At 65.7% G+C, this 53,672-nt stretch carries 61 protein-coding genes and 1 tRNA gene (1 of these 62 running past the window's edge); 36 read left to right on the top strand and 26 right to left on the bottom strand.

Annotated elements, in window-relative coordinates; all coding sequences use genetic code 11:
* On the top strand, positions 1-84 hold the end of the coding sequence (gene ubiA, locus BLV60_RS31710) for a 4-hydroxybenzoate octaprenyltransferase (RefSeq protein ID WP_093059404.1). Its footprint begins 816 nt before the window's first position; 84 of the gene's 900 nt are visible here — the last part of the coding sequence; the start codon falls outside the window, past its left edge; the stop codon is at positions 82-84.
* An 8-nt stretch (positions 85-92) separates the two neighbouring features.
* Positions 93-563 carry a MaoC/PaaZ C-terminal domain-containing protein gene (locus BLV60_RS31705; protein ID WP_093059402.1) on the top strand — a complete coding sequence of 157 codons (471 nt, stop codon included), beginning with the start codon at positions 93-95 and terminating at the stop codon, positions 561-563.
* A gap of 2 nt (positions 564-565) precedes the next feature.
* Here the strand turns inward: BLV60_RS31705 and proC are convergent, their stop codons facing one another.
* Together proC and BLV60_RS31695 are read right to left on the bottom strand one after the other, a co-directional pair.
* Positions 566-1,423 (bottom strand): pyrroline-5-carboxylate reductase, encoded by an 858-nt coding sequence (gene proC, locus BLV60_RS31700; RefSeq protein ID WP_093059399.1) that lies wholly within the window; start codon positions 1,421-1,423, stop codon positions 566-568.
* Positions 1,420-2,556 (bottom strand): esterase-like activity of phytase family protein, encoded by a 1,137-nt coding sequence (locus BLV60_RS31695; protein WP_256329662.1) that lies wholly within the window; start codon positions 2,554-2,556, stop codon positions 1,420-1,422. Before BLV60_RS31695 ends, proC begins: the two co-directional genes overlap by 4 nt.
* Positions 2,557-2,807: 251 nt before the next feature.
* Between BLV60_RS31695 and rplN the strand changes: the two genes are divergently transcribed.
* From rplN to BLV60_RS31605, 18 genes are all read left to right on the top strand, one after another.
* Positions 2,808-3,176: a 50S ribosomal protein L14 gene (rplN, locus tag BLV60_RS31690; RefSeq protein ID WP_009124801.1), complete on the top strand. Its 369-nt coding sequence runs from the start codon at positions 2,808-2,810 to the stop codon at positions 3,174-3,176.
* 13 nt (positions 3,177-3,189) lie between these two features.
* Positions 3,190-3,522 carry a 50S ribosomal protein L24 gene (gene rplX / locus BLV60_RS31685; RefSeq protein ID WP_093059397.1) on the top strand — a complete coding sequence of 111 codons (333 nt, stop codon included), beginning with the start codon at positions 3,190-3,192 and terminating at the stop codon, positions 3,520-3,522.
* 11 nt (positions 3,523-3,533) lie between these two features.
* Positions 3,534-4,073: a 50S ribosomal protein L5 gene (gene rplE, locus BLV60_RS31680; protein ID WP_013544114.1), complete on the top strand. Its 540-nt coding sequence runs from the start codon at positions 3,534-3,536 to the stop codon at positions 4,071-4,073.
* Between the two features lie 8 nt (positions 4,074-4,081).
* Positions 4,082-4,387, top strand: a complete 306-nt coding sequence (rpsN, locus tag BLV60_RS31675) for a 30S ribosomal protein S14 (RefSeq protein ID WP_042577476.1) — start codon at positions 4,082-4,084, stop codon at positions 4,385-4,387.
* Positions 4,388-4,407: 20 nt separating this feature from the next.
* Positions 4,408-4,803: a 30S ribosomal protein S8 gene (gene rpsH / locus BLV60_RS31670; protein WP_093059395.1), complete on the top strand. Its 396-nt coding sequence runs from the start codon at positions 4,408-4,410 to the stop codon at positions 4,801-4,803.
* A 24-nt stretch (positions 4,804-4,827) separates the two neighbouring features.
* Complete coding sequence (gene rplF, locus BLV60_RS31665) at positions 4,828-5,361, top strand: 50S ribosomal protein L6 (protein ID WP_093059393.1); 534 nt, start codon at positions 4,828-4,830, stop codon at positions 5,359-5,361.
* A gap of 14 nt (positions 5,362-5,375) precedes the next feature.
* The gene (gene rplR, locus BLV60_RS31660) at positions 5,376-5,741 is read left to right on the top strand and encodes a 50S ribosomal protein L18 (RefSeq protein WP_042672913.1); all 366 of its coding nucleotides are present in this window, start codon (positions 5,376-5,378) and stop codon (positions 5,739-5,741) included.
* Positions 5,742-5,759: 18 nt separating this feature from the next.
* On the top strand, positions 5,760-6,278 hold the full coding sequence (gene rpsE, locus BLV60_RS31655) for a 30S ribosomal protein S5 (RefSeq protein WP_093059391.1): 519 nt from the start codon (positions 5,760-5,762) through the stop codon (positions 6,276-6,278).
* A 24-nt stretch (positions 6,279-6,302) separates the two neighbouring features.
* Entirely contained in the window at positions 6,303-6,488 is a 186-nt protein-coding gene (gene rpmD / locus BLV60_RS31650) for a 50S ribosomal protein L30 (protein WP_009124818.1), read from the top strand.
* Between the two features lie 11 nt (positions 6,489-6,499).
* Entirely contained in the window at positions 6,500-6,931 is a 432-nt protein-coding gene (gene rplO, locus BLV60_RS31645; RefSeq protein ID WP_093059389.1) for a 50S ribosomal protein L15, read from the top strand.
* A gap of 27 nt (positions 6,932-6,958) precedes the next feature.
* Positions 6,959-8,272, top strand: a complete 1,314-nt coding sequence (gene secY / locus BLV60_RS31640) for a preprotein translocase subunit SecY (protein ID WP_093059387.1) — start codon at positions 6,959-6,961, stop codon at positions 8,270-8,272.
* Between the two features lie 64 nt (positions 8,273-8,336).
* Complete coding sequence (rpmJ, locus tag BLV60_RS31635) at positions 8,337-8,450, top strand: 50S ribosomal protein L36 (RefSeq protein ID WP_013544106.1); 114 nt, start codon at positions 8,337-8,339, stop codon at positions 8,448-8,450.
* Positions 8,451-8,473: 23 nt separating this feature from the next.
* Positions 8,474-8,839 (top strand): 30S ribosomal protein S13, encoded by a 366-nt coding sequence (gene rpsM / locus BLV60_RS31630; protein WP_013544105.1) that lies wholly within the window; start codon positions 8,474-8,476, stop codon positions 8,837-8,839.
* A gap of 12 nt (positions 8,840-8,851) precedes the next feature.
* Positions 8,852-9,256 carry a 30S ribosomal protein S11 gene (rpsK, locus tag BLV60_RS31625; protein WP_009124825.1) on the top strand — a complete coding sequence of 135 codons (405 nt, stop codon included), beginning with the start codon at positions 8,852-8,854 and terminating at the stop codon, positions 9,254-9,256.
* Between the two features lie 131 nt (positions 9,257-9,387).
* On the top strand, positions 9,388-10,011 hold the full coding sequence (gene rpsD, locus BLV60_RS31620; protein ID WP_009124826.1) for a 30S ribosomal protein S4: 624 nt from the start codon (positions 9,388-9,390) through the stop codon (positions 10,009-10,011).
* A 142-nt stretch (positions 10,012-10,153) separates the two neighbouring features.
* Positions 10,154-11,143 carry a DNA-directed RNA polymerase subunit alpha gene (gene rpoA, locus BLV60_RS31615; protein ID WP_093059385.1) on the top strand — a complete coding sequence of 330 codons (990 nt, stop codon included), beginning with the start codon at positions 10,154-10,156 and terminating at the stop codon, positions 11,141-11,143.
* A 93-nt stretch (positions 11,144-11,236) separates the two neighbouring features.
* Entirely contained in the window at positions 11,237-11,635 is a 399-nt protein-coding gene (gene rplQ, locus BLV60_RS31610) for a 50S ribosomal protein L17 (RefSeq protein ID WP_093059382.1), read from the top strand.
* Between the two features lie 18 nt (positions 11,636-11,653).
* Positions 11,654-11,730, top strand: a tRNA-Met gene (locus BLV60_RS31605).
* Between the two features lie 114 nt (positions 11,731-11,844).
* Here the strand turns inward: BLV60_RS31605 and BLV60_RS31600 are convergent.
* Positions 11,845-12,495 carry an HD domain-containing protein gene (locus BLV60_RS31600; RefSeq protein WP_093059380.1) on the bottom strand — a complete coding sequence of 217 codons (651 nt, stop codon included), beginning with the start codon at positions 12,493-12,495 and terminating at the stop codon, positions 11,845-11,847.
* 110 nt (positions 12,496-12,605) lie between these two features.
* Between BLV60_RS31600 and BLV60_RS31595 the strand changes: the two genes are divergently transcribed.
* Positions 12,606-13,589 (top strand): GlxA family transcriptional regulator, encoded by a 984-nt coding sequence (locus tag BLV60_RS31595; RefSeq protein ID WP_093059378.1) that lies wholly within the window; start codon positions 12,606-12,608, stop codon positions 13,587-13,589.
* On the opposite strand, the gene BLV60_RS31590 is transcribed toward BLV60_RS31595, so the two are convergent.
* From BLV60_RS31590 to BLV60_RS31565, 6 genes are read right to left on the bottom strand one after another with little or no spacing between them, the layout of a single operon-like run.
* Positions 13,576-13,974, bottom strand: coding sequence for a RidA family protein (locus BLV60_RS31590; protein WP_093059376.1), 399 nt, complete (start codon positions 13,972-13,974; stop codon positions 13,576-13,578). The genes BLV60_RS31595 and BLV60_RS31590 overlap by 14 nt on opposite strands.
* Positions 13,971-15,593: an AMP-binding protein gene (locus BLV60_RS31585; RefSeq protein ID WP_093059374.1), complete on the bottom strand. Its 1,623-nt coding sequence runs from the start codon at positions 15,591-15,593 to the stop codon at positions 13,971-13,973. The genes BLV60_RS31590 and BLV60_RS31585 overlap by 4 nt, the downstream gene beginning before the upstream one ends.
* Positions 15,594-15,598: 5 nt before the next feature.
* The gene (locus BLV60_RS31580) at positions 15,599-16,792 is read right to left on the bottom strand and encodes an acyl-CoA dehydrogenase family protein (protein WP_093059372.1); all 1,194 of its coding nucleotides are present in this window, start codon (positions 16,790-16,792) and stop codon (positions 15,599-15,601) included.
* Between the two features lie 4 nt (positions 16,793-16,796).
* The gene (locus tag BLV60_RS31575) at positions 16,797-17,651 is read right to left on the bottom strand and encodes an enoyl-CoA hydratase family protein (RefSeq protein ID WP_093059370.1); all 855 of its coding nucleotides are present in this window, start codon (positions 17,649-17,651) and stop codon (positions 16,797-16,799) included.
* Entirely contained in the window at positions 17,648-18,127 is a 480-nt protein-coding gene (locus BLV60_RS31570) for a MarR family winged helix-turn-helix transcriptional regulator (protein ID WP_093059368.1), read from the bottom strand. The genes BLV60_RS31575 and BLV60_RS31570 overlap by 4 nt, the downstream gene beginning before the upstream one ends.
* Before the next feature lies 1 nt (position 18,128).
* Positions 18,129-20,513, bottom strand: a complete 2,385-nt coding sequence (locus tag BLV60_RS31565; RefSeq protein ID WP_093059366.1) for a bifunctional salicylyl-CoA 5-hydroxylase/oxidoreductase — start codon at positions 20,511-20,513, stop codon at positions 18,129-18,131.
* A gap of 131 nt (positions 20,514-20,644) precedes the next feature.
* Here BLV60_RS31565 and BLV60_RS31560 point away from each other — a divergent pair, with 131 nt between their 5' ends.
* Positions 20,645-21,913, top strand: a complete 1,269-nt coding sequence (locus tag BLV60_RS31560; protein WP_093059430.1) for an SAM-dependent methyltransferase — start codon at positions 20,645-20,647, stop codon at positions 21,911-21,913.
* 11 nt (positions 21,914-21,924) lie between these two features.
* On the top strand, positions 21,925-22,248 hold the full coding sequence (locus BLV60_RS31555) for a DUF1840 domain-containing protein (protein ID WP_093059364.1): 324 nt from the start codon (positions 21,925-21,927) through the stop codon (positions 22,246-22,248).
* A 6-nt stretch (positions 22,249-22,254) separates the two neighbouring features.
* Here the strand turns inward: BLV60_RS31555 and BLV60_RS31550 are convergent, their stop codons facing one another.
* Both BLV60_RS31550 and BLV60_RS31545 read right to left on the bottom strand, forming a co-directional pair.
* On the bottom strand, positions 22,255-23,280 hold the full coding sequence (locus BLV60_RS31550; protein WP_093059362.1) for a Bug family tripartite tricarboxylate transporter substrate binding protein: 1,026 nt from the start codon (positions 23,278-23,280) through the stop codon (positions 22,255-22,257).
* A gap of 78 nt (positions 23,281-23,358) precedes the next feature.
* On the bottom strand, positions 23,359-24,285 hold the full coding sequence (locus BLV60_RS31545) for a LysR family transcriptional regulator (RefSeq protein WP_093059360.1): 927 nt from the start codon (positions 24,283-24,285) through the stop codon (positions 23,359-23,361).
* Between the two features lie 134 nt (positions 24,286-24,419).
* On the opposite strand from BLV60_RS31545, the gene BLV60_RS31540 reads away from it, so the two are divergent.
* On the top strand, positions 24,420-25,184 hold the full coding sequence (locus BLV60_RS31540) for an SDR family oxidoreductase (protein WP_093059358.1): 765 nt from the start codon (positions 24,420-24,422) through the stop codon (positions 25,182-25,184).
* Positions 25,185-25,644: 460 nt separating this feature from the next.
* The gene (locus BLV60_RS31535) at positions 25,645-26,145 is read left to right on the top strand and encodes a ferritin-like domain-containing protein (RefSeq protein WP_093059428.1); all 501 of its coding nucleotides are present in this window, start codon (positions 25,645-25,647) and stop codon (positions 26,143-26,145) included.
* A 37-nt stretch (positions 26,146-26,182) separates the two neighbouring features.
* Here the strand turns inward: BLV60_RS31535 and BLV60_RS31530 are convergent, their stop codons facing one another.
* A complete protein-coding gene (locus BLV60_RS31530; protein WP_093059356.1) occupies positions 26,183-26,458 on the bottom strand; it encodes a hypothetical protein in 276 nt (91 codons plus the stop codon).
* Positions 26,459-26,722: 264 nt separating this feature from the next.
* Here BLV60_RS31530 and xylF point away from each other — a divergent pair, with 264 nt between their 5' ends.
* From xylF to BLV60_RS31510, 4 genes are all read left to right on the top strand, one after another.
* On the top strand, positions 26,723-27,745 hold the full coding sequence (xylF, locus tag BLV60_RS31525) for a D-xylose ABC transporter substrate-binding protein (RefSeq protein ID WP_093059354.1): 1,023 nt from the start codon (positions 26,723-26,725) through the stop codon (positions 27,743-27,745).
* Positions 27,746-27,864: 119 nt separating this feature from the next.
* Positions 27,865-29,055 (top strand): sugar ABC transporter permease, encoded by a 1,191-nt coding sequence (locus BLV60_RS31520; protein WP_093059352.1) that lies wholly within the window; start codon positions 27,865-27,867, stop codon positions 29,053-29,055.
* Position 29,056: 1 nt separating this feature from the next.
* Complete coding sequence (locus BLV60_RS31515; RefSeq protein WP_093059350.1) at positions 29,057-29,854, top strand: ATP-binding cassette domain-containing protein; 798 nt, start codon at positions 29,057-29,059, stop codon at positions 29,852-29,854.
* 7 nt (positions 29,855-29,861) lie between these two features.
* Entirely contained in the window at positions 29,862-31,016 is a 1,155-nt protein-coding gene (locus tag BLV60_RS31510; RefSeq protein WP_093059348.1) for an ROK family transcriptional regulator, read from the top strand.
* On the opposite strand, the gene BLV60_RS31505 is transcribed toward BLV60_RS31510, so the two are convergent.
* The gene (locus tag BLV60_RS31505) at positions 31,017-32,249 is read right to left on the bottom strand and encodes a helix-turn-helix domain-containing protein (protein WP_093059426.1); all 1,233 of its coding nucleotides are present in this window, start codon (positions 32,247-32,249) and stop codon (positions 31,017-31,019) included.
* A 143-nt stretch (positions 32,250-32,392) separates the two neighbouring features.
* Between BLV60_RS31505 and BLV60_RS31500 the strand changes: the two genes are divergently transcribed.
* Complete coding sequence (locus tag BLV60_RS31500) at positions 32,393-34,507, top strand: PQQ-dependent dehydrogenase, methanol/ethanol family (RefSeq protein ID WP_093059346.1); 2,115 nt, start codon at positions 32,393-32,395, stop codon at positions 34,505-34,507.
* Positions 34,508-34,528: 21 nt separating this feature from the next.
* Here BLV60_RS31500 and BLV60_RS31495 read toward each other — a convergent pair whose 3' ends face one another.
* The 3 genes from BLV60_RS31495 to BLV60_RS31485 form a co-directional block, all read right to left on the bottom strand.
* Positions 34,529-36,955, bottom strand: coding sequence for a hypothetical protein (locus tag BLV60_RS31495; RefSeq protein WP_143042661.1), 2,427 nt, complete (start codon positions 36,953-36,955; stop codon positions 34,529-34,531).
* Complete coding sequence (locus BLV60_RS31490; protein ID WP_093059343.1) at positions 36,952-37,689, bottom strand: hypothetical protein; 738 nt, start codon at positions 37,687-37,689, stop codon at positions 36,952-36,954. The genes BLV60_RS31495 and BLV60_RS31490 overlap by 4 nt, the downstream gene beginning before the upstream one ends.
* Positions 37,690-37,808: 119 nt before the next feature.
* Positions 37,809-38,783: a tripartite tricarboxylate transporter substrate-binding protein gene (locus BLV60_RS31485; RefSeq protein ID WP_093059341.1), complete on the bottom strand. Its 975-nt coding sequence runs from the start codon at positions 38,781-38,783 to the stop codon at positions 37,809-37,811.
* A 161-nt stretch (positions 38,784-38,944) separates the two neighbouring features.
* On the opposite strand from BLV60_RS31485, the gene BLV60_RS31480 reads away from it, so the two are divergent.
* A complete protein-coding gene (locus BLV60_RS31480) occupies positions 38,945-39,958 on the top strand; it encodes a hypothetical protein (protein ID WP_093059339.1) in 1,014 nt (337 codons plus the stop codon).
* A gap of 4 nt (positions 39,959-39,962) precedes the next feature.
* On the opposite strand, the gene BLV60_RS31475 is transcribed toward BLV60_RS31480, so the two are convergent.
* From BLV60_RS31475 to BLV60_RS31445, 7 genes are all read right to left on the bottom strand, one after another.
* Positions 39,963-41,213 carry a phenylacetate--CoA ligase family protein gene (locus BLV60_RS31475; RefSeq protein ID WP_093059337.1) on the bottom strand — a complete coding sequence of 417 codons (1,251 nt, stop codon included), beginning with the start codon at positions 41,211-41,213 and terminating at the stop codon, positions 39,963-39,965.
* 140 nt (positions 41,214-41,353) lie between these two features.
* A complete protein-coding gene (locus BLV60_RS31470) occupies positions 41,354-42,166 on the bottom strand; it encodes an ABC transporter ATP-binding protein (protein ID WP_093059335.1) in 813 nt (270 codons plus the stop codon).
* Between the two features lie 96 nt (positions 42,167-42,262).
* Positions 42,263-43,594 carry an ABC transporter substrate-binding protein gene (locus tag BLV60_RS31465; protein ID WP_093059333.1) on the bottom strand — a complete coding sequence of 444 codons (1,332 nt, stop codon included), beginning with the start codon at positions 43,592-43,594 and terminating at the stop codon, positions 42,263-42,265.
* A 58-nt stretch (positions 43,595-43,652) separates the two neighbouring features.
* Entirely contained in the window at positions 43,653-44,717 is a 1,065-nt protein-coding gene (locus tag BLV60_RS31460) for a branched-chain amino acid ABC transporter permease (RefSeq protein WP_093059331.1), read from the bottom strand.
* A gap of 3 nt (positions 44,718-44,720) precedes the next feature.
* A complete protein-coding gene (locus tag BLV60_RS31455) occupies positions 44,721-45,650 on the bottom strand; it encodes a branched-chain amino acid ABC transporter permease (RefSeq protein WP_093059329.1) in 930 nt (309 codons plus the stop codon).
* A gap of 15 nt (positions 45,651-45,665) precedes the next feature.
* Positions 45,666-46,451 (bottom strand): ABC transporter ATP-binding protein, encoded by a 786-nt coding sequence (locus BLV60_RS31450; RefSeq protein ID WP_093059327.1) that lies wholly within the window; start codon positions 46,449-46,451, stop codon positions 45,666-45,668.
* Entirely contained in the window at positions 46,448-48,403 is a 1,956-nt protein-coding gene (locus BLV60_RS31445; protein WP_093059325.1) for an AMP-binding protein, read from the bottom strand. The genes BLV60_RS31450 and BLV60_RS31445 overlap by 4 nt, the downstream gene beginning before the upstream one ends.
* An 84-nt stretch (positions 48,404-48,487) precedes the next feature.
* Here BLV60_RS31445 and BLV60_RS31440 point away from each other — a divergent pair, with 84 nt between their 5' ends.
* Genes BLV60_RS31440 through BLV60_RS31425 form a run of 4 tightly spaced genes read left to right on the top strand, consistent with a single transcriptional unit; the run spans position 48,488 to position 50,831 of the window.
* On the top strand, positions 48,488-49,258 hold the full coding sequence (locus tag BLV60_RS31440; protein WP_093059323.1) for a Crp/Fnr family transcriptional regulator: 771 nt from the start codon (positions 48,488-48,490) through the stop codon (positions 49,256-49,258).
* Positions 49,255-49,725, top strand: coding sequence for a hypothetical protein (locus BLV60_RS31435; protein ID WP_093059321.1), 471 nt, complete (start codon positions 49,255-49,257; stop codon positions 49,723-49,725). Before BLV60_RS31440 ends, BLV60_RS31435 begins: the two co-directional genes overlap by 4 nt.
* 60 nt (positions 49,726-49,785) lie before the next feature.
* Positions 49,786-50,550, top strand: a complete 765-nt coding sequence (locus tag BLV60_RS31430; protein WP_093059319.1) for an SDR family NAD(P)-dependent oxidoreductase — start codon at positions 49,786-49,788, stop codon at positions 50,548-50,550.
* Between the two features lie 23 nt (positions 50,551-50,573).
* Positions 50,574-50,831: a hypothetical protein gene (locus tag BLV60_RS31425; RefSeq protein WP_093059317.1), complete on the top strand. Its 258-nt coding sequence runs from the start codon at positions 50,574-50,576 to the stop codon at positions 50,829-50,831.
* Positions 50,832-50,838: 7 nt separating this feature from the next.
* Here the strand turns inward: BLV60_RS31425 and BLV60_RS31420 are convergent, their stop codons facing one another.
* Together BLV60_RS31420 and BLV60_RS31415 are read right to left on the bottom strand one after the other, a co-directional pair.
* Positions 50,839-51,855, bottom strand: coding sequence for an MBL fold metallo-hydrolase (locus tag BLV60_RS31420; protein WP_093059424.1), 1,017 nt, complete (start codon positions 51,853-51,855; stop codon positions 50,839-50,841).
* Positions 51,856-51,915: 60 nt separating this feature from the next.
* A complete protein-coding gene (locus BLV60_RS31415; RefSeq protein WP_093059315.1) occupies positions 51,916-52,899 on the bottom strand; it encodes a Bug family tripartite tricarboxylate transporter substrate binding protein in 984 nt (327 codons plus the stop codon).
* A gap of 264 nt (positions 52,900-53,163) precedes the next feature.
* On the opposite strand from BLV60_RS31415, the gene BLV60_RS31410 reads away from it, so the two are divergent.
* Positions 53,164-53,541 carry a VOC family protein gene (locus tag BLV60_RS31410; RefSeq protein ID WP_093059422.1) on the top strand — a complete coding sequence of 126 codons (378 nt, stop codon included), beginning with the start codon at positions 53,164-53,166 and terminating at the stop codon, positions 53,539-53,541.
* Positions 53,542-53,557: 16 nt separating this feature from the next.
* On the opposite strand, the gene BLV60_RS31405 is transcribed toward BLV60_RS31410, so the two are convergent.
* Positions 53,558-53,672: Fe-Mn family superoxide dismutase (locus BLV60_RS31405; RefSeq protein WP_218132259.1), on the bottom strand; the 115-nt coding region annotated here is incomplete at its 5' end.

Here is a 53,672-nt window from a genome sequence, read left to right as displayed (position 1 = left end):
GGCTGCTTCAAGGCCTTTCGCCTGAACCACTGGCTGGGCTTCACGGTGTTTGCCGGCGTCGTGGCCGGCTACGCCGTTCGCTGAGAGCGCGCATGCTGGAGCGACTGAAGCAGAAGATCGGCCAGGAGGGCTTCTCTGAATGGCACCGCATCACGCAGGAAATGGTCGATCGCTATTCGGAGCTGTCGGGCGACGGCGAAGGCGAGTGGATTCACCTCGACCCCGAGCGTGCGGCGCGTGAGGCGGACTACGGCGGCACCATCGTGCAGGGCTTCTTCCAGGTCTCGCACCTCATCCGGCTGACCGGCGAAGCCATGCGCACGCTGCTGCCCTTCGATTCGAACCATGCGCTCAACTACGGCTTCGACCGCCTGCGCTTCGTGCGGCCGATGCCGGTGGGCGCGCGCTTCAGGGCACGGGTGCGCATCGCGGAAGTGACGCCCAAGCCCGGCGACGGCTTTCTGCTGAAGGAAGAAGTCTGGCTCGAGCTGGAGGACGGCACCGTCACGCTGGCCGCCGAATGGCTGTTCTTCCTCGGGCCGCGCGCGCTGCCCGAGGCCTGAAATCAGTCGCGGCCGAATTCCTCGCCCAGTTCGGCGGCGCGCTTCTGTGCCGCGCGGATCGCGGTCTTGAACTGTGCCTTCACGTCGGCCTGCTGAAGCGAGGTGATGGCCGCGTAGGTCGTGCCGCCCTTGGAGGTCACACGCTCGCGCAGCACCGAGGGAGGCTCGGTCGCGCTGTGCGCCAGCGCCGAGGCGCCGGTAAAGGTGCCGATGGCCAGCCGCTGGGCTTGGTCGGGCGTGAGGCCCATCTCGACGCCGGCCTCGGTCATCGCCTCGATGAAATAGAACACGTACGCCGGGCCCGAGCCGGACATGGCGGTCACGGCGTCGAGCGCCGGTTCGGCGTCGACCCAGATCAGCTCGCCGGTGGGCGCCAGCAACTTCGCGACCGTCGAGCGGTCGGTGCTCTCGACGCCTGGCCGGGCGAACAGGCCTGTCATGCCCTTGCCCACCAGCGCGGGCGTGTTGGGCATGGCGCGCACCACGCGCTCCGTGCCCAGCCAGCGGGCGATGCTGCCGGACGGAATGCCCGCGGCCACGCTCAGGTGCAGGGCGTCTTGGGCAAAGTCGCGCACCGCGCGGGCGGCTTCGGCAAACGTCTGGGGTTTGACCGCCCACACCACCACGCCGCAGCGCGACAGGGCCTCGCCCGCCTCGGCCTTCGCGACGATGCCGAAGGACTGGGCCAGCTTCGTGCGGGCCTCCTCGAAGGGCTCGACCACCTCGAACGCATCCGCCGGGGTGCCTTGCTGGATCAGCCCGCCAATGATGGCGCTGGCCATGTTGCCGCCTCCGATGAAGGCGACGGGGGGCAGCGGCGCGGGGCCGGTGCGGGGCAGGAAGGTCACGGCGATGGTCATGGTCGGTCGGCGTATTCGAAGGCTGCGAACTGGGTGATTTGAAGCGGATTGAAATTGTCGTCGCTCACGACCACCAGCATGCGCTTGCCGTTGGGCAGCGGTGGCCCCCAGCACATGCCTTCGGTGTTGTCGAGGCGGGACAGGCCGAGCGCGGCGAAGTCGGCCACCAGCGTTTTGGCCGCCGGCCGGTGGTTGCCCGGTGCCAGCGTGTCGACCGCGAGCACGTCGCTGGCAGCGCGGGTGTCGATTTCGTAGAGGCGCAGCGAATTGCCGGCGCCGGTGGCGTAGGCGCGCTCCAGCACCAGCATGCGGTCGGCGTCGAGCATCAGGATCTCGCTCACGCCGTTGTCGGCGTAGCTGCCGGGAATCAGCGGGCGCAGCGGGATGGCGTCGGGAATGTAGGCGATCTGGCGGTCGGCCTGGCCGGTTTCCAGGTCGATCCGGGTCAAGCGGCAGGGGCCGCCGGGCGCGCTGGTGGTGGGCTTGGGGCCGTCCTGGATCAGGGCGTTTTCCATTGCCAGCCAAGCGAAGCGGCTGTCGGGCGTGAGGGCGACGCCTTCGAAGGTCAGGTTGTCGCGCGGGCCGCGGCGCAGGGCCGGGTCGGGCCGGAACATCGCCGGCATCGGGAATTCGCGCAGGAAGCGGCCGTCCCGGGCCGATTCGTACAGCGCGGGGCCGAAACCACGGGCGATATCGCCCTCGCTGGTCCAGAGCAGGGTGTTGGTCGCCGGGCGCAGCCGCAGGGCTTCGGGGTCGGGCACGGGAAGCCCGTCGACCGCGTGGCGACGATCCGGCCAGGGTCCGCCGCCGGGGCGTTGCAGCTGCACAACGCCCGTCGGTTCGGGCTGTTGCGCGGCCTGTGGGTGGGGCCAGCGGGCGATGTAGTAGCGCACGGGTGCATGGTCTGACCGGTCATCGCTGATGAGCAGGTACTCACCTCGGATCGGGTCATAGTCGATGCCGGAGAGGCCGCCGGCCACGGTGCCTTCTATATGAAGGCGGTGCGGCCAGCGCGCCTCGCCAATGCGGCGCAGCCGGCCAGGGTCCGGATTCGGAGTCGCGCTCTTGCAGCCAGCCAGGCCCAGCGCCACCAGGCTGGCCCCGCCCGCCAGCAGGTGACGACGCTGGAGCAATGGGGGCGAAAGGGAGGATTTCAGGGGCTGGTGCACGCCCCGGAGTCTAGTGGCAGCGCGAGATGGTGTAATGGGGTTGTTGACATCGGCGTTAGTGCGTGCAACAATCGCGGGCTTCGCTTCTAAAAGGCGAAGCTTTCAGCCCAAAGCGGAAGTGTCTCGAGTGGTTCGAGGCATGGACGACGGGCCCAAGACTGACCGCGGTGCCTCCCTCCTGGATGCACATCGGTACAAGTTGGGAATATCAAGAAATGATCCAAACTGAATCCCGGCTCGAAGTGGCCGACAACACAGGCGCGAAATCCGTCCTGTGTATCAAGGTGCTCGGTGGCTCCAAGCGGCGTTATGCCAGCGTGGGCGACGTCATCAAGGTCAGCATCAAGGAAGCCGCTCCGCGTGGTCGCGTCAAGAAGGGCGAGATCTACAGCGCAGTGGTGGTCCGCACCGCCAAGGGCATCCGTCGCGCTGACGGCTCGCTCGTCAAGTTCGACGGCAACGCAGCAGTGTTGCTCAACGCCAAGCTGGAGCCTATCGGCACCCGCATCTTCGGACCGGTCACGCGCGAACTGCGCACCGAGAAGTTCATGAAGATCGTGTCGCTGGCACCTGAAGTTCTGTAAGGACAACAACGCCATGAACAAGATTCGCAAAGGCGACCAGGTCATCGTGTTGGCCGGTCGTGACAAGGGCAAGCGCGGCACCGTGTCGCTCCGCAAGGACGATTCGCACGTGCTCGTCGAAGGCATCAACGTCGTCAAGAAGCACACCAAGCCGAACCCGCTCAAGGGTACGACCGGTGGCATCGTCGAAAAGTCCATGCCCATTCACCAATCCAACGTGGCGATCTTCAATGCCGCGACCGGCAAGGCCGATCGCGTGGGCATCAAGATCACCCAGGGTGCTGACGGCAAGCGCGTGGCTGTTCGCGTCTTCAAGTCCAGCGGCGACGAAATCAAGATCGCCTAAGAGGTACTCACATGGCACGTCTCCAACAACACTATCGCGAAAAGATCGCGAAAGACCTGACGGAAAAGTTCGGCTACAAGTCGCCGATGCAGGTTCCGCGCCTCACCAAGATCACCCTGAACATGGGCGTGGGTGAAGCAGTCGCCGACAAGAAGGTTCTCGACAACGCTGTCGCCGACCTGACCAAGATCGCTGGCCAGAAGCCCGTGGTTACCAAGTCGAAGAAGGCTATCGCCGGTTTCAAGATCCGCGAAAACCAGCCGATCGGCTGCATGGTCACGCTGCGTGGCGTGCAGATGTATGAGTTCCTGGACCGTTTCGTGACCATCGCGCTGCCGCGTGTTCGCGACTTCCGCGGCATCTCCGGCCGTGCGTTCGACGGCCGTGGCAACTACAACATCGGCGTCAAGGAACAGATCATTTTCCCCGAGATCGAGTACGACAAGGTCGATGCCCTGCGCGGTCTCAATATCAGCATCACGACGACGGCCAAGACCGACGAAGAAGCCAAGGCGCTTCTCGCTGGTTTCCGTTTCCCGTTCAAGAACTGAGGTGATCTGTGGCTAAAGCATCTTTGATCCAGCGCGAACTCAAGCGCGACAAGCTGGTTGCCAAGTTCGCTGCGAAGCACGCGGAACTGAAGGCAATCTCCAACGACGTGAAGAAGAGCGACGAAGAGCGCGCTGCAGCCCGCCTGGGCCTGCAAAAGCTCCCGCGCAACGCGAACCCCACGCGTCAGCGCAACCGTTGCGAAATCACCGGTCGCCCGCGTGGCACCTTCCGTCAATTCGGTCTGGCCCGCGCCAAGATCCGCGAACTGGCTTTCAATGGCGACATCCCCGGTGTCACCAAGGCCAGCTGGTAAGCCAGGCAGGAGCAAACAACATGAGCATGAGTGATCCCATTGCCGACCTGCTGACGCGTATCCGTAACGCGCAGATGGTGGCGAAGCCCACCGTGTCGGTCCCGTCTTCCAAGGTGAAGATCGCGATCGCACAAGTCCTGAAGGACGAGGGCTACATCGACGGCTTCCAGGTCAAGACCGAAGCCGGCAAGAGCGAGCTTGAAATTTCGCTGAAGTACTACGCTGGCCGTCCGGTCATCGAGCGCATCGAGCGCGTGAGCCGCCCTGGCCTGCGCGTCTACAAGGCCAGTGCTTCCATTCCGCAGGTTCAGAACGGTCTCGGCGTTGCGATCGTCACGACCCCCAAGGGCGTGATGACCGACCGCAAGGCTCGCGCCACCGGTGTCGGCGGCGAAGTTCTGTGCTACGTCGCCTAACCGAGACATCGAGGAGTTACTGAAATGTCCCGAGTAGGAAAAATGCCGATCACCATCCCCGCAGGCGTGGATGTGTCGATCAAGGAAGACCAGATCAGCGTCAAGGGCACGGGCGGCACGCTCAGCCTGTCGCGCAATGCACTGGTGAAAATCGTCAGCAATGACGGCAAGCTGAGCTTCGAGCCTGCAAACGAGTCGCGTGAAGCGAACGCGATGAGCGGCACGATTCGCCAGCTGGTGAACAACATGGTCGTCGGCGTCACGAAGGGCTTCGAGAAGAAGCTCAGCCTGATCGGCGTCGGCTACAAGGCTGCAGCGTCCAACAACAAGCTGAACCTGCAAGTCGGTTACTCGCACCCGGTCAACATCGACATGCCGCAAGGCATCACGGTGGCCACCGCGACCCCGACCGAAATCGTGATCAAGGGTGCTGACCGTCAGCGCGTTGGTCAAATCGCCGCTGAGATCCGCGCTGTTCGTCCGCCAGAGCCCTACAAGGGCAAGGGCATCCGCTATGCGGACGAGAAGATCGTGATCAAAGAGACCAAGAAGAAGTAAGGGGCAGCAAAATGATGTTGACCAAAAAAGCACAGCGTCTTCGCCGCTCGCGCCAGACCCGCATTCGCATCGCGACGCAGGGCGTGGCCCGTCTGACGGTGAACCGCACCAACCTGCACATCTACGCGACCGTCATCTCCGACGACGGCACCAAGGTGATTGCAACCGCATCGACGGCAGAAGCCGAAGTGCGTACCTCGCTCGGCGGTTCGGGCAAGGGCGGCAACGCCGCTGCAGCCACCGCCGTCGGCAAGCGCATCGCTGAAAAGGCGAAGGCTGCCGGCGTCGAGAAGGTCGCCTTCGATCGCGCAGGTTTCGCATACCACGGCCGCGTCAAGGCGCTGGCCGAGGCCGCCCGCGAAGCCGGCCTGCAGTTCTAACCGGACACGAGATTCAAAATGGCAAAGATTCAGGCAAGAACGCAGAACGAAGGCCCCGAGGACGGTTTGCGCGAGAAGATGATCGCGATCAACCGTGTCACCAAGGTGGTGAAGGGTGGTCGTATCCTCGGTTTCGCAGCACTCACCGTGGTCGGTGATGGCGATGGTCGCGTCGGCATGGGCAAGGGCAAGTCGAAGGAAGTGCCCGCTGCAGTGCAGAAGGCCATGGAAGAAGCGCGTCGCAACCTGCTGAAGGTTTCGATCAAGAACGGCACGCTGCACCACCAGGTGCAAGGCCACCATGGCGCTGCGACGGTCGTGATGTATCCGGCTCCCAAGGGTACCGGCATCATCGCCGGCGGCCCGATGCGCGCCGTGTTCGAAGTGATGGGCATCACCGACATCGTGGCCAAGAGCCATGGTTCGTCGAACCCCTACAACATGGTTCGCGCCACGCTCGACGGGTTGAAGAACTCGACGACGGCGGGCCAGGTGGCTGCCAAGCGCGGCCTCACCGTCGAAGAAATCTTCGCTTAAGCGCAAGCCGAAAGAAGCATTCAAATGACGACGCAACAACAAACCCTCAAGGTCCAATTGGTCAAGAGCCCGATCGGTACCAAGGAATCGCATCGCGCGACCGTGCGTGGCCTCGGCCTGCGCAAGCTCAACAGCGTGAGCGAGCTGCAAGACACCCCTGCGGTGCGCGGCATGATCAACAAGATCAGTTATCTGGTCAAAGTTCTGTAAGAGAGACTGATATGGAACTCAATGGCATCAAGCCGGCGGATGGCGCCAAGCACGCCAAGCGCCGCGTCGGCCGCGGTATCGGCTCCGGCATCGGCAAGACCGCAGGTCGCGGTCACAAGGGCCAGAAGTCGCGCGCAGGCGGTTTCCACAAGGTCGGCTTCGAAGGCGGTCAAATGCCGCTGCAGCGTCGCCTGCCGAAGCGTGGCTTCAAGTCGCATCTGCTGAAGTTCAACGCCGAAGTCACGCTGACTGCCCTCGAGCAGCTCGGCCTGGCCGAAGTGGACGTCCTGGCGCTGAAGCAAGCCGGCCTCGTTGGCCAGCTCGCCAAGGTCGTCAAGATCGTCAAGACCGGTGAGCTCACCAAGGCCGTCAAGCTGACGGGCGTGGGCGCAACGGCTGGCGCCAAGGCTGCGATCGAAGCGGCCGGCGGCAGCATCGCCTGATCACCATCGGACTGAAAGAAGTTCTTCGTGGCAACTAACGCGGCAACGATCGCAAAAACAGGCAAGTTCGGCGACCTCCGCCGTCGGCTCGTCTTTTTGCTGCTCGCGCTCGTGGTCTACCGGATTGGCGCGCACATTCCTGTGCCGGGTATCAACCCGGACCAGCTGGCGGCGCTGTTCCAGGGCCAGCAGGGCGGCATTCTGAGCCTGTTCAACATGTTCTCGGGCGGGGCGCTGTCGCGCTTCACCGTGTTCGCGTTGGGGATCATGCCGTACATCTCGGCGTCGATCATCATGCAGCTGATGACCTACGTGCTTCCGACCTTCGAGCAATTGAAGAAGGAAGGCGAGGCCGGCCGCCGCAAGATCACGCAGTACACGCGCTACGGTGCGCTTGGCCTGGCTCTGTTCCAGTCGTTCAGCATCGCGGTGGCTCTCGAGTCGTCGGCCGGTCTGGTCATCTCGCCTGGTTTCGGCTTCCGCCTGACCGCCATGGTGAGCCTGACGGCAGGTTCGATGTTCCTGATGTGGCTCGGTGAGCAGATCACCGAACGCGGCCTGGGCAACGGCATCTCGATCCTGATCTTTGCAGGTATCGCGGCCGGTCTGCCCAACGCCATCGGCGGCCTGCTGGAGCTGGTGCGTACCGGTGCCATGAATGTCATCGTCGCGCTCTTCATCGTCGCGGTGGTGGTGCTGGTCACCTACTTCGTGGTGTTCGTCGAACGCGGTCAGCGCAAGATCCTCGTGAACTATGCGCGGCGCCAGGTCGGTAACAAGGTCTATGGCGGCCAGTCGTCGCACCTGCCCTTGAAGCTGAACATGGCCGGTGTGATCCCGCCGATCTTCGCTTCGTCGATCATCCTGCTGCCCGCAACGGTGGTTGGCTGGTTCAGCACCGGTGAAGGCGGCTTCCGCTGGATCAAGGATGTTGCCGGCGCTCTGCGTCCGGGCGAGCCGATCTACGTGCTGCTGTACGCTGCCGCGATCGTTTTCTTCTGCTTCTTCTACACGGCACTCGTGTTCAACAGCAAGGAAACGGCCGACAACCTGAAGAAGAGTGGTGCATTCATTCCTGGCATTCGCCCGGGTGACCAGACCGCTCGCTACATCGACAAGATTCTGGTTCGCCTGACGTTGGCTGGCGCGGTGTACATCACCTTCGTCTGCCTGCTGCCCGAGTTCCTGATCCTGAAGTACAACGTGCCGTTCTACTTCGGTGGTACCTCCCTGCTGATCATCGTGGTCGTCACGATGGACTTCATGGCCCAGGTGCAAAACTACATGATGTCCCAGCAGTACGAATCGCTGCTGAAGAAGGCGAACTTCAAGACATCGTAGGGCTGTGTTTCAGTATTGAGTCCGGGCGGTAGACCGCCACGTTAAACAGTTTTAGGAGAATGAAATGAGAGTTTCGGCTTCGGTCAAAACCATCTGCCGTAATTGCAAGGTCATCCGCCGTAAAGGTGTGGTGCGTGTGATTTGCACCGACCCGCGCCACAAGCAGCGCCAGGGTTGATTGAAGAGTATTAGAGGACGCACATGGCACGTATTGCTGGCATCAACATTCCGCCGCACAAGCACGCTGAAATCGGCCTGACCGCCATCTTCGGCATCGGTCGCACTCGCGCCCGTCAGATCTGCGAAGCGAGCGGCATCGAATATTCGAAGAAGATCAAGGATCTGACCGACGCCGATCTCGAAAAGATCCGCGACCAGATCGCTCTGTTCACCATCGAAGGCGATCTGCGTCGCGAGACGACGATGAACATCAAGCGTTTGATGGACATCGGCTGCTATCGCGGCTTCCGTCACCGTCGCGGCCTGCCGATGCGCGGCCAGCGCACGCGCACCAACGCCCGCACCCGCAAGGGTCCGCGCAAGGCTGCGCAGTCCCTGAAGAAATAAGGATAGAACAGCATGGCTAAAGCACCTGCAAACAACGCCGCACAGCGCGTTCGCAAGAAGGTTCGCAAGAACGTCGCGGACGGTATCGCTCACGTGCACGCTTCGTTCAACAACACCATCATCACGATCACCGATCGCCAGGGCAACGCCCTGTCGTGGGCTTCGTCGGGTGGCCAGGGCTTCAAGGGCTCGCGCAAGTCGACGCCGTTCGCTGCGCAGGTGGCTTCCGAAGTGGCCGGCCGTGCTGCTGTCGAACAAGGTATCAAGAACCTCGACGTCGAGATCAAGGGCCCGGGCCCCGGTCGCGAATCGTCGGTGCGCGCACTGGCTGCGCTCGGCATCCGGATCAATTCCATTGCCGACGTGACGCCCGTTCCGCACAACGGCTGCCGTCCCCAGAAGCGTCGCCGCATCTGATCGGCAGTCCGCAAGGCGCAGCCAGCTTTGAATAGCGGCTGCGCATTTGTTTTTTAACTAAGCCCACCGCCATCCGCGTTTCGCCGATGGCTCCCGCAGGCAACTGCGGCAGATGACACAAAGGAAAAATCGTGGCACGTTACCTCGGCCCCAAGGCCAAACTTTCCCGCCGTGAAGGCACCGACCTGTTCCTGAAGAGCGCCCGCCGTTCGATCCAGGACAAGGCCAAGTTCGACTCCAAGCCCGGCCAGCACGGTCGCACCTCGGGTCAGCGCACTTCCGACTACGGCCTGCAACTGCGTGAAAAGCAGAAGGTCAAGCGCATGTACGGCGTGCTGGAAAAGCAATTCCGCCGCTACTTCGAAGAAGCTGATCGTCGCCGTGGCAACACCGGCGCCAACCTGCTGTTCATCCTCGAATCGCGCCTGGACAACGTCGTCTACCGCATGGGCTTCGGCTCGACCCGCGCCGAAGCGCGCCAGCTCGTGTCGCACAAGGCGATCACGGTGAATGGTCAGTCGGTCAACATCCCGTCGTACCTGGTCAAGACCGGTGACGTGATCGCCGTGCGCGACAAGTCGAAGAAGCAGAACCGCATTGTCGAAGCGCTGCAACTCGCCCAGCAAGTCGGTATCCCGGCTTGGGTCGACGTGAATGCCGACAAGGCCGAAGGCACGTTCAAGAAGGTGCCCGATCGCGACGAATTCGCCGCCGACATCAACGAATCGCTGATCGTCGAACTGTATTCGCGTTGATTTTTTCTACCCGCTTGCGCGTCTTTGCGCTGGCGGGAGATTGATATTGTTGTTCACGTTCCTGCTCCGCGCTTCGTCGCGGATCAGGTGCTTCACCAGCCTTACCGGTGTAACGAGCCGGGGGTATTGAGAGGAAGTCTGCATGCAAACCACCCTGCTGAAACCCAAGACCATCCAGGTCGAGCAACTTGCCCCCAACAAGGCCAAGGTCACGCTCGAACCTTTCGAGCGCGGCTACGGCCACACGCTCGGCAACGCGCTGCGTCGCGTTCTGCTGTCGTCCATGGTCGGCTACTCGGCCACCGAAGTCACGATCGCTGGCGTTCTGCATGAGTACTCGTCGATCGACGGCGTGCAGGAAGATGTCGTCAACATCCTGCTGAATCTCAAGGGCGTGGTGTTCAAGCTCCACAACCGCGACGAAGTCACGCTGAGCCTGCGCAAGGACGGCGAAGGCCCGGTCCTGGCGTCGGACATCCAGACCCCGCACGACGTCGAAATCATCAACCCTGACCACGTGATCGCGCACCTGTCGCAAGGCGGCAAGCTCGACATGCAGATCAAGGTCGAAAAGGGTCGTGGCTACGTGCCCGGCACGATGCGCCGCTACGCCGACGAGCCGACCAAGTCGATTGGCCGCATCGTTCTCGACGCGTCGTTCTCGCCCGTCAAGCGCGTGAGCTACACGGTCGAAAGCGCCCGTGTCGAACAGCGTACCGATCTCGACAAGCTGCTGGTTGAAATCGAAACCAACGGTGCGATCACCGCCGAGGACGCCGTACGCGCATCGGCTAAAATCCTGGTCGAACAGCTCGCCGTGTTTGCGCAGCTCGAAGGCGGCGAACTCGCTGCATTCGATGCACCCGCACCGCGCAGCGCGCAGCAATTCGATCCGATCCTGCTGCGCCCTGTCGACGAGCTCGAGCTCACCGTGCGTTCGGCCAACTGCCTGAAGGCCGAAAACATCTACTACATCGGTGACCTGATTCAGCGCACCGAAAACGAGTTGCTCAAGACCCCGAATCTGGGTCGCAAGTCGCTCAACGAAATCAAGGAAGTCCTCGCTTCGCGCGGCCTGACCTTGGGTATGAAGCTCGAAAGCTGGCCGCCGGCCGGTCTCGACAAGCGTTGATTTGAATTTTTGAAATAGGCCTCCTGAAAAAGGCCAGTGCACCGGGCAGTACCTGATACGGCTGCCTGTTTTTATAAAGTAAAGGAAAGCACCATGCGTCACGGACACGGACTCCGCAAACTCAACCGCACCAGCTCGCACCGCCTTGCGATGCTGCAGAACATGATGAATTCGCTCATCGAGCACGAAGTCATCAAGACCACGGTCCCCAAGGCCAAGGAACTGCGCCGCGTCATCGAACCGATGATCACGCTCGCCAAGAAGCCCACGCTGGCCAACAAGCGCCTGGCTTTCGATCGCCTGCGCAGCCGCGACAGCGTCGTCAAGCTCTTCGGCGAACTCGGCCCGCGTTTCGCCGCGCGTCCGGGCGGCTACACCCGTATCCTGAAGATGGGTTTCCGCGTGGGCGACAACGCTCCGATGGCACTCGTCGAACTGGTCGACCGTCCTGAAATTAAAGAAGAAGCAGCCGAGCAAAACGCTGCTGAATAAGCTATAATTCCATCTTGCCGCGCGATGGAGCAGCCTGGTAGCTCGTTGGGCTCATAACCCAAAGGTCGCAAGTTCAAATCTTGCTCGCGCAACCAATTTAAAAGGCCCTTTGAATTTCAAAGGGCCTTTTTTCTTGGCCGGTAAATGAATTGAAAAAGCCCTCGCAAAGAGGGCTTTTTTGTTTCCGGAATTTGCGCGCTCGCCTAGTCTTAACCGTGCCAGGCCGAGCAGCGGATTACGCTGCAGAAGTTGCCCCGGTGGAAGTGCGGCTCTTTGTCCGCGATCACGTCCGCCTTGACGTTCCCGAACGTCGTCTCCGGCTTGTGCCGGATGCCATCGTAGAAGGCCTGGATGATGTCTTCTTTGAAGTGTTCGGTGCGCGGATGCGCATGCACGACCTTCGTGCGCTCGGCCTCGCTGTACTCCTTGTAGGTCAGGCCCAGCACGTCCATCTCGACGCCGGCCGTGACCAGCGCCACCACCGGATGCATGTGCTGCGGGATGCCCGGCGTCGTGTGCAGCGCGATCGAGGTCCACACCAGGTCGATGTCCTGCTTCGAGATTCCATGCCCGCACAGGAAGTCGCGCGCCACGTTCGCGCCGTCGACTTCGAAGCGCTCGTGCGCGCTACTGTGTTTCTTCACGAGTCCCATGTCGTGGAACATCGCGCCGGCGTACAGCAGCTCCGGGTCGAAGGTCAGCCCGCGGCGCTTGCCGGCGAGCGCTCCGAAGTAGTAGACCCGGCTCGAATGGTGAAAGAGCAGCGGCGGGGCCGTGTCTCGAACCAGTTCCGTGATCTCGTGTGCGAGCTTGCTGTCGGGGATGCGCACCCCTTCGATATCAGTCGTCGTCAAAGTCATTTGGATTTCTCCTTGTGAAGTTGAGACAACTTTAGGAGTAGGCTGTGATGGCTTCAATCGACGTAGAGCGGCGAATCCAGACATTGTCCGTCCGAAAGCGCCGCAGATCCATGAAAGCTCCGAAGACCGTCGCCATCCTCGCCATGCCCGGCGTCCAGTTGTTGGATGTGTCCGGCCCGCTCGACGTGTTCGCGGAGGCCAACCTGCAAGCCCGTTCGCAGGCCTACAGGCTGCAGGTGATCGCAACCCGGCGAGGGCCCGTGCGCAGCTCCTCGGGTGTGCGGCTCATGCCCGATGCAGTCATCGACGATGCAATGGACGAGCCCATTCACACACTGCTCGTCGCGGGCTCACCGCACGCGGCCGACGCGGTGTCCGATGCCAACGTGACCACGTGGCTGAGGAAACTCACACCCAAGATGCGGCGTTTCGGCTCGGTCTGCAGTGGCGCCTTCGTGCTGGCCCAGGCCGGGCTCCTGAACGGCCGGCGCGTCACCACGCACTGGGCCGTTGCCGACCAGCTCGCGCAGGAGTTCCCTTCGGTCACCGTCGACGCCGATGCCATCCACGTGCGCGACGGCCGCCTGCGCACCGCCGCAGGTGTCACGGCGGGCCTGGACCTGTCGCTCGCACTGGTGGAAGAAGACCTCGGCCGCGACATCGCCATGAAGGTTGCCGCGCAGCTCGTGATGTTCTTCAAGCGCCCTGGCGGCCAGATGCAGTTCAGCCGCAAGGGCGAGGCCGCGCCCACCGGCCGTTCGGCCCTTCAGGAGGTCCAGCGCTGGATCTCGGCCAACCCTGCCGAGGATCACGGCGTTGCGAATCTCGCGGCGCGCATGGGCCTCAGCGAACGCCACTTTGCGCGGCTCTTCAGGCAGGAGGTCGGGGTTACACCTGCAGCGTGGGTGGAAGGCGTTCGCGTGGCCGCCGCGCGCCGCCTGCTGGAGGCTGGAGACGCGGCACCCAAGCAGGTGGCATACGAATGCGGATTCGCCGATGCCGACACGCTGCGCCGCGCGTTCCAGCGGCAGGTCGGCATCACGCCCGCGGAGTACCGCAAGCGTTTCGGAGCGGCGTCAGTCAGTCTGGAATGACCGCCGTCACCTCGATCTCGACCTTCGCGCGGTGCTCGACCAGTGCCGCCACCTGCACGCAGGTCATGGCCGGGAAGTTGCGGCCCATCGCATCGCGGTAGACGGGGCCGAGCTCGGCGAGCCGGCTGCTGTATTCGTCGCGGTCGGTCACGTACCAGGTCATGCGCACCATGTGCTCAGGGCCCGCACCGCCTGCGCGCAGCACCTCGGCGATATTGCGCAGCGCCAGGCCGCATTGGTCGATGAAGTCGTCTGACTCGAACTGCTGCTGCGCATTCCAGCCGATCTGTCCGCCGACGAACAGCGTCGTGCCGCGCGCGGCAACGCCGTTCGCATAGCCTTTGGGAGGCAGCCAGCCTTCGGGCTGCAGGAGTTTGTGGATCATGATGTTGTGTTGAGTTGTCTCAGTTTGAATCGCTGGAGCTTGCCGGTTTCGGTGCGCGGCAGCACCGGCACGAACTCGATTTCCCGCGGGTATTTGAAAGGCGCAATCGTCGCCTTCACGTGGTCCTGCAGCGCTTTCACGAGGGCTGCGTTGCCCTCGTTGCCGGGCTTCAGGACGCAGAACGCCTTCACGATCATGCCGCGGTCGGCATCGGGCTTGCCGATCACGCCGCACTCGGCCACGGCGGGGTGCTTGAGCAGCGCGTCTTCGACCTCCGGACCGCCGACGTTGTAGCCGGCCGTGATGATCATGTCGTCGGCGCGTGCCTGGTAGAAGAAGTAGCCGTCGTCGTCCTGCACGAACGAATCGCCCGGATAGTTCCAGCCGTTCTTCACGTAGTCGGCCTGGCGCGGATCGTCGAGATAGCGGCAGCCCACTGGGCCCTGCAGCGCGAGTTTGCCGACCGTGCCGCGTGGCACTTCGTTGCCTTCGTTGTCCACCACCTTCGCGGTGAAGCCCGGCACTGCCTTGCCGACCGCGCCGCGGCGCACGTCGCCGCCCGCAGCCGAAATGTAGATGTGGAACACCTCGGTGCCGCCGATGCCGTCGAGCATCTCGATGCCGGTGGCGTCCTTCCACAGTTGGCGCGTGGCGTCGGGCAGGGCCTCGCCGGCACTCACGCTGATGCGCAGGCTGGGCATGCCGTGCTGCTTCACGAACGGCGCCATCTGGCGATAGAACGTCGGTGCCGTGTAGCAGATGGTCGCGCCGACTTCGTTGATGAGCTTCACCAGCCCCTCGGGCGTGAACGGCGCATCGGGAAAGTAGACCGAAGCCCCCGCCCACATCGGGAACACCAGCAGCCCACCGAGGCCGAAGGTGAAGGCCAGCGGCGGAGAGCCCACCACGATGTCGTCGCTGCGTGCGCGCAGCACATGGCGCGGCCAGGTCTCGCACATCGCGAGCACGTCGCGGTGTGTGGTGACGGGCGCCTTCGGCTTGCCCGTGGTGCCTGAAGTGAAGGCCAGCAGCGCGATGTCGTCCGATGCCGTGGGGCAGGCCTTGAACACACCGCTCTTCTTCGCCGCGCGTGCAGAGAGCGAGTCATCCGCTTCAGGCTTGTTGAATGCAATCACCTTGGCGAGCACCGGATGTGCCTGCTGAGCGATCACGAGTTCGTCGAGCAGGCGCCCATCGCACAACGCGGCTACGGGCTGCGCCTTCTCGATGATCTCGCCCAGCTCCTTCGCGCGCAGCAGCGGCATCGTTGCTACTGCGATCAGCCCGGCCTTCACCACCGCGAGCCACGACAGCGCCATGGCCACCGAGTTGCCGCCACGCAGCAGCACGCGATTGCCCGGCACGAGCCCGAGGTCTTCCGTCAGCACCTGCGCGATGCGATTGACCTCGACGGCCGCTTGCGCGTACGTCAGCGTGCCCTGCGGCGAACGCAGCATCGGCTTGTCGCCGAGGCCCTTGGCCACCGCCTTGTCGAGCAGCTCCTCGACCAGGTTCAGCTGGTCGGGCAACTGCAGCTCGGGCAGTTCGTAGCGAAAGACGGGCAGCTGCGCGGCAGGCGGCAGGCGGTCGTGAACGAAGCGGTCGACTTGGGCAGACACGGTGTTTATCCCCGCAGAACAGATTTACCGATGATCAGTTGTTGGACTTCCGTCGCGCCCTCATAGATGCGCAGCGAGCGGATGTCGCGGTAGAGGCTTTCAATCTTCGTGCCAACCTTCACGCCGAGGCCGCCGTGCATCTGCAGCGACATGTCGATCACGCGGCTTGCGTTTTCGGTGGCGCACATCTTGGCCATTGCGGCTGCGGCAGAGACGTCGCCCACTGCCGGTGCACCGCGTTGCTCTGCGTCGTCGCGCATCCACGCAGCGCGGTACGTGAGCAGCGCGGCGCTGTCGATCAGCGCTGCCATCTCGCCGAGCTTGGCCTGCGTGAGCTGGAAGTCGGCCAGCGCCTGGCCGAACATGCGGCGGCTCTTCGAATGCGCAATGGCTTCAGCCAACGCGCGACGACCCATGCCGAGCGCAGCAGCCGCTACCGAAGCGCGGAAGATGTCGAGCGTACGCATCGCGAGCTTGAAGCCGCCGTTGAGCTCGCCGAGCTGCGCCGCGTGCGGCACGATGCAGTTTTCGAAACGCAGCGTGGCCAGCGGATGCGGCGCCATCACGTCGATGTGCGCGGAGGTATCGAGGCCGGGCGTCGTTGCATCGACGATGAAGGCCGTGATGCCGCGCGTGCCACCGGTGGGGTCGGTCTTCGCGAAGACGCAGTAGAAGTCGGCGATGCCGCCGTTGCTGATCCAGGTCTTCTCGCCGTTGAGCTTCCAGCCGTCGGCGGTTGCTTCGGCGCGCATGGCCATCGCGCCCACGTCGGAACCCGCTTCGGGCTCGCTGAGCGCGAAGGCCGCGATCTTGCTGCCCTTGGCAACCGCCGTCAGGTAGTTGGCGTGCTGCTCCGGCGTGCCTGCAAGTGTGATCGCCCCGCTTCCGAGGCCCTGCATCGCGAACGCGAAGTCGGCGAGCGGTGAGTGAAAAGCAAGCGTTTCGCGCAGCAGCACGAGGGCACGCGAGTCGAGCCGTTCGAGCGCGCCGCCGGACGTGCCCGGCACGCAGTAGCGCAGCCAGCCGCCGGCGCCGAGCTGCTGAACCCAGTCGCGGCAGGCGGCACGGTCATCGCGCTCGTCGACTTCTTGCGCAGCGGCCCAGGGCAGCAGGCCGTCGGCGAGCGCGCGATGCGCATCGTCGAAGAACGGCAGCGCAAGGTGCGCAGTCGATGGCGGGGCGGGTGCTTTGGTCATCATCGCGTCAGTCTCCGCCGAACACCGGCTTGCGCTTGGCCGCGAAGGCTTCGTACGCGCGCTTGAAGTCTTCCGTCTGCATGCAGATGGCTTGTGCCTGCGCTTCGGCCTCGATGGCCTGGTCGATGGTCATCGACCATTCCTGCGACAGCATGGTCTTCGTCATGCCGTGCGCGAAGCTCGGGCCTTCGGCCAGCTCGCGCGCAACCTTCGTGGCGGCTTCGAGCAGCGCATCGCTTTCGTGCAGCGCGTTGAAGAAGCCCCAGGCGTGGCCTTCCTGCGCCGTCATCGCGCGGCCGGTGAACAACAGCTCCGATGCGCGGCCCTGGCCGATCACGCGCGGCAGCAGTGCGCAGGCGCCCATGTCCGCACCGGCAAGACCCACCCGCGTGAAGAGGAATGCAGTGCGCGTGGCGGGCGATCCGTAGCGCAGATCGCAGGCCAGAGCGATCATCGCGCCGGCGCCGGCACACACGCCGTCGATGGCTCCGACGATGGGCTGCGGGCACGCACGGATCGCCTTCACCAGGTCACCCGTCATGCGCGTGAACTCCAGCAGCTCGGGCATGCGCATGCCGGTCAGCGGGCCGATGATCTCGTGCACGTCGCCGCCAGAGCAGAAGTTGCCGCCCGCGCCGGTCACGACGATCGCCTTCACGTCGGTCGCGTAGTTCAGCGCGCGGAACAGGTCGCGCAACTCGGCATACGAGTCGAACGTGAGCGGGTTCTTGCGCTCCGGCCGGTTCAGCGTGACGGTGCCGACGCCGGCCTCGTAGCTCCATGCGAAGTGCTCGGCCTTGTAGCCTGCCTTCGCTTCGAATTGCGCGCGCATGGGGTTGCCTGCGCCGATGTAGTGCTTCATTCGGTCTCCACTATCAATTGGTTGTGTGAGTGTTCCTTGACCTTGCCGAGCAGCTTGTGGAGCTGCGAGATCTCCTTGCCGCTGAGGCCCGCGAAGGCCTCGACGATCCAGTCTTCGTGCTGCTGCGCCATTTCGTTGAAGAGCTTGCGCCCGCGCGGCGTGAGGCGCACGCGCCAGGCGCGGCGGTCGCCCTCGACGTTGATGCGCTCGACCAGCCCTTCGGTCACGAGCTGGTCGGTGATGCCGGTCACGTTGCCGCCCGTCACCATCATGCGGCGCGAGAGCTCGTTCATCTTGAGACCGTCGGGCGAGCGTTCGAGCTGCGACATCAGGTCGAAGCGCGGCAGCGTGGTGGCGAACTGCGAGCGCAGTTCGTTGCGCACCTGCTTCTCGATCAGCTGGGTGCAGGTGAGCAGCCGCAGCCAGAGCCGCAGTGCTTCGGGGTGTTCGCTGTGCGCGCGCGCTTCGAGGTCCATGTCAGTGCGTCTCCTCGCCGCTCTGGGCGGCCATCGCGGCATTCGCTGCCGCTGCGAGCTGTTGCTGCTTGGCGATCTCGCGGTACATCTGGTCGCGTCCGCTCAGGTATTGCTTGGGCCAGTCGACGTCGCGGCTCTGCAGCTTGGCGGCTTCGTGCAGCGTCCACGCCGGGTCGGCCAGGTGCGGACGCGCGACGGCGCACAGGTCGGCGCGGCCGGCGGCGATGATGCTGTTGGCCTGGTCGGCGTCGGTGATGGCGCCGACCGCGATGGTCGAGATGCCGACCTCGTTGCGGATGCGGTCCGAGAACGGCGTCTGGTACATGCGGCCGTACACCGGCTTCGCGTCGCGCGTGGTCTGGCCGGAAGACACGTCGATGAAGTCGGCGCCGGCTTTCTTGAAGAGGCGCGCGATCACGATTGCATCGGCATCGGTGTTGCCGCCGGGCGCCCAGTCGTGCGCGGAGATGCGCACGCTCATGGGCTTGTCTGCTGGCCACACGGCGCGCATGGCGCGGAACACTTCGAGCGGATAGCGGCAGCGCGCTTCGATGTCGCCACCGTATTCATCGGTGCGCAGATTGGTGAGCGGGCTGATGAAGGCCGACAACAGGTAGCCGTGCGCGCAGTGCAGTTCGAGCCAGTCGAAGCCGCATTCGACGGCGCGACGGGTGGAGGCGACGAACTGGTCGCGCAGCGTGTTCATTTCGGCGCGCGTGATGGCGGCGGGCAGCTGGTTCTGTTCGCCGTAGGGCAGCGCGCTCGCAGCCAGCAGCGGCCAGTTGCCGCTTTCGAGCGGTTCGTCGGTGCCTTCCCAGCCCACGCGGGTGGAGCCCTTGGGGCCGCTGTGGCCGAGCTGCATGGCGATCTTTGCGCTCGACTGCGTGTGCACGAAATCGACGATGCGCTTGAACGCGGCCTGCTGCGTGTCGTTGTACAGGCCCGTGCAGGCCGGCGTGATGCGGCCTTCGGGCGTCGGGCTGGTCATTTCGACGAACACCATGGCGGCGCCGCCGAGAGCGCGCGCGCCCAGGTGCACGAGCAGAAAGTCTTGAGGCACGCCGTCGACCGCGCTGTAGGTGGCCATCGGCGACACCAGGATGCGATTCTTCAGCGTAAGCCCGCGCACCTTGTAGGGCATGAGCATCGGCGCCATCGCCTTGCCGCCCGCAAGCCATTGCTCGTAGCCGCCGAGCCATTGCGTGTCGCGCACGCGCAGGTTCTCGTGGCTGATGCGCTGCGAGCGCGTGAGCAGCGAATAGGCGAACTGCTCGATCTCCATGCCGGTGTAGCGCGGCACGTTCTCGAACCACTCGGTGGAGTTGCGCGCGGCGTTCTGGATCTTCAGTACCTCGACGCTGCGGCGCGCTTCGTAGCCTTCGAGCACATGGTCGACCGTGCCGCCCTGCGCGAATTCGTTGGCCAGGTCGATCGCGTCTTCCAGCGCGAGCTTGGTGCCCGAGCCGATGGAGAAGTGCGCCGTGTGCGCGGCGTCGCCCATCAGCACCACGGGCACCGAGCGGCCTTCGACGTCGATGCGGTGCGTCCAGCGCTCGCACACCACGCGCGGAAAGCGGATCCAGTTGGCCGAGCCGCGCAGGTGCGTGGCATTGCTGATCAGCGAGTGGCCACCGAGGTACTTGGCGAACAGCTTCTCGCAGAAGGCGATGGCCTCGGGCTGCTCCATCTGGTCGAGGCCATGGGCCTTCCAAACGGCCTCGGGCGTCTCGACGATGAAGGTCGATGTCTTGTCGTCGAACTGGTAGGCATGCGCCTGGAACCAGCCGTGCTCGGTCTGTTCGAAGGCGAAGGTGAAGGCGTCGAAGGTCTGGTGCGTGCCCAGCCAGACGAAGCGGCAGTTGCGCAGATCGACGTCGGGCTTGAACACGTCGGCGTAGCGCTGGCGGATGCGGCTGTTGAGGCCGTCGCTGGCAATGACCAAGTCGGCGTTGTACTGCGCGGCAATGGCCTGGTCGTCGGTGGCGTCGGTCTCGAACACCAGATCGACGCCGAGCGCGAGGCAGCGCTCCTGCAGGATGTTCAGCAGCCGCTTGCGGCCGATGCCGCAGAAACCGTGGCCTCCCGAGCGTACCTGGCGGCCCTTGAAGAACACCTGGATGTCGTCCCAGTGATGGAACTCGTTGCCGATGAGCGCCGCGGTGTCGGCGTCGGCCGCGCGCAGGTTGCCCAGCGTCTGGTCGCTCAGCACCACGCCCCAGCCGAAGGTGTCGAAGGGGCGGTTGCGCTCCACCACGGTGATCTGCAGCGCAGGGTTGCGCGCCTTCATCAACAGGGCGAAGTAGAGACCCGCCGGCCCCCCGCCAATGCACAGGATGCGCTGGAGGTCCGAAGCGGGAGCGGATTTGAGCGGGCTGATGCTGTTCATGGTTCAATAGTTTAGACATAAACAATCTCATGTCAATCCCGATTCGCACCGGGCGCCCGGCGTGCCGCTCGCGGCCGCCGCTGACACGGGTAGTCATGCAAAAACTTGGAAAAATCAATACCATGGGCCCCATGCAAAACTTGATACCCAAGATCGAGTCGCAGCTGGCTTCGCTGCCTGTCCCCATCGCGCTGGAGCTGCCAGATGGCAGGCGCGTTGCCCAGGCGGGAGCCCGCGTCACCCTGGCCTTCAAGGAGTGGACGGTGCTCGCCAAGCTGGCGGCCCGACAGGTGGGAGCCATCGGCGAGGCGTATGTCGAGGGCAAGGTGCAGATCGAGGGCGCCATGCGCGACCTGATCGACGCCACCGTCGGCATGCTGCCCGGCAACCCCGCCGAAACCGACACCGGCTGGTGGAGCCGCCTGCAGCACCGGGCCAAGTCCCATGGTTCGCATTCGCTGCGCAAGGACGCGGCCCAGATCGAGTTCCACTACGACGTCTCCGACGACTTCTACGCGCTGTGGCTGGACCCGCGCCGCGTGTATTCATGCGCCTACTTCCGCACGCCCGACCTCACGCTGGCGCAGGCGCAGGAAGCCAAGCTCGACCACATCTGCCGCAAGCTCATGCTGCAGCCGGGCGAGCGCTACCTCGACATCGGCTCAGGCTGGGGCGCGCTGCTGCTGTGGGCGGCCGAGCACTACGGCGTGGACGCCACCGGCATCACGCTGTCGAAGAACCAGCATGCCTACGTGCAGCGGCTCATCGAGCAGAAGGGCCTGCAGGGCCGCGTGCGCGTCGAGCTGCGCGACTACCGCGAGCTGTCGGTCGACCAGCCCTTCGACAAGATCTCGTCGGTTGGCATGTTCGAGCACGTGGGCGCGGCCAACATGCCGACCTACTTCCGCAAGATCCATTCGCTGCTGAAGCCGGGCGGCCTGGTGATGAACCACGGCATCACCTCGGGCGAGCTCAACTATCGCCAGCTGGGCGCCGGCATGGGCGACTTCATCGAGAAATACATTTTCCCCGGCGGCGAACTGCTGCACGTGACGCACGTGCTGCGCGAGACGGCCGCGGCTGGCCTGGAGATGGTCGACACCGAGAGCCTGCGCCCGCACTATGCGCGCACGCTCTGGGCCTGGTCGGATGCACTCGAGGCGCAGCTCGACACCGCTCGCGAGGTGCTGCAGCGCAACGGCGGCCGCCAGGCCGAGAACGCCGAGCGCGTGCTGCGGGCCTATCGCCTGTACCTCGCGGGCTCGGCCATGAGCTTCGAGCAGGGCTGGATCTCGCTGCACCAGATGCTGTCCACCAGGCCCGACGGCAAGGTCGAGCACGGCGTTTTGCGCGGCGCGCAATCGGTGTACCCTTTTGCCCGTGACTACATCTACAAGTGAGTGAAAACACCATGCTCTATCGATTCCAGTCCCGAGCCTCCCCCGACTTCGTGATGCTCGAAGTGCATGCGCGCCAGTTGCTGGACATCGTCGGCAAGTCGGCGGCCCCGCAAGGCATCATCACGGTCGAGCAGATCCCCGGCGCCATCGCGGCCATCGAAGCCGCGCTGGCGCGCGAGGGCTCCAACGCCCACAACAACGACGACTACGCCGTCGAAGGCCACGCCAACGAGGCCGAGAAGCAGCATGTCGGGCTGCACCAGCGTGCAATCCCGCTGCTTCACATGCTCAAGGATTCACTGGCCGAGAAGAAAGACGTGACCTGGAAGACCTGAGGTCCGTCAGTCGACTTTCGCGCCTGAGTCTTTGACGACCTTCGCCCACTTCACGTGCTCGCTCGCAATGAGCTTCGTGAAGTCGGCGGGTGAATTCCCGCTCGGAATCGCGCCCTGCGCGAGCATCTTTTCCTTGATGGCCGGCGTGCCCAGCGACTTGGCCACTTCCTGCTGAATCCGGTTCACGATTTCGGGCGAGGTGCCGGCCGGTGCCAGCAGCCCGAACCACGAGCTCGCCTCGAAGCCCTTGAGCGACGGGCCTCCCACTTCTTCCACCGTCGGAATGTCCGGCAGGGCAGGCGAACGCTGCGCGCTCGTCACAGCCAGGGCCGTGAGCTTGCCGGCCTTGATCTGCGCCATCGACGAGGGCAGGTTGTCGAACATCACGTCGGCGTTGCCGCCCACCATGTCCAGCAGCGCCGGGCCCGAGCCCTTGTACGGGATGTGCGCCATGAACGTGCCCGTCATGCTCTTGAACAGCTCGCCCGCGAGATGGATCGACGTGCCGCTGCCGCTCGACGCCATGTTCAGCTTGCCCGGGTTGGCCTTGGCGTACTTGATGAAGTCCTGCACGTTGCGGATGTTCAGCGTCTTGGCCTTGTCGGCGTTCATCTCCATCACGTTCGGCACGGCGGCCACCAGCGTGATGGGCGCGAAGTCCTTGATCGGGTCGAAGGGCAGCTTGGGGTACAGCGCGCGGTTGATGCCGTGCGTGCCCACCGTGCCCATCAGCAGCGTGTAGCCGTCGTTCGGCGCGCGCGCCACGATCTCGGCGCCCACGTTGCCGCCCGCGCCCGCACGGTTGTCCACGATGAACTGCTGGCCGAAGGCCTTCGACAGTTCGGGCGCGACGGCGCGCGCCAGGATGTCGGTGGTGCCGCCAGCTGCAAACGGCACGACGATGCGCACCGGCTTGGTCGGCCAGGTGCCTTGGGCCCACGAAGGGGCGGCCATCAGGGTCAGGGCGGTGGCTACGGATGCGGCCAGCGCGGTGCGGCGACTGGGCTTGAAGAGAGAGAAAGAAGAAGTCATGCGCGCGTTTGTACAGGTGCGCGCCGCGGGCGTCGCGAGTGAAAACCCCGTGAGCCGGTGGGTCGACGCACGGTCGGCTCAGGCCACCTGCATCCGCTGCGCAAACCGCTCGTTGCGAAAACGCTCGAGCACGAAGTCGATGAACACGCGCGTCTTCGGCGGCAGCAGCTTCTTGCTCGGGTAGTAGAGCCACACGGCGCCCGCGTCCTGGTGCCATTCGGGCAGCAGCCGCAGCAGTTCGCCGCTGCGCAGCCCGCGCTCCACGAAGGGCATCGGCAGCATCGCCACACCCAGCCCCATCAGCGCCGCGTGCGCGATGGCTTCGGGGTCGTTGAAGATTGCGCGCGGCCGGGGCAGATCGACCGTGACCTCCTCTCCGCGTGCCTGCCGCAGCGTCCAGCTGCGCAGCCGCCCCGTGGGCGAGGAGCGGCGCAGCAGGGTGTCGAGTTCCACCAGATCCGAGGGGTGCCGCGGCCGCTTGCGTCCCTCCATGTAGCGCGGCGACGCCACCGCCACCACGTGGATGCGCGCCAGCTCCCGCGCCACCAGCCCGGCCGACAGCTCGATGCCGCCGCCGATGGCCGCGTCGAAGCCTTCGCCGACCAAGTCGACCTGCTGGTTGTCGAAATGCCAGTCCGGCAGGATGGCCGGGTAGCGCGCGAGAAAGTCGCCCATCAGCGGCAGCACGTGCTCGCGCCCGAAGGCCTGGCCCATGCTCACCTTCAGCGTGCCGGCGGGCTGACCGTCGTCGGTGTCGATGCCGGCCACGGCCTCCTGCAGCGTGGCCAGCGCGGGGCCGATCTGCGCCAGGAAGCGCTCGCCGCCCTCGGTGAGCGTCAGGCTGCGCGTGCTGCGCTGGAACAGCCGCACTCCCAGCCGCGCCTCGAGCCGCGCCACATTCTTGCTGACCGCGGCCGGCGTCAGCCCCAGGCGCCGGGCGGCGGCCGAGAAGCTGCCGCCCTCCGCGCTCTGCACAAAGGATTCGAGGTGATTGAGCGGTTCCATGGCCGCATTGTCTTTCTCATCTTCAACTTTGGGTTGAATTTGATTGCGCCAATTGATGGCTACCGCCGAGGGAATGAAATGCCGACACTGAAGGTCTTCTTTCTCCCGTCCTCCTTCAACTGATCGGAAAAATCATGACTTCCAGCACTGCTTCTTCTTCCCCCGTCCTGGCCGGCAAGGTCGCCTTCGTCACCGGCGGTTCGCGCGGCATCGGCGCCGCCATCGTGCGGCGCCTGGTGCGCGACGGCGCCGCCGTGGCCTTCAGCTACGCCAGCTCGGCCGCCCCGGCCGACGAACTGGTGCGCAGCATCCAGTCCGAAGGCGGCCGCGCCCTCGCGCTGAAGATCGACAGCGCCGACGCTGCCGCGCTCACCGCCGGCATCGACGAAGCGGCCCGCGCCTTCGGCAAGATCGACATCCTCGTGAACAACGCCGGAGTGTTCCTCGGTGGCACCCTCGACGACTTCTCGCTCGAAGATTTCGACAAGACGCTGAACGTCAACGTGCGCGCCGTGTTCGTCGCGGCCAAGGCGGCCTCGCGCCACATGGGCGAAGGCGGCCGCATCATCAACATCGGCAGCACCAACGCCGAGCGCATGCCTTGGCCGGGCGGCAGCGCCTATGCGATGAGCAAGTCGGCGCTGGTCGGCATGGCCCAGGGCCTGTCGCGCGACCTCGGCCCGCGCGGCATCACGGTCAACAACGTGCAGCCCGGCCCGGTCAACACCGACATGAACCCGGTCGACGGCCCCAACGCTGCCGCCATGCACGGCCTGATGGCGCTGGCCCGCCATGCCCATCCGGAAGAAATCGCCGGCATGGTCGGCTACCTGGCCAGCCCCGAAGCGGCGTTCGTGACCGGTGCCAGCCTGAACATCGACGGCGGCTTCGCGGCCTGACTGTTGCTCGCCAGGCCGGTCCCTTCTTCTCTACTTATTTCTCTTATTAAAGATAGTAGTAGATAAGGGTAAACCCCTGCTGTGGAAACTGCGCTTTTTTCCATGGCTGACAACGACTTGTGCTGCCTGCTTCACTGTGCGCACCTCTGCTTTCGGGGCTGCCTCGAAAGAGGAACAACTTAAGGGCGATCGGGCCGGCTGTGGACAACCGGCTCCTTGTGCCAAAACTTTCCCCAGAGTTTTCCCGCGCGTCTGCGCTCAGCGTCTGCACGCAGTGAAGACACCGGAGCGGGTCGTCCTTCGCCTACGCAGGGTCGCCCGATGTGACGACGCGGCGGCGCTGTCGATCTTTCAACCATGGGTCTTCGCTCAGCCGCCAGAGCAATCAATGAAAGCAGAGGCAAGGCTGAACCCTGCAGACCCGGCCCGTCGCACAGACGGGCAACGAAAGGACCCCGACATGGCATACACCGAAGCAACCACAGACACCCTGAACACAGGCCCTATCCTCGCCAACGACGAGGTCGTGGACGTGCTCAACGACCTGCTCGAAAATTCGCGTGACGGCGAATACGGCTTTCGCGCCTGCGCCGAAGAAGTGAAGGACCCTGCGGCAAAGCAGCTGTTTGCCAGCCGCGCAGAACAATGCAGGAAGGCCGGTGCCGAACTGATCGCGCTCGTCACCACCTACGGCGGCACACCGGCCTCCGGCGGCACCACCAGCGGCGCATTGCACCGCGGCTGGGTGCACGTGAAGGGATCGCTGGGCGCTAACAGCGAGCTTTCGATCCTGGAGTCGTGCGAGCGCGGCGAAGACGCGGCGGTTGCACGCTATCGCAAGGCGATGAAGCAGAACCTGCCGGCCGACGTGCGCGGCGTGATCGCAATGCAGGCCGAGGGCGCGCAGCGCAACCACGACCAGATCCGCGACCTGCGCAATGCCGCGCGTGCGCGTGAGTAACTCGCGCTGATCGGATTCGCGCCGATCTCGCGGCGCCTCACGAAAAGGCCGGGACCTCCCGGCCTTTTTCGCGCGCGCCTTCGCCCGGATAGCGCACGCATTGCAGCGCCTCGAAACCCTTCTGCGTGACGGCAAGCACCTGCACCACGCGCAGGCCCGGCATCTTCGCGATGTCCGCGGCCGAGGGCACCAGCGCGAGCACCAGTCCGGCCGCGCGCAGTTTCAGGACTTCATCGATGTCCTTGCGCGAGGACATCACCATGGGTAGCCGCGTGGCGGCAATCTGCCTGAGCATGAGCATGTCTGTGAGCATTTTTTGTCTCCTTGTTCATCGGCGACAAAGGTCGGGAGAGCGTTCGGAATAAGGCCTCCCGCTGGGCGGGAGGGATGCGAAAGATACCGGGCCGCACACGCCCGCAACGTAGGACCGCATCCCGCGACAAGGGTCGCAATGCGCTCCGGGAATTCCCGGATGCCCAGAGTCCCGCCGCGATGGGATAGTTAGTTCGCCCTTCAAACTAACTAATTTCTTACACGGCTGATCCCTGCGGGGCGCACCAACATTGGAGAGACATCGATGCAACTGAAACACACCCTGGCCGCCATGGCCTTCGGTCTCACGGCCGTGGGCGCGATGGCGCAGACCGTGGTCGGCGTGAGCTGGTCGAACTTCCAGGAAGAACGCTGGAAGACCGACGAGGCCGCCATCAAGGCCCAACTGGAGAAGCTCGGCGCCAAGTACATCAGTGCCGATGCGGGCGGCTCGCCCGAGAAGCAGCTCGGTGACATCGAGGGCCTGATGTCCAAGGGCGCCAAGGCGCTCATCGTGCTGGCGATGGACAAGGACGCCATCCTGCCCGCCGTCACCAAGGCCACGCGCCAGAAGGTGCCCGTGGTGGCGTACGACCGGCTGATCGAGGCGCCCGGCGTCTTCTACATCACCTTCGACAACGTCGAGGTCGGCCGCATGGAGGCGCGCGAAGTCTTCAAGGTCAAGCCCAAGGGCAACTACGTGATCATCAAGGGCTCGCCGAGCGACCCGAACGCCGACTTCCTGCGCGCAGGCCAGCAGGAAGTGCTCGACGCCGCCGTCAAGAAGGGCGACATCAAGATCGTCGGCGACGAATACACCGAAGGCTGGAAGCCCGAGGTCGCGCAGAAGAACATGGAGCAGATCCTCACCAAGAACGGCAACAAGGTCGACGCGGTGGTCGCGGCCAACGACGGCACGGCCGGCGGCGCGGTGGCTGCGCTCACGGCCAAGGGCATCCGCGGCATTCCGGTGTCGGGCCAGGACGCCGACTTCGCGGCGCTCAACCGCATCGCGCTGGGCACGCAGACCGCCACCATCTGGAAGGACTCGCGCGAACTCGGCCGCGAAGCCGCCACCGCCGCCGTGGCGCTGGCCGCCGGCAAGCCGGTAGACAAGGCCGCGCCGTGGGCCGGCGGCGCCAAGAAGATCTCGCTGTCCTCGCGCCTGCTGACGCCGGTGCCGATCACGCGCGACAACCTCGACGTGGTCGTCAAGGCCGGCTGGATCAAGAAGGACGAGCTTTGCAAGGGCGCCTCGGGTGCGAGCGCACCCGCCGCCTGCAAGTAAGCCGTAGCAACGGACGCGCCGGTCGCGCGTCCATCCGCGCAACGCTGCCGCCTCGGGCCGGCCCATCACGGGCCTGGCCAGGGCAGGTTGCGCACCTGTAGTCCCTGGGGGTTTCAAGAATGAGCAATCCAACACCGGGCTGGTGGCGCCGCACGGGCATCGACCTGCGGCTGATATTGATGTGCGTGCTGCTGGCCGTGATGGCCGTGGTGTTCAGCGTCATGTCGGGCGGCGTGTTTCTGTCGCCCGAAAATCTCTACAACGTCGCGCAGCAGACGGCCGTGGTCGGCATCGTGTCGACCGTGATGGTGCTGGTCATCGTGGCACGCCACATCGATCTGTCGGTCGGCTCGGTGATGGGCTTCGTCGGCGTGCTGATCGCGTACCTGCAATACACCTCGGGCTGGTCGTGGCCCACGGCCTGCCTCGCGGGGCTCGCGGTGGCGCTGCTGGTGTCCATCTACCAGGGCTGGCTCACGGCGGTGCTCGGCGTGCCGTCGTTCGTGGTCACGCTGGGCGGCCTCATGTCGTTTCGCGGCGCGGCCTTCCTGGTGGCCGACGGCAAGACGCAGCCGGTGAACGACGAATTCTTCCAGCGCCTGGGCGGCGGCTATGACGGCGGCATCGGCGTCACCGCGAGCTGGGTGCTCGCTGCCATCGTGGCGCTGGTGCTGTTCGGGCGCATGCTGCAAAAGCGCCGCGCGCGCCAGCGCTACGACATACCGACCGAGGCGCTGTGGCTCGACGTGCTGATCACCGCGGTGCCGGTGGCGGTGGTGATCGCCTTCGCATGGGTCATGAACAACTACCAGATCTCGTCGAAGAGCGAGCCGCAGGGCATTCCGATTCCGGTGCTGATCTGGGCAGTGGTGGCGATCGTGCTGTCGTTCATCGTGCACCGCACGCGCTTCGGGCGCTATGTGTTCGCGATGGGCGGCAATCCCGACGCTGCGGCGCTGGTGGGTATTCCGGTCAAGCGCGTCACGCTGATGCTGTTCGCGCTGCTGGCGGTGCTGGTCACCATTGCGGCCATCGTGTCGATCGCGCGGCTCAACGCGGGCACCAACTCGCTGGGCACGGGCATGGAGCTGTACGTGATCGCGGCGGCCGTCATCGGCGGCACGGCGCTCGCGGGTGGCAGCGGCTCGATCTTCGGGTCGGTCCTGGGCGCGCTGATCATGCAGTCGCTCGACAGCGGCATGCTGCTGCTCGACGTGCCCATCGGCAAGCGCATGGTCATCATCGGGCAGGTGCTGATCGTGGCCGTGGTGTTCGACGTGCTGTATCGCCGCAAGTTTGGGGAGAACTGAAATGGCAGACATCGACACCTCCAGACCCCTGGTGGAACTGCGCGAAATCCGCAAGGCCTTCGGCGGCGTCAAGGCCGTGGACGGCGTGAGCGTCAATCTCTACCCCGGCGAAGTGGTCGCGCTGCTGGGCCACAACGGCGCCGGCAAGTCCACGCTGATGAAGATGCTCGCGGGCGCCTACCCCATCGACTCCGGCGACACGCTGATCGCGGGCGAGAAGGTCAACATCCGCACGCCCGCCGAAGCGCAGGGCCAGGGCATCGAGACCATCTACCAGACCCTCGCGCTGGCCGACAACCTCGACTCGGTGTCGAACCTCTTTCTCGGCCGCGAGAAGATGACCCCGTGGCGCACGCTCGACGATCACTTCATGGAAGTGCAGGCGCGCAAGGTGTTCCACCGCCTCAACAAGAACTTCACCAACATCCGCGTGCCGGTGCGCAGGCTCTCGGGCGGGCAACGGCAGGTGGTGGCGATCTCGCGCGCGCTGTACTTCAACGCGCGCATCCTCATCATGGACGAGCCCTGCGCGGCGCTCGGGCCGGAAGAAACCGCGATGGTCGGCGGCCTCGTGAAGCAGCTCAAGGCCGATGGCGTGGGCATCTTCCTCATCACGCACGACATGCCCGACGTGTTTTCTCTGAGCGACCGCCTCGCGGTGATGAAGAACGGCAAGCTGGTCGGCACCTACCGCACCGCCGACGTGACCGAAGACGAAGTGCTCGGAATGATCATTGCCGGCAAGCGGCCCGAGGGCAAGGAGCAGGCCCATCACGCCGACACTGCCGCGCTCGCCTGATGTTGTCGTGAAGACGATAGGCGACCAGCAACTGCTCAAGCGCATGAACCGCAGCGTGCTGCTGCGGCTGCTGCGCGCGCAGCCCGGCCTGTCACGCGCGCGGCTGGCCGGCGAGAGCGGCCTCACCAAGTCGACCGTGAGCCTGCTGGTGCGCGAGCTGATCGACGAAGGCTGGCTCAGCGAGGCCGGCGCCACCGTGGCCGACGGGCTCGGCCGGCCTTCGACGCCACTGCAGATCAATGTCGGCGTGCGCGCGCTGATGGGCGTGGAGATTGCGGTAGAGACCGTGCGCCTCGTGTGCGTCTCGCTGCAGGGTGAGGTGCTTCACTCGAACACCCACGCACTCACCGACGGCTCGCCGGCCGGCGTGTGCGCGCAGGTCGCGCGCATGGCGGCCGCCGCGAATGCGCAGCTGGAGCAACTGGGCCTGCGCCTGTCGAGCATCGGCGTGTGCGTGCCCGGCGCGGTGGACGACTGCACCGGCGTGGTTCGCTTCGCGCCCAACCTCGGCTGGCGCAACGTGAGCCTGCTGCCCGCGCTCGAAAAAGCCTTTGCCGCCATTGGCCTGCCTGGCGTGACCGTGCAACTGCAGAACGACGCCGATGCCGCCGCGCTTGGCGAATACGAGTTCGCGGCGGGCGAGGGCGAAGACCCGTTGGTCTTCGTCAACTGCGACGTCGGCGTGGGCGCCGGTGTGGTGCTGAACGACCGGCTCTTCACCGGCGCGCAGGGCATGGCCGGCGAGATCGGCCACACCATCCTTGAACTCGACGGGCCGCTGTGCTCGTGCGGCCGACGCGGTTGCGCCGAGGCCTTCTTCGGCTCGCGCGTGCTGGAGCGCAAGGGGGTCGACCTGCCGCGCGCCGCCGCCTTCTTCGGCGTGCTGCTGCAGAACCTGTGGGTCACGTTCAACCCGCGCGCGATCGTGCTCGGCGGCAAGGCGTGCGCCGAGCATCGCGGCTTTGCGCAAGCGGCGTTCGAAAGCATGAAGCGCCACGCTGACGATGCCGGCATGCCCGCGCCCGACCTGCGCACCGCGCGCTACGGCGCGCTGGCGCCTGCGGTGGGTGCAGCCGCGCTCGCGCTGCACGAATACCTGCGGCCGTTGCAGCCCGATGCGAAGGCGCGTCGCGCGCGTGCGCTGGCCCGCGCCGCGGCCTGATCAGTCCGCGGCGTCTTCTTTCCAGCCGCGCAGCCGGCGATAGAGCGTGCCGCGCGACACGCGCAACTGCCGCGCCGCCTGCGACACATTGCCGCCGTGCGCCACTAGCGTTTCTTCGATCAGCTTGCGGCTGTGCTCGCGCAGCGTTGTCTCGGCATGGAGCTCGGGCTCGCAGGCTTCGGCAGCAGGCATCTGCGCATCCTGCTCGATGGCCAGCGGCGTGGCTTCGCCGGGCATCGCCACCGCATGCCGGAAGTCCGCGCCATCCGCGCCCTTCAGCCGCGCCTGCACCCACACGCCCAGCCCGCTCGCCAGCCGCAGCGGCTGCGCCGCCTCACGCCGCCCAAGGCGCAGCAGGCTCGCAAGGTCGTGCCCCAGCAGGCATTCGACATCGCGCTCGTCCGCCGCTTCGGGCAGCCGGCCCAGCAGCCGCGCACCTGCGTTGTTGAGCCACGCGATCGTGCCGTCGGGCGCGATGCCGGCCAGCGCTTCGAGCGGCGTGCCCAGCAGAGTGGGGCTGGCCTGGAAGCGCAGGATCAGGTGGTCGCGCGACTGCGCCTGCAGCAGCCGGTTCTCGATGGTCGTGGCATAGAGCGCCACCATCGATGCCGCATCGAAGCCGAAGCGCCGCGCCTCCGCTGTGAGGTCGAGCACGCCGGCCAGTTGCCCCGTCACGTCGCGTATCGGTGCTGCCGCGCACTGCATCTGGCACAGCACGTCGAAGTAGTGCTCCGCGCCGTTGACCGTGCAGGCCTGGCCGGTGCTCGCCACGATGCCCGGTGCCGTGGTGCCGACGATGCGCTCGGAGATGTTCACGCCCACGCGCGCGGTCTTGCACAGCACCGGCTGGTGCGCCATGGCGGGCTGCTGCGTGACGTGCACCAGCACGCCCTCGCTGTCGGTGAGGATCACGCGGCAGTCGGTGCCCGCGAGCGCGTGCTCCATCTGCACCAGCTCCTGCCGTGCCACCTCGAGCAGTTCGCGGTTGCGCGCGAGCGTGGCGTGCAGCCGGCTCGGCGTGACCGCGTCGAAGGGCACGATGCGCTGGCGGTCGGTGTGCGTGCGGCTGCAGCGCATCCACGACTGGATCACCGCCTCGCCGACGAGGCCCGAGGGGCGCACGCCTTCCTCGAAGAACTGCTGCCGCGCGAGCGCCACGCGCTGCGCGGGCGTGCTGGCAAAGAGTTGGCGCGGCGCATCCGCCGTGCCGATTCTTCTTCCGTCGAGGGCCATGGTGTTCGCTGCCTCCCGCAAGGGACCGAGTCCGGGACCAACGCTGAATGTGTTCCGCAATGGAACAGCACCGGACTGGGGAAATCCCGAAGATGAATGCGAAGCCCGCACAGACCATCCTTGAGCCACAAAGGAGACCTGCGATGAAAAAAGCACACTCCGGGCTGCTCGTGCTCGCCGGCGCTTTGCTGTGCCTGGGCGCAAACACGGCGGCCACGGCCCAGAGCGCACAGGACCGCGCGGCAGCCGCCACTAGGCGCGTCGACGGCAGCTTCATCCGCGCCAACGCGGCGCAGAAGAAAACACCCGACTGGCCCAGCGTCGGCCTCGACTATTCGGAGTCGCGCTTCAGCCAGCTCGACCAGGTGAACGCCGGCAACGTCAAGCAACTGGGGCTGGTCTGGTCGTACAACCTCGAGTCGACGCGCGGCGTGGAGGCCACGCCGCTGGTGGTGGACGGCATCATGTACGTCACCGCCTCGTGGAGCGTGGTGCATGCCATCGACACCCGCACCGGGCAGAAACTGTGGACCTTCGATCCGCAGGTCGATAAGTCCAAAGGCTTCAAGGGCTGCTGCGACGTGGTGAACCGAGGCGTTGCGATCTACGAAGGCAAGGTCTACGTGGCGGCCTACGACGGCCGCCTGATCGCACTCGACGCAGCCACCGGACAGAAGGTCTGGGAGAAGAACACCATCGAGGGCCAGAAGGGCAGCTACACCATCACTGGTGCGCCGCGCGTGTTCAAGGGCAAGGTCATCATCGGCAACGGCGGCGCCGAGTACGGCGTGCGCGGCTTCGTCACCGCCTACGACGCGAAGACCGGCGACCAGAAGTGGCGCTGGTTCGTGGTGCCGGGCGACCCGGGCAAGCCCTTCGAAGACGAATCGATGGCGCGCGCCGCCAAGACCTGGGACCCGAGCGGCAAGTACTGGGAAGCCGGCGGCGGCGGCACCGCGTGGGACAGCTTCGCCTTCGACCCCGATCTCAACCTGATGTACGTGGGCACCGGCAACGGCTCGCCATGGGCTGCCAAGGCGCGCAGCCCCAAGGGCGGCGACAACCTCTACCTGGGCTCGGTGGTGGCGCTCAACCCCGACACCGGCAAGTACGTGTGGCACTACCAGGAGACGCCCGGCGACAACTGGGACTACACCTCCACGCAGTCGATGATCCTGGCCAACGTGAAGATCGACGGCAAGGCCCGCAAGGTGCTGCTGCATGCGCCGAAGAACGGTTTCTTCTTCGTCATCGACCGCACCAGCGGCAAGTTCATCTCGGCGAAGAACTTCGTCGAAGTGAACTGGGCCACCGGCTACGACAAGAACGGCCGCCCCATCGAGATTGCCGCGGCGCGGCAGAACGAGAAGCCCGGCGACAGCATCCCCGGTCCCTTCGGCGCGCACAACTGGCACCCGATGTCGTTCAACCCGCAGACCGGCTTTGCCTACCTGCCAGCGCAGCACGTGCCGATCAACCTGATGGACGACAAGGACTGGAAGTTCGACCAGAACGTGCCCGGCCGCCCGCACTCGGGCCTGGGCTGGAACCTCGGCAAGTTCGCCAATGTCGAGCCGCCCACGAGCAAGCCCTTCGGCCGCCTCGTGGCGTGGGACCCGGTGGCGCAGAAGGAAGCGTGGGGCGTCGACTACGCATCGCCATGGAACGGCGGCACCCTCACCACCGCCGGCAACCTCGTGTTCCAGGGCACGGCCGATGGCCGCCTGCTGGCCTACAACGCGAAGACCGGCGAGAAGCTGTGGGAAACGCCCACCGGCACCGGTGTGGTGGCCGCGCCCTCGACCTACATGGTCGACGGCAAGCAATACGTGTCGGTCGCTGTGGGCTGGGGCGGCGTGTACGGCCTGGCGCAGCGCGCCACCGAGCGGCAGGGCCCAGGCACGGTCTACACCTTCGCGGTGGGCGGCACGGCCAAGATGCCGGACTTCGTGCAGTACCGCATGGACAAGCTGGTGCAGGGCGTGAAGTACGACCCCGCCAAGGTCCAGGCCGGCACCATGCTCTACGTGAGCAACTGCGTGTTCTGCCACGGCGTGCCCGGCGTGGACCGCGGCGGCAACATCCCCAACCTCGGCTACATGGACCCGGCCTACATCACGAACCTGGACAAGTTCATCCTCAAGGGCCCGGCCATGGCGCGCGGCATGCCCGACTTCACGGGCAAGCTCTCGGGGGACGACATCGAGAGCATCAAGGCCTTCATCCAGGGGACGGCGGACGCCATACGCCCGAAGTAGGGAAGCCCGCTCTCTCCTTCTCTACCGGCCGCCGTACCAGTACTGGGTGCTGGCGGCCCAGGTCGAATCCGGGTATTTCGCGTGCAGGGTCTGAAGGCCCTTGCGCGACCAGTCGCCCACCGCCTTGTCCGGGCAGGTGTAGCGCGCCATCTTCACCGCGACCGATAGCGCCTGCGGCACCAGCGGATCAGCGCGGTTGCGCTGCATCAGCGCCAGGCTTTCCTGGGTGAAGTAGATCGAGTCCTGCGGAATGGCGCGCAACTTTGCGACCAGCGCGGCCTGTTGCGCGCGCTCTTCCTGCGGCAGGAACTCGGGCATCTCGAAATCGGCAGCCGTGGCGGCCTGCGGGCCGGTGGTCATCACGCCGAGCGGGCGGCACCACTTGCTGTAGCTGCCGGTGGCCATGCTGCGGTCGTACGCCGGTTCGAGCCAGGGCTTGAGCGGCGTGGGCCGGATGCCGTCTGCCACGGGCCAGTGCGGCGGCAACAGCACCTCGGTGGTGCTTGCCATGCGCTCCAGCAGCAGGTGACGCCAGGCGGCGGTGTCGGTGACCGACAGCGCCATCGAGCGGCGGATGCCGGCGATCATGTCCGGCCCCTTGGCGGTAGCCCCCTGCGACGGTGACGCGATACGCATCTGCGCAGCGCGGCGAGCGCTGGCGTAGTCCTCGGCCAGCACGGCGCGGGTCCATGCGGTCTCCAGCAGGGAGTCGCGCAGCGCGGGCGAGAGCGCCGGGTCGGCCGCGAGCCGCAGCCACATTGCGAGCGGCGCGCGCGTGTTCAGGAAGCGCGTCGCGTCGTCGTCGAAGGTGCTGGCCAGCGGCACCGCATTGGGTTTGGCTTCCATCGCCTCGGGGTCGCGGCGAGCAACCACCAGGCGGATCGCCAGGCGGCGCCATTCCTCTTCCGACGAGGCCGTGGGCAGCAGCAGCGCCTTCACGAGGTTCTGGCCCGAGAGGCTGTGTGCGATCAAGGGCGAATCGGCTGCACTGGCGACCAGTTCACGCGTCTCCTTGAAGCGGCCCTGCGCAAACAGGCGCTGGGCGCGCAACTGGGTGGCGGCGAAGCGTGCAGGGTGGTCTTCGGGCACGGCCGCCAATGCGGCCTGCAGTTCGGCCTCGCGCTTGTCGTCGGTGGCGGTGCTCACGGGCACCAGGCTTGCCGCGGCCATCAGCCAGGCGAGGTCGTGCGTGCGCTGGTAGTTGCTCCAGCTGAACTTCTCGCGCCACTTGTCCTGGGCGGTGATGCCGCTCGCCGGACCGTTGAAGCCGCGCACCGTGTTGAGCCACTGCACGAGATCCGACTTCTGATCCGGGCCTGCGTACGAACAACCGGCCATCATGCAGTAGCGGAACTCGTGGTTCAGCAACAGCAGCCTGGCGGCGGCGACATCGGGTGCGCCCATGGTCTTCAGGCTGTCGGCCAGGCGCTGCAGGCGCGTGCCGGGCGTGAGGTAGCGGATGCGCAGTGCCTCGGCCAGCCGGTGCACCGACGGATGCAGCGCCTGCAGGCGCGGGTTCTTCAGCAGCGGCAGCGCGATGGCATCGACCGCTTTGGTGAGTTCGGCCTGCTGCTTCAGCGCCTCGGGGCTTTCCTTGCCGGCGTCGTCCCGTTCCGAGAAAGACGGCTCGCCGCCCGGGTTCTGCCGCGCCAGCACGCGCAGCCGCATGTAGGCCGCGAGGTCGCGCCAGGGGCTGGCCTTGTCGGCCGCGATCTCGGTGAACGCGGTGTCGGCCTCGTCGAGATCGTCGGCGTAGAAGCGCTGTGCGGCCAGCTGGTAGGCGTGGTCGGCCTGCAGCCAGGCGGGGGCGCGGGGTGGCAGTTCGGGGATGGTGCCGGGCTCCTTGTTGCAGGTGTCGAACACCGCGTCTTGCGCCTGCAGCCAATGCCGCACGTAGGGGGTGGCCGCCTTGTCGCCGGCGGCACGCGTCATGCGCTGGGCCAGCGTCTTCGTGGCGTTGCGGACAGCGTCGCCGTAGAAGCAGTTGGGGCTCGCCTGCAGGCTGCTGGCGTTCCATTTCGGCTGCTGCTGCGATGGCGCCAGCAGGGCAGGCCTGTCGCGGGGCGACTGGGGATCGAGCTTCGCATTGGCGTCGTCGCGCGCTTTTCGCCATTCGATCCAGGCGTCGTCCGTTTCGGCCATGCGGTTGTCCTCTCGCGGCAGCTTCTCCAGCAGATCGGAGAAGGCCCGCACGGCGTCGGAAGAGAACGGCTGGCCGTGCAAGCGCCAGTACCAGAGCACCTGGTAGGGCACGAGGTAGTCGGTGTAGTAGCCCGCGGGCCGCTCGACGAACTCGCGCACCGGCTGGTCGGGCCGGGTGGTGGCGAAGAACAGGTCCTCGGGGTCGCCGCCGCCACTGGCATGAGCCGCGAGAGCGCTGCCGAGCAGCGCGGCCATTGCAAGCAGCCTGGCGCCGGCGCGCATCGCGTTTGCTGTTGAAGAAATCATTTGTGCGAATCCCTGTTGTCGAGTTGTTCGAAGTCTTCGTTCTTCCATGCGCCCGCGTGGAACACGTAGCGCCGCTTCACGCTGCCGAGCACGGGCCATGCCTCGCCGAGCATCAGCCCCGCCGCGTCGCGGCAGGCCGGCACCGTGGCTGCGCCCGCGGCGTGGAGCCGCTGGCGGATGCGCGCGGATTCCGCCCCCATGCGGAAGTACATCGGCACGATCTCGTCGAGCAGGCCGGCAGGCAGCCACGGATCGCTCATGCACCACGAGGCGAGCGCCGTGGCCGAGAGCCGCACGCCGCCGGCGCGCACCGGCTGCAGCCGCCGCAGCAGCGCGACATACGCCTGGCGCTGGCTGCGGCGCGCCTCGAAGTCGAGCTGCACCCAGCCCGATCGGTTGCCGTGCTTCGCGGCATGCTCGATGGCGGCGGCAATGGCCTCCTGCTGCGCGTCGTTGACGGGCGAGGGCGCGAGGTTGTCGAGTGAAACATGGACCACCGGCACCACGGTGGTGGCGCCCGGCTCGATGCGCAGCGGCCACTGACGCCAGCTCGTGCGGCTGCGCTCGCCGCTCAGCTGCACCGTGGCATGCAGGTAGGCCACGCCCGCGCCTTCTGGCAGCGCGGAAAAAAGCTGGGGCCGGTCCCAGACCCACAGCAGCGTCTGCGGCTGGGCCATGCCGTCATGCGCCAGCAGGGCCAGGAAGACCGGAAAGGCCGCGCTGCGAAAACGCATGGGAGAGGGCGAAAGGGGCGGGAGGGTGGAAGAAAAATCCCGGCCAGCATAACGAAAAAAGCCGCCTGGCCCGGGGGGCGCAGGCGGCCTTGCGGCTGCTTGTGGCTGCGGTGAATCGATCAGTCGGCGTACACGCCGGCAGCCTTGATGATCGGACCCCACTTCGCGATTTCAGCCGAGACGAACTTCTTGTGCTCCGCCGGCTCGACGCGCTTGTCGGTCGTGATCACGGCGCCCAGCGCTTCTTCGCGCTTGATGAAGCCCGGGTCCTTCATTGCGGCCTTGATGGCTTCGTTGAGCTTCTTCAGCACCGGCGCGGGCGTGCCCTTGGGCGCGTACATGCCATGCCAGATCGTCACTTCGAAGCCCTTCAGGCCCGACTCGTCCAGCGTCGGCAGGTCTTTCAGCGCGGGGGTGGTCAGGCGCTTGGCGGTGGTCACGGCATAGGCCTTGACCTTCTTGGCCTCGATCTGCGACGTGGTGTTGGTCGTCTGGTCGCACAGCAGGTCGATCTGGCCGCCCAGCAGGTCGGCGATGGCCGGGGCCGTGCCCTTGTACGGCACAGGCGTCATCTCGACCTTGATCGCGCTCTGGAACAGCAGGCCGCACAGGTGCGACGCAGCGCCCAGGCCGGCGTTGCCCAGATTGATCTTGCCCTTGTTGGCCGCGATCCAGGTCGTCAGCTCCTTGTAGTTGTTGGCGGGCAGGCCGGGCTTGCCGATCAGCGTCATCGGCACTTCGTTGACCATGCCCAGGTATTCGAAGTCGGTCTCGACGTTGAAGGGCAGCTTGCGATACAGCGCTGGCATCGTCGACATGCCGATGTGGTTCAGCAGCAGCGTGTAGCCGTCGGGGTTGGCGCGCGCCACCTTGGCGGTGCCGATGGAACTGCCCGCGCCCGCGGTGTTGTCCACCACGATCGTGGTGCCGAGCGTCTTCTGCATGGCCTCCGCCAGGTCACGCGCGACACGGTCGGTCGGGCCGCCGGCTGCGAAAGGCACCACCAGCGTAACGGTCTTGCCCGCGGGAAAGTCCTGGGCGTGGACACCGGCGGCTGCGGCGGCAATCGCCGCGAGGGCGAACAGTTTCTTCATGTCGTCTCCGGGAGGGGGGTAATAAAAACGCCGCGATCTTAAAGGCTGACTGCTGCCTGACCTATAGCGAATAGCCCTTAGGTTCGCGTCGTCATCCGATACCCTTGCTTCTTCCGCGCATGCCACCGCATGCGCCATGTAAAGCGAGAAAAAGCATTCCCATGACGACGACCCCCTCCCCCGCAAGCGCGCAGCGCCTGCCGCGCGATCTTGCGCTCGTCACCGTGGCAATCGATGCCGCGATGGTGCTGGTCAACATGGCCATCCAGCTCTGGCCCGATTCGCCCCACGGCGAGCAGCTGCGCAGCACCTATGCCCTGCCGGGCGTGTGGATACCGATGGTGTTCAGCATCGGCATGGCCTGGGTGCTGGCGGCGGCACTGGCCTGGAGTCACGGGCGCAACGCGCTCGAAAAGCGCGGCGTTGGCAGCGTGGCCCGGCTGCCCCAACCCCGCATCCGCTACGCCGCGGTGTACATCGCGGTGCTGGTGCTCAACTTCTACTTACTGAGCCCGCTGTTCTATGAAGTGCAACTGCTCTTCATGCCGGGCGGCCGCCTGCATGATTTTCTCGGCTCGACGTCCATGAGCGCGGCGATGGCGTTGTTCACGGTGCTGCAGTCCGTCGCGCAGTTGATCTTGCTCGTGCTCGGCGTGTGGGTCTCGGCCTGGTTCGCGTTGAGGGCGGCCAGTGCAGCGCCTTCCGATGCGCAGCAGCAGGACGACGATGAAGCCATCGGTGCATCGCCACGCCGTGCCGTGGCACTGGTGGGCGCCGCGGTGTTCGCATCGCTGCAGATGTGGAGCGGCGTGGTCGTGAGCCGCTGGACATCCGTCGCGCGCGGCATGGATGGGCTCGAACTGCTGATCGCCTGGATGCTGCCGCCATTGGTGGCCTTCGCGCTCGCGTTCTGGGGCGGCTGGCTGGGCGCCAATGCCGGGCTCGCGCGGGTGCGGCCTTTCAGGGCCGTGGCGGCCGCGGTGCTGGCCTTCGTGCTGGTGCAGGTCAGCTGCATCGCCATCGCATTGGCCTGGGTGATGCTGGCGACCTGGTCGCACAGCTTCGACAACGCGGGCGGCCTCATCGGCTTCGCCCTGGCGCTCGTGCTGGTCTATTCGGTGCTCGTGGTGGTGTTGATGCGTGCCGCCACGCGCTGGCTGTACCGCCGCGACTGACTGGCTACTTGTAGCTGCGCGCGTCCTCGATCACCTTGCCGTCGTTGGGCAGACCGCCCGCACCCACGACGACGACCTCGCCACGCAGCTTGGTCACTTCGCGGATCACCGCGCTCACGCGGGCCTCGAGCCCTTCGGGCACCGCCCCCGCGCATTCGAGCTGCAGCGTCATCTTGTCGTCGCCCATCTCGCCGGACACGATGAGCCGCGCGCGCTGCACTTCGGGAAAGCGCCGCGCGATCTCGGCCACCTGCGAGGGATGCACGAACATGCCGCGCACCTTGGTCGTCTGGTCGGCGCGGCCGAGCCAGCCCTTGATGCGCTTGTTGGTGCGGCCGGTGGGGCAGGTGCCCGCGAGCACGGCCGAGAGGTCCCCGGTGCCGAAGCGCACCAGCGGGTAGTCGGGGTTGAAGGTGGTGACGACGATCTCGCCGACCTCGCCATCGGGCACCGGGTCGCCGGTGCCGGGCCGCACGATTTCCACAAGCACGCCTTCGTCGATCACCAGCCCTTCGCGCGCGCTGGTCTCGTAGGCGATCAGGCCCAGGTCGGCAGTGGCATAGCACTGCGTGCCCTTCACGCCGTGCGCGGCAATCCAGTCGTGCAGGCTGGGCGGAAAGGCTTCGCCGGAGACGAGCGCCTTGGTGAGCGAAGGCAGCTTCTGCCCTTTCTCCTCGGCCTTCTCCAGCAATATCTTCAGGAAGCTCGGTGTGCCCGCATAGCCTTCGGGCTTCAGGTCGACCATGGCTTCGAGTTGCTGCTCGGTCTGCCCGGTGCCGCCCGCAAACACGGTGCAGCCCATGGCACGTGCGCCGCTTTCCATGATCGAGCCGGCGGGCGTCATGTGATAGCTGAAGCTGTTGTGAATGAGTTCGCCGCTGCGAAAGCCCGCCGCATGCAATGCCCGAGCGGTGCGCCAGTAGTCGCGCGCTTCGCCCTCAGGCTCGTAGATGGTGCCGGGGCTCGCGAACACGCGCGGCATGCGCGGGCCGCGCACGATGGTCGAGAAGCCGCCGAAGGGGTCGTCGGTGCGGCGTGCCTTCTGCAGGTCGAGCAATTCCGATTTGCGCGTGACCGGTAGTTTCGCCAGCGCCTCGCGTGTCGTGATGTCTGCGGGCTTCACGCCGTCCAGTATCTTTGCGAATGCGGGTGCTGCTGTCTGGGCCTGTGTGATCTGTTTTGGCAGCGCGGCCAGCAGGTCGCGTTCGCGTTCGGCCGGGTCGCGGATCTCGAGCTTGTCGTAGTGGTCGGTCATGTCCGTACCCTTTGTCTTTCAGTTCGGTTTTTCGCCACGCTGGCGTTCGTTCGGGGTGCGTGCGAATGACACCGGGTGCTCCCCTCCGAGAATGTCTCCTGTCGGCGTGATCGCACCCCGAGCAGCGACACATGAATACATCAAGCCAGCCACCTCTTGCGCCGCTTGTAGCTCTTCACATCGCGAAAGCTCTTGCGATCCGCACCGCCAACGCCAAGGTAGAACTCCTTCACGTCCTCGTTCTCGCGCAGGCTCTTGGCCTCGCCATCCATCACGATGCGCCCGTTCTCCAGGATGTAGCCGTAGTCGGCGTAGCGCAGCGCCATGTTGGTGTTCTGCTCGGCCAGCAGGAAGGTCACGCGCTCCTTGGTGTTCAGGTCTTTCACGATCTCGAACACCTCCTCCACGATCTGCGGCGCCAGGCCCATAGAGGGTTCGTCGAGCAGCACCATGCTCGGGTTGGCCATCAGCGCGCGGCCGATGGCGCACATCTGCTGCTCGCCGCCCGATGTGTAGGCCGCCTGCGAAGTACGCCGCGTCTTCAGGCGCGGGAAATATGCGTAGACCTTCTCCAGCGTCTGCTGCACCGCTGCCTTGCCATCGGTGCGCGTGTAGGCGCCGGTCATCAGGTTCTCTTCGATGGTCAGGTGCGCGAAGCAATGGCGGCCCTCCATCACCTGGATAAGCCCGCGCTTCACCAGCTCCGCTGGCGAAAGCGCCTCGATGCGATCCCCGCGCAGCTCGATGGTGCCCTTGGTGACAGCGCCGCGTTCGCCCGCGAGCAGGTTGCTCACTGCGCGCAGCGTGGTCGTCTTGCCCGCGCCGTTGCCGCCGAGCAGCGCCACGATGCCGCCGTCGGGCACCGTGAGCGACACGCCCTTGAGCACGAGGATCACGTGGTTGTAGATGACCTCGATGCCGTTGACATTGAGAAGGATGTTGGGTTCGCTCATGGTGTGGTCCGAAGCATTCGCAAGAACAGCGCGTGCAGCGCAGTGCTGTTCTTGCGAATGGCGGCTCTCGCGAGCCGCCACGGCACGCTCAGTGCATCAGGACTGGCAATCCGCTGCCTCGCGGCGCGTCAGCTTCTTCTCGCCCGCGTACTTGTCGGCAGCAGACTTCACCATCGGCTTGATGATCTGGTCGTCGGCCTGGTACCAGTCGGACATGTCGCCCCACTTCGCGCCGTCCCAGGTGTGCACGCGCGCCCAGGTCGAGCCCATGTGGTCCTGGCACGAAGTGCTCACCGGACGCATCACGCCCGAGAAGCCGAGTGCGTCGAGCTTCTTCTGGTCGAGTGCCAGGTTCTCCATGCCCCAGCGCACTTGCTCGCCGGTCATGACCTTGCCCTTGCCGAAGCGCTCCTGCGCGCGCTTCACGGCCTCGACGGTCAGCATCTGGATGATCACGCCGCGCGTGTAGAGCACCGAGCCCACTTCGTCCTTCGGGCCCGTGCCCTGGCCCTTGTCGTGCACCTGCTTCAGGATGTCCTGGATCACCTTGGGCTGCGTGCCCGAGGTGTTCAGCGCCAGCGCGTGGTAGCCCTTGGCATTGGCGCCCACGTCCTTCACGTCGGGCTCGGCGCCGGCCCACCACACGCCGTACATCTTCTCGCGCGGGTAGCCGGTGGCCACGGCCTCCTTCAGCGCGGTGGAGTTCATCACGCCCCAGCCCCACAGCAGCACGAAATCAGGGCGCTGCTGGCGCACCTGCAGCCAGGCCGACTTCTGCTCCACGCCGGGCGCGGTCACCGGGATCAGCGACAGCTCGAAGCCGTTCTGCTTGGCGCGCTCCTGCAGCAGCGGAATGGGCTCCTTGCCGAACGGCGAGTCGTGGTACACGAGGGCGATCTTCTTGCCCTTGAGCTTGTCCATGCCGCCTTCGGCCTTGCCGATGTGCTGGATCAGGATGTCGGCCGCGGTCCAGTAGGAGCCCATCAGCGGAAAGTTCCACTTGAAGACGCCACCGTCCTGCGAGGCGGCCAGGCCGTAGCCCAGCGTGATCAGCGGGATCTTGTCGGTCGGCACCTTGTCGGTCAGCGCGAAGGTGATGCCGGTGGCTTGCGGGTCGAACAGAGCAACGCCGGGGCGGCCCTTCAGGCGCTCGTAGCATTCCACGCCCTTGTCGGTGGCGTAGCCGGTCTCGCATTCTTCGTACGTGATCTTCACGCCGTTGATGCCGCCGGTCGCATTCACCAGCTTGATGTAGTCCTGCTTGCCGTTGGCCCAGGGCGTGCCGTTGGGTGCATAGGGGCCCGTGCGGTACACCAGCAGCGGGAAGAACTGCTCCTTGGCCTGCGCATTGGCGAGCGACGGCGCGAGCAGGGCGCCGAGGGTGCTGGCCACCAGGGCGGCGGTCAGAGCGAGCGATTTCAGTTTCATGCCTGTCTCCTTTGTGGGCACCTCGGTGCCGGGTTTTTTACGAACGGGAACTCATCAATCAATGAGGGAAGGGCCAGAGCCGCAGCTTCTCTTTGGCCGTGGACCACAGCCGCGCAAGACCATGCGGCTCGACGATCAGGAAGAACACGATCAGCGCGCCGAAGATCATGGTCTCCAGGTGCGAGGCCAGCGCGGTCGAAATCGAGAAGCCCAGCCACCCCGGCAGCTGGTTCAGAAACAGCGGCAGCAGCACGATGAACGCGGCGCCGAAGAAGCTGCCCATGATCGAGCCGAGCCCGCCGATGATCACCATGAACAACAGCTGGAACGAGCGGTCGATGCTGAACGCTGCCGGTTCCCACGCACCCAGGTGCACGAAGCCCCACAGCGCGCCGGCCACGCCGACGATGAAGCTGCTCACCGCAAAGGCCGTGAGCTTGGCGTACACCGGGCGAATGCCGATCACCGCGGCTGCCACGTCCATGTCGCGCATTGCCATCCACTCGCGGCCGATGGCGCTGCGCACCAGGTTCTTTGCCAGCAGCGCGAACACCACCACGAAGAGCAGGCAGAACAGATACTTCTGCACCGGCGACTCGATCGGCACGCCGAACACGTTGAGCCCCGCCACGCTCACCGAGCCCGACGAAGAATTGTTGGTGAACCACTGGATGCGCAGGAAGGCCCAGTCGGTAAAGAACTGCGCCGCCAGCGTGGCCACAGCAAGGTACAGCCCCTTGATGCGCAGGCTCGGAATGCCGAACAGCACGCCGATCACCGTCGCGCACAGGCCGCCCAGCAGCAGCGAGGCAATCAGCGGCATGCCGTCGATGCGCACCTGGAAGTTGTAGGCCGCGTACGCGCCCACCGCCATGAAGGCGCCCGTGCCCAGCGAGATCTGGCCGCAATAGCCGACAAGGATGTTGAGACCCAGCGCCGCGAGCGACAGGATCAGGAAGGGCGTGAGGATGGCGCGCATCCAGTAGTCGGATACGCCCAGCGGCACCACGACGAACGCCACGAGCAACAGCACCAGCATCGCGATGCGATCCTGCGCAATCGGAAAGATCTGCTGGTCGGCCCTGTAGCTCGACTTGAACTGACCGTTTTCTCTGTAGAACATTGCTCAGACCCGATCGATGATTTTTTCGCCGAACAGGCCTTGAGGCCGAACGAGCAGGAAGACCAATGCCAAAACATAGGCAAACCAGATCTCGATGCCGCCACCGAGCATGGGGCCGAGATAGATTTCGGACAGCTTCTCGCCCACGCCGATCAACAGGCCACCGATGATGGCGCCCGGAATCGATGTGAGCCCGCCGAGGATCACCACCGGCAGCGCCTTCAGCGCCACCAGCGAGAGCGAGAACTGCACGCCGAGCTTCGATCCCCAGATGATCCCGGCCACCAGCGCCGAGAAGCCGGCCACCGACCACACGATCACCCAGATGCGCTTGAGCGGAATGCCGATGGACTGCGCGGCCTGGTGGTCGTCGGCCACCGCGCGCAGCGCGCGGCCCGTAGCCGTCTTCTGGAAGAAGATGGCCAGCACCACCACGAGGCCGGCCGCCACCAGCGCGGCGATCAGGTCTTCCTGGCTCAGCAGCAGCCCGCCCTGGAAGGTGCCTTCGAGCACCATCAGCGGTTCCTTGGGCATGCCCACGTCGATCTTGTAGATGTCGTTGCCGAAGATCGTCTGGCCCACGCCGTCGAGAAAGTAGGCGATGCCCAGCGTGGCCATCAGCAGCGTGATGCCTTCCTGGTTCACCAGCTTGCTGAGCGCGAGCCGCTCGATCAGCCAGGCCACCACCACCATCACCGCCATCGCGGCAATGAATGCCAGGATGTTCGCGAGGATCTGGCTCTGGAAGCCGAACCACAGCGGGAACCACTCCGAGAAGCGCGCCATCGCCAGCGCCGCGAAGAGCACCATCGCGCCCTGCGCGAAGTTGAAGACGCCCGAGGCCTTGTAGATCAGCACGAAGCCGATGGCGATCAGCGAATAGAGCATGCCGACCATGAGGCCGCCGAAGAGGGTTTCGAGGAAAAAGCCCATCGTGTTCTTTCGTGATCAGTGCTCGACGCCGAGGTAGGCGCGGATCACGTCTTCGTTGTTGCGCACTTCATCCGGCGTGCCGTCGCCGATCTTCTTGCCGTAGTCCAGCACCACCACGCGGTCGGAGATGTCCATCACCACGCCCATGTCGTGCTCGATCAGCACGATGGTTGCGCCGAACTCGTCGTTCACGTCGAGGATGAAGCGGCTCATGTCCTGCTTCTCTTCCACGTTCATGCCTGCCATCGGCTCGTCGAGCAGCAGCACCTGCGGCTCCATTGCGAGCGCGCGGCCCAGGTCGACGCGCTTCTGCAGGCCGTAGGGCAGGCGGCCCACCGGCGTCTTGCGGTGTGCCTGGATTTCGAGGAAGTCGATGATGTGCTCGACGAATTCGCGGTGCCGCAGCTCCTCGCGCTCGGCGGGGCCCCAGCGCAGGGCTTGTGCGAGCAGGCCGCTCTTCATCTTGAGGTTGCGCCCCGTCATGATGTTGTCGAGCACGCTCATGCCCTTGAACAGGGCCAGGTTCTGGAAGGTGCGCGCCACGCCCATCTCGGCCACCTGGCGCGAGTTCATGTGCTTGAAGGTCTGGCCGCGGAAGGTGATGGAGCCCTGCTGCGGCCAGTACACGCCATTGATGCAGTTCAGCATCGAGCTCTTGCCCGCGCCGTTCGGGCCGATGATGGCGCGCACTTCATGCTCGCGTACGTTGAAGCTGATGTCGGTCAGCGCCTTCACGCCGCCGAAGCTCAAGCTGATGTTCTGCACGTCGAGGATGACGTCGCCTGTCTTCCGGGTGCTCATGCCGCCGCCTTCACGATGGGAAACGTCTTCGCTTCGACGACCTTCAGCGTGGCGCTGACAACCCCCGTGCGTCCGTCCTCGAACTTGACCTGGGTCTCGATGTACTGCTCGGTCTTGCCGCCGTAGAGCGCGGCCACCAGCACCGCGTATTTCTCGGCGATGAAGCCGCGGCGCACCTTGCGCGTGCGGGTCAGTTCGTCGTCGTCAGGGTCGAGCTCCTTGTGCAGCACCAGGAAGCGGGCGATCTGCGTCTCGCCCATGCCGTCTTCGCTCGCGAGGTCGGCGTTGACCTTGGCGATGCACTCGGCCACCAGCGCCAGCACGTCGGGCTTGCCGGCCAGGTCGACGTAGCCGCCGTAGGCGAGACCGCGGCGCTCGGCCCAGTTGCCGACGGCTTCGTAGTCGATGTTGATGGCCGCGCACACTTCGTCTCGCGCGTTGCCGAAGCACACGGCTTCCTTGATCTGCGGGAAGAACTTGAGCTTGTTCTCGATGTAGTTGGGCGCAAAGATCGCGCCGCTCACGAGCCGGCCCACGTCCTTGGCGCGGTCGATGATGCGCAGGTGCCCTTCGCTGTCGAGCACGCCCGCATCGCCGGTGTGGAAGTAGCCGTTTGCATCCAGCACTTCGGCCGTGGCGTCGGGGCGCTTGTAGTACTCCTTGAGCACCGATACGCCACGCACCAGCACTTCGCCGTCTTCCGCGATCTTCAGTTCGATGCCCGGCGCGGCCGTGCCCACGGTCTGCAGCTTGACCTTGCCGTCCTGCTGCAGGCACACATACGCGCAGGTCTCGGTCTGGCCGTAGAACTGCTTGAGGTTGACGCCGATGGAGCGGTAGAAGCGGAACAGGTCGGGCCCGATGGCCGCGCCGGCCGTGTAGGCCACGCGGATGCGGCTCATGCCCAGCACGTTGCGCAGCGGGCCGTAGATCAGCAGATTGCCAAGGCCGTACATCAGGCGGTCACCCGTGTCCACCGGCGCGCCGTTGAGGATGTCCGCGCCCACGCGCCGAGCCAGCGCCATGAACTTCGCGTACAGCCAGCGCTTGGGCGCGGCCGCGTCTTCCATGCGGATCGACACGGCCGTGAGCAGCCCTTCGAAGGTGCGCGGCGGGCCGAAGTAGTAGCTCGGGCCGATCTCGCGCATATCGTTCATCACCGTCTCGGCCGACTCGGGGCAGTTGAGCGTGAAGCCGCCCACCAGCCACTGCGCGACGGAGAACAGATGGTCGCCCACCCACGCCATCGGCAGGTAGCTCATGATGTTGTCGCCGGGGCCGAGCTTGTCGGTCTGCACGCCGCCGCGGCCGGCTGCGATGAAGCTCGCATGCGTCTGGCACACGCCCTTGGGGCGGCCGGTGGTGCCCGAGGTGTAGAGGATCACGCCGACATCCGTAGCCTCTCCGCTGGCCACCGCGCGGTCGTAGTAGCCGACGTTGGCCTTGTCGAACTCGCGGCCCAGCGCGCGCAGTTGCTCGTAGCTCATCAGGCCCGGCTGGTCGTAGTGGCGCAGGCCCTTGGGGTCGTCGTAGATGATGTGGCGGATGCCGTGCTGCTGGTCTTTCTGGAGCTCGCGGCATTCGAGCAGCTTGTCGACCTGCTCCTGGTCTTCGACGATCACGAAGTCGATGGCCGCGTCCTGCAGCATGAAGACCATCTCGCTTGCCACCGCATCCTGATACAGCGGCACCGGCACGCCGCGCAGGCTTTGCGCCGCGACCACCGCCATGTACAGGTGCGGCCGGTTGGCGCCGACGATGGCCAGGTTGTCGAAGGGCTTGAAGCCGAGGCTCGCGAGACCGCAGGCCATTTCGCGCACTTCCTGCGCCACGGCGTTCCAGGTCCAGGTTTGCCAGATGCCGAGATCCTTCTCGCGCACGGCGGGCGCCTCGGGTTGGGCGTCGGCATGCGCGAGCAGCAGACGGGGGAAGGTGGGGGCGGTTGTTTGCACAGTGGGCGGATCGTAGGTCTCACTTTGACGCCCGGTTGTCGTTCCAACGACAATCCTAGGGACACTACTCCCCGGAGTTTCCCGATGCCTCACGGCAATCTCAACCACAACGTGCTCGGCGGTTCGATCAAGGATCGCGTGCGTCCCGCCAATGCCGCTGAGCTCGAAGGCATCCCCTGGCTGCCCACGCTCACGCCCGCCGAGCGCCGCCGCGCCGAAGCCGCGCTGGTTGTGGGCGAGGCCGAGCCCGGCGACCTGGTGTGCCGCGTCGGCCGCTCGCCGACCTACTGGTTCGGCGTGGTCGAGGGGCTGCTCAAGATGAGCAACGACAACGCCGACGGCGGCTCGGTCACCTACACCGGTGTGCCGCCAGGCGGCTGGTTCGGCGAAGGCACGGTGATGAAGCGCGAGCCCTACCGCTACAACATCCAGGCGCTGCGGCGCAGCCTGGTGGCGGGGCTGCCGATCGAAAGCTTCCACTGGCTGCTCGACCACTCCATCGGCTTCAACCGCTTCGTGATGAACCAGCTGAATGAACGGCTGGGCCAGTTCATCGCGGCGCTGGAGATCGACCGGCTCAACAACCCCGACGCGCGCGTGGCACGCAACCTGGTGTCGCTGTTCAACCCGGTGCTGTACCCGGGCGTGGGCGAGGTGCTGCGTATCACTCAACAGGAGCTGGCCTACCTGGTCGGCCTTTCGCGCCAGCGCGTGAACGAGGCACTGAACGGCCTTTCGGCGCAGGGCCTGATCCGCGTGGAGTACGGTGGGCTGCGTGTGCTCGACCTGCCGGGCCTGCGCGCGACCGCGATGTCGAACAGGAAGAACGCCTCGGCGGAAACGGAAAACACATGATCCTCAAAGACCAGCTCCAGGTGGTGCCCGCGAATGCGGAAGCCGCCTTCATCCCACCGTCAGAGGCGCCGAAGACGAAGGCCGAGGACGCCGGCCCGACGCTGCAGGAGGCCATCGAACGCAACGAGGCGTTGAACGAGAAGCTCGATGCGCTCAACGAAATACTGGCCAAGCCGCTCAGCGAAATTCTGGCCGACCGCGAGAAGTTCGAAGAGGCCGCGCTCGCGTGGGACCGCTTCGGCGCGATGTGGATGCTCTCGCAACGCGCGATGCGACGCGTGGCGCTCGACCTCGCAGCGCAGCTCGGCGTGAGCGAGGAAGAAGTCGTCGCGCGTGCCATGGCCAATGCCAATGCAGTACTCAACGGCGCAGACGAGGTCGACCTCGACGGCACCATCGCGCCTGCGCAGCTGCAGCACATCGCCCGCCACCGCAACTTCCTGCGCAAGCAGTTCCGTACCGGCTGAGCACCAAGGCCTCTCGATACCGCTTAACCTCCCCGCCTTCGTTCAAGAAAGAGCTTCCCGATGACCGCTTCCCACCTCACCCTCATCACCGGCGCCTCGCGCGGCCTGGGCCGTGCCATGGCCGAACAGCTGCTGCAGGCCGGCCACACGGTGCTGGGCATCTCGCGCAAGCAGGATCCGGCGCTTGCCGAGGTAGCCAAGGCCGCCGGCGCCGAACTCGTGCAATGGGAGCAGGACCTGTCCGACCCCGTGGCCGCATCGGCCCGCGTGTCGGCATGGCTCAAGACCATCGACGCGCAACGCTTCGACAGCGTCACGCTCATCAACAACGCCGGCACCGTCGGCAACCCCGCGCCGCTGTCGAGCGCGGTGGAGGCCGAGCTCTCGCTGGCCCTGCGCATCGGCCTCGAAGCGCCGATGCTGCTGACGGCAGCCTTCCTCGGCGCGACCCGCGAATGGCGCGGCGCGCGCAAGGTGCTGAACATCTCGTCGGGCCTGGGCCGCAACGCCATGGGCAGCCAGGCGCCCTACTGCGCGGCCAAGGCCGGCATGGATCATTTTTCGCGCGCCGTGGCGCTCGAGGAAGCGAATGCACCGAACGGCGCGCGCATCGTCTCGCTTGCGCCCGGCGTGATCGACACCGACATGCAGGTGCAGCTGCGCGGTGCGTCGGCCGAAAAGTTTCCGGACCGCACGCGCTTCGTGAGCATGAAAGAGGACGGCCGGCTCGACAGTCCCGCCACTGCGGCGGCCAAGGTACTCAAGTACCTGGCGCGCGAAGACTTCGGCAACAACCCCGTGGCCGACGTGCGCGACCCTGCCTGATCGAAACGAAGGACACGCACGCCATGGCTACTGCCAAGTCGATCGACACCATCGAGTACAAGCTCTTCCCGTCGCCGAGGAACGTGCACCGCATCGTCTTCGAGCACCAGGTCTTCGTGCCGTACCCGTACGCACTGATCGTGATGGACGAGTTCTACTTCAAGGGCCGCTACAGCCTGTTCTCGGCCTGCAGGCTGAGCGACGGGAAAATGGGGCAGGTGGCGACGTTCGAGGATGCGTCGGACGTCGCCATCTTCAACACGAAGTTCGTGCCGGACTGAACTGCGACTACTGCATCGCGAACCGGTCGCGCTGCGCCTGCGCGCATTCGCCCATCACGTTCAATGCGCGCTCCACCGTGGGCGTGCCCATCACGAAGGGGTTCGCCGCGCCGGCCGGCTGCTGCCGCATCGCCGCCATCTTGGCCTGCGAGCTGTCGACGTTCGAGTGGTTCGACAGCATCACGTCGATGCCTTGTGCTTTCACCAGGGAGTCCATGCGTCGGGTGGACGCGATGTAGCTGTCCAGCCGAGGCACGTCCTTGCCGAAGTTGAAGCCTGTGCCGCCCCAGAGCATGGCGCGGTGCTTCCTGCCGTTCTCGCTCACGTCGAACACCGGGGAGAGCGTGCCCATGGTGTGGCCCGGCGTGAGGTACAGCGTGACGGTGGTGTCGCCCAGGGTGACGCGGTCGCCGTCCTTTGCCGAGATGTCGCCCGCGCCGCGCTTGGGCGGCGCGCCCCAGATGGGCGTGGCGAACTCCAGCTTCGTCTCGGTCATCGTCCAGTCGGCCTCGCTCATCACCACGCGCGCGCGGTACTTCTGCGCGAGGTAGGGTGCTCCGCCGTAGTGGTCGCCGTGGCCGTGCGTGACGATCACGTACTTGATCTGCGCCGGGTCGAGGCCCAGCTTGCGCATGCCGCCTTCGATCAGCGCGGCAGCCTCCACCTGGTTGTTCAGCGCATCGATGAGGATGATGCCGTCGGAGGTCTTGATGGCCCAGGCGCTGACCCAGTCGGCGCCCACGAAATACAGGTTGTCGAAAGCCCTGGCGGGAGGTGGTGCGGGCTTGTTGATGAGCAGCGGGAGGCCCTTGTCGAGCTCCTCCTGCGGCGGACGCGTGGCTGGGGCGGGCTTGCATAGCGCGAGCAGCGGACCGAGGTCGGTGCCCGCGGCCTGTGTGGCTGCCGCGACGTGGGCGGCCACGGTTGCGTCGGAAGGTTTCTGCGCGGGCGTCTGTGCGCAGCCCTGGACGAGGGCGACAACCGCTGCCAGAGCGGCTGTCTTCAAGGGAAGCGAAGGAACCATCGGTGTCTCCATGCCGTCGTTGCGGCTTGTTCTGGAGACGCCATTCTGCGGCGCGCAGGCTTATTCGATTGTCGCGCCCGAGGCTTGCACGATGCCCTTCCACTTCTCGTAGTCGGTCTTCAGCAGCGCGCCGAACTGCTCCGGCGTCATGCTCTGCGGCTCCGCGCCCTGCGCGATGATGGCCGCCTTCATTTCAGGCGTGGCCAGCAGCTTGTTGATATCGGCATTCAGCAGCGTCACCACGTCCTTCGGCGTACCGGCCGGCACGAAGATGCCATACCAGGTGCTCACGTCGAAGTCCTTGTAGCCGAGCTCGGCCACGGTGGGCGTGTCGGGCAGCGAGGTGCTGCGCTTGGCCGAGGTGACTGCCAGCGGGCGCAGCTTGCCTGCCTTGATCTGCGCCATGGCCGAGGGCACCGACGACACCATCAGGTCGACGTTGCCCGCGAGCACGTCCATCATGGCCGCGTTGGAGCCCTTGTAAGGCACGTGGCGCATCTTGATCTTGGCGGCGCTGTTGAAGATCTCGCCGGCCAGGTGGATGGTGGTGCCGTTGCCGGGCGAGCCGTAGGTAACGGTGTCTGGCGCGGCGCGCGCGGCCTTCACCACGTCGTCGAGCGTCTTGAACTTGGAGTTGGCCTGCGTGACGATCACCACCGGCGTGTAGGCCACGTGGGCCACCGCGGTGAGGTCTTTCACCGGGTTGTAGCTCAGGTTCTTGTAGAGCCAGGGCGCAACGACCATGTTGTCCTTCTGGCCCATCACGATGTCGTAGCCCGTGGGCGCGGCGCGCGCGGCCTCGGCAATGCCGATGGTGCCGCCGGCACCCGCGCGGTTGTCGGGCACCACGGTCCAATGGTTCACCTCGGTGAGCTTCTGGGCCACCAGGCGCGCCAGGATGTCGGTGCCGCCGCCGGGCGGGAAGGGCACGACCATGCGGATGGGCTTGGCGGGGTAGGCCGCGGTCTGTGCATGAGCGGTGGCCGTGAAGGCCAGGGGGAATGCCAGCGCGAGGGCCAGCTTGCCGAGGTGTCTGCGGATCATGGGTTGTCTCTTTGTCGGGGTCGATTCGGGGTTGCAGTCGTTGCCGTCGTCACTGCACCGGGGGTGCAGTGTGCCGGAAGCCGGGTAAGAAGGATTTCTTCATTTGCGATGGGGCTCGTATCGACTTGCGGGGTGCCATTTTCCGATGCCTTGACAGGGCCCTGTCCGACGCAAATACTGCACCGTATGGTTGAGTATTTTTGGCAAGCCCGGCATGCGTCGATGGCACGCCGGGCCTCCCCGAAGGAAACCCAGGAGACTCGCATGCTCGGAAACATCAACGCAGTGGCCAATCTCGCGGTGAAAGACCTCGCGGTGGCCCGCCGCTTCTACGAAGACACGCTGGGCCTGTCGCAGGTCGATGCGGAGGGCGACGAAGTCATCGTCTACCGCAGCGGCAACACGCGAATCAACGTGTACCGCTCGCAGTTCGCCGGAACGAACCAGGCGACGGCCGTCACCTGGCAGGTGGGCGAAGACATCGAGCGCCTCGCCGCTGCCCTCAAGGCCAAGGGCGTGCGCTTCGAGCACTACGACATGCCCGACACGAAGCTCGTGGGCGACCTCCATGTCATGGGCGACATGAAGGTCGCATGGTTCAAGGACCCGGACGGGAACATCCTGAACCTGATCAACGGCTGATCGATCAGCCGAAGTTTCAGCCGAAGTTCTTCGCCGCGAAGTCCCAGTTCACCAGCTTGGCCAGGAAGGTCTCGACGAACTTCGGGCGCAGGTTGCGGTAGTCGATGTAGTAGGCGTGTTCCCAGACGTCC

The organism is Variovorax sp. YR634 (genome assembly GCF_900106655.1).
GTDB lineage: Bacteria > Pseudomonadota > Gammaproteobacteria > Burkholderiales > Burkholderiaceae_C > Variovorax.
Note: the sequence above shows the minus strand (reverse complement) of the source record. Positions and strands in the feature narration are given on the sequence as shown.

Excerpts from the sequence above, each read along its gene's own strand:
- rplX (WP_093059397.1), top strand. The coding sequence starts at position 3,190 with ATGAACAAGATTCGCAAAGGCGACCAGGTCATCGTGTTGGCCGGTCGT.
- BLV60_RS31530 (WP_093059356.1), bottom strand. The coding sequence starts at position 26,458 with ATGCTCACAGACATGCTCATGCTCAGGCAGATTGCCGCCACGCGGCTA.
- BLV60_RS31545 (WP_093059360.1), bottom strand. The coding sequence starts at position 24,285 with ATGGAACCGCTCAATCACCTCGAATCCTTTGTGCAGAGCGCGGAGGGC.
- BLV60_RS31495 (WP_143042661.1), bottom strand. The coding sequence starts at position 36,955 with ATGATTTCTTCAACAGCAAACGCGATGCGCGCCGGCGCCAGGCTGCTT.
- rpoA (WP_093059385.1), top strand. The coding sequence starts at position 10,154 with ATGCAAACCACCCTGCTGAAACCCAAGACCATCCAGGTCGAGCAACTT.
- BLV60_RS31520 (WP_093059352.1), top strand. The coding sequence starts at position 27,865 with ATGAGCAATCCAACACCGGGCTGGTGGCGCCGCACGGGCATCGACCTG.
- BLV60_RS31430 (WP_093059319.1), top strand. The coding sequence starts at position 49,786 with ATGACCGCTTCCCACCTCACCCTCATCACCGGCGCCTCGCGCGGCCTG.
- xylF (WP_093059354.1), top strand. The coding sequence starts at position 26,723 with ATGCAACTGAAACACACCCTGGCCGCCATGGCCTTCGGTCTCACGGCC.
- rplN (WP_009124801.1), top strand. The coding sequence starts at position 2,808 with ATGATCCAAACTGAATCCCGGCTCGAAGTGGCCGACAACACAGGCGCG.
- BLV60_RS31485 (WP_093059341.1), bottom strand. The coding sequence starts at position 38,783 with ATGAAGAAACTGTTCGCCCTCGCGGCGATTGCCGCCGCAGCCGCCGGT.
- BLV60_RS31490 (WP_093059343.1), bottom strand. The coding sequence starts at position 37,689 with ATGCGTTTTCGCAGCGCGGCCTTTCCGGTCTTCCTGGCCCTGCTGGCG.
- BLV60_RS31535 (WP_093059428.1), top strand. The coding sequence starts at position 25,645 with ATGGCATACACCGAAGCAACCACAGACACCCTGAACACAGGCCCTATC.
- rpmD (WP_009124818.1), top strand. The coding sequence starts at position 6,303 with ATGACGACGCAACAACAAACCCTCAAGGTCCAATTGGTCAAGAGCCCG.
- BLV60_RS31420 (WP_093059424.1), bottom strand. The coding sequence starts at position 51,855 with ATGGTTCCTTCGCTTCCCTTGAAGACAGCCGCTCTGGCAGCGGTTGTC.
- BLV60_RS31590 (WP_093059376.1), bottom strand. The coding sequence starts at position 13,974 with ATGATCCACAAACTCCTGCAGCCCGAAGGCTGGCTGCCTCCCAAAGGC.
- BLV60_RS31540 (WP_093059358.1), top strand. The coding sequence starts at position 24,420 with ATGACTTCCAGCACTGCTTCTTCTTCCCCCGTCCTGGCCGGCAAGGTC.
- BLV60_RS31500 (WP_093059346.1), top strand. The coding sequence starts at position 32,393 with ATGAAAAAAGCACACTCCGGGCTGCTCGTGCTCGCCGGCGCTTTGCTG.
- rplE (WP_013544114.1), top strand. The coding sequence starts at position 3,534 with ATGGCACGTCTCCAACAACACTATCGCGAAAAGATCGCGAAAGACCTG.
- rpmJ (WP_013544106.1), top strand. The coding sequence starts at position 8,337 with ATGAGAGTTTCGGCTTCGGTCAAAACCATCTGCCGTAATTGCAAGGTC.
- BLV60_RS31550 (WP_093059362.1), bottom strand. The coding sequence starts at position 23,280 with ATGACTTCTTCTTTCTCTCTCTTCAAGCCCAGTCGCCGCACCGCGCTG.
- rplO (WP_093059389.1), top strand. The coding sequence starts at position 6,500 with ATGGAACTCAATGGCATCAAGCCGGCGGATGGCGCCAAGCACGCCAAG.
- BLV60_RS31450 (WP_093059327.1), bottom strand. The coding sequence starts at position 46,451 with ATGAGCACCCGGAAGACAGGCGACGTCATCCTCGACGTGCAGAACATC.
- BLV60_RS31475 (WP_093059337.1), bottom strand. The coding sequence starts at position 41,213 with ATGACCGACCACTACGACAAGCTCGAGATCCGCGACCCGGCCGAACGC.
- BLV60_RS31560 (WP_093059430.1), top strand. The coding sequence starts at position 20,645 with ATGCAAAACTTGATACCCAAGATCGAGTCGCAGCTGGCTTCGCTGCCT.
- BLV60_RS31470 (WP_093059335.1), bottom strand. The coding sequence starts at position 42,166 with ATGAGCGAACCCAACATCCTTCTCAATGTCAACGGCATCGAGGTCATC.
- rplQ (WP_093059382.1), top strand. The coding sequence starts at position 11,237 with ATGCGTCACGGACACGGACTCCGCAAACTCAACCGCACCAGCTCGCAC.
- BLV60_RS31425 (WP_093059317.1), top strand. The coding sequence starts at position 50,574 with ATGGCTACTGCCAAGTCGATCGACACCATCGAGTACAAGCTCTTCCCG.
- rpsM (WP_013544105.1), top strand. The coding sequence starts at position 8,474 with ATGGCACGTATTGCTGGCATCAACATTCCGCCGCACAAGCACGCTGAA.
- rplF (WP_093059393.1), top strand. The coding sequence starts at position 4,828 with ATGTCCCGAGTAGGAAAAATGCCGATCACCATCCCCGCAGGCGTGGAT.
- BLV60_RS31600 (WP_093059380.1), bottom strand. The coding sequence starts at position 12,495 with ATGACTTTGACGACGACTGATATCGAAGGGGTGCGCATCCCCGACAGC.
- rplR (WP_042672913.1), top strand. The coding sequence starts at position 5,376 with ATGTTGACCAAAAAAGCACAGCGTCTTCGCCGCTCGCGCCAGACCCGC.
- BLV60_RS31505 (WP_093059426.1), bottom strand. The coding sequence starts at position 32,249 with ATGGCCCTCGACGGAAGAAGAATCGGCACGGCGGATGCGCCGCGCCAA.
- BLV60_RS31415 (WP_093059315.1), bottom strand. The coding sequence starts at position 52,899 with ATGATCCGCAGACACCTCGGCAAGCTGGCCCTCGCGCTGGCATTCCCC.
- BLV60_RS31575 (WP_093059370.1), bottom strand. The coding sequence starts at position 17,651 with ATGAAGCACTACATCGGCGCAGGCAACCCCATGCGCGCGCAATTCGAA.
- BLV60_RS31460 (WP_093059331.1), bottom strand. The coding sequence starts at position 44,717 with ATGTTCTACAGAGAAAACGGTCAGTTCAAGTCGAGCTACAGGGCCGAC.
- BLV60_RS31570 (WP_093059368.1), bottom strand. The coding sequence starts at position 18,127 with ATGGACCTCGAAGCGCGCGCGCACAGCGAACACCCCGAAGCACTGCGG.
- BLV60_RS31435 (WP_093059321.1), top strand. The coding sequence starts at position 49,255 with ATGATCCTCAAAGACCAGCTCCAGGTGGTGCCCGCGAATGCGGAAGCC.
- BLV60_RS31515 (WP_093059350.1), top strand. The coding sequence starts at position 29,057 with ATGGCAGACATCGACACCTCCAGACCCCTGGTGGAACTGCGCGAAATC.
- rpsH (WP_093059395.1), top strand. The coding sequence starts at position 4,408 with ATGAGCATGAGTGATCCCATTGCCGACCTGCTGACGCGTATCCGTAAC.
- proC (WP_093059399.1), bottom strand. The coding sequence starts at position 1,423 with ATGACCATCGCCGTGACCTTCCTGCCCCGCACCGGCCCCGCGCCGCTG.
- rpsE (WP_093059391.1), top strand. The coding sequence starts at position 5,760 with ATGGCAAAGATTCAGGCAAGAACGCAGAACGAAGGCCCCGAGGACGGT.
- BLV60_RS31465 (WP_093059333.1), bottom strand. The coding sequence starts at position 43,594 with ATGAAACTGAAATCGCTCGCTCTGACCGCCGCCCTGGTGGCCAGCACC.
- BLV60_RS31440 (WP_093059323.1), top strand. The coding sequence starts at position 48,488 with ATGCCTCACGGCAATCTCAACCACAACGTGCTCGGCGGTTCGATCAAG.
- rpsK (WP_009124825.1), top strand. The coding sequence starts at position 8,852 with ATGGCTAAAGCACCTGCAAACAACGCCGCACAGCGCGTTCGCAAGAAG.
- BLV60_RS31565 (WP_093059366.1), bottom strand. The coding sequence starts at position 20,513 with ATGAACAGCATCAGCCCGCTCAAATCCGCTCCCGCTTCGGACCTCCAG.
- BLV60_RS31705 (WP_093059402.1), top strand. The coding sequence starts at position 93 with ATGCTGGAGCGACTGAAGCAGAAGATCGGCCAGGAGGGCTTCTCTGAA.
- BLV60_RS31480 (WP_093059339.1), top strand. The coding sequence starts at position 38,945 with ATGACGACGACCCCCTCCCCCGCAAGCGCGCAGCGCCTGCCGCGCGAT.
- BLV60_RS31455 (WP_093059329.1), bottom strand. The coding sequence starts at position 45,650 with ATGGGCTTTTTCCTCGAAACCCTCTTCGGCGGCCTCATGGTCGGCATG.
- BLV60_RS31595 (WP_093059378.1), top strand. The coding sequence starts at position 12,606 with ATGAAAGCTCCGAAGACCGTCGCCATCCTCGCCATGCCCGGCGTCCAG.
- BLV60_RS31580 (WP_093059372.1), bottom strand. The coding sequence starts at position 16,792 with ATGATGACCAAAGCACCCGCCCCGCCATCGACTGCGCACCTTGCGCTG.
- BLV60_RS31555 (WP_093059364.1), top strand. The coding sequence starts at position 21,925 with ATGCTCTATCGATTCCAGTCCCGAGCCTCCCCCGACTTCGTGATGCTC.
- BLV60_RS31410 (WP_093059422.1), top strand. The coding sequence starts at position 53,164 with ATGCTCGGAAACATCAACGCAGTGGCCAATCTCGCGGTGAAAGACCTC.